Source organism: Martinezella sp. CNPSo 3957 (genome assembly GCF_057784395.1).
This window is the reverse complement of record NZ_JBXSOU010000001.1, coordinates 228,489-285,668: the sequence shown is the minus strand read 5'-3', so window position 1 is coordinate 285,668 and position 57,180 is coordinate 228,489. Positions and strand designations below refer to the sequence as shown.

The following is a 57,180-nucleotide window of genomic DNA, read 5'->3' as shown; positions in this document are numbered from 1 at the left end:
CGGCAACGGCGGCAAAGGCCCATTTCAGCGAGCCGACCTGGGTGACGATGATATTGCCCAGCAGATTGACCTTGCGGCCGGACAGGGCGGCGGAGGTCGCGAATTCACCCAGAACCATGACGGAGACGAAGATCGCACCGACCACCACGCCGGGCATCGAAAGCGGCAGGATGATCGTGCGGAAGATGCGCCAGAAGCCGGCACCAAGATCCTGGGCAGCCTCGATGACCGAGGCGTCGATACGACCCATCATAAAGGCGATCGGCCCGACCATGAAGACGCAGTAGATCTGGGTCATGCCGATAATGACGGACAGTTCCGAAAACAACAGTACCTCGATCGGCTGCCGAATAACGCCCAGATTCATCAGGATCATGTTGATGGCGCCCTCGGTGCCGAGCATCGGCCGCCAGGCAAGCACGCGGATCAGGAAGGAGGTCCAGAACGGGATGACGCAGAGCACGAGCAACACGGTCTGCAGCGTCTTGTTCTTGACGAGAAGCCCGACGAAGAGCGCCGCCGGATAGCCGACGACAAGCGTCGATACCAGCACCAGCAACCAGATGCGGATCGTCGTCCAGAGCGCGCCGAGATAGGTGGCGCTCGTCAGGAAGGTGATCCAGCTCTGCAAGGTCAGCGTCGGTTCGATCTTGAAAGTCGTCTGCGTCCAGAAGGAAACATAGACCATCATCAGCATCGGCAGGACTAGGAAGGCGACCATCCAGATCATGCCCGGCGCAAGAAGCCAGAATGTCTTGCTCGATCTCCGGCGCACGGCTGCGCCTTCCTGCACGGCTTCCTCGCTTGTCGCGACCATGGTCATCTCTCGCTCTCCTTGGAGGAACCGGTGGAAAGTTTCGAAGGGCTCACATCAACCGAAAACAAGGGCGTCCTCCTTCTTCCAAACGAGCGCATAGCGGTCCTTTTCGACAAAGGCCGGCGGACGGGCGTGGCTCAAATGGGATTCGACCTCGAAGACGTGGCCGCCATCGAGCGCAAAGAAGGAATTGACCGCTGCGCCGGAATATTCGCTGGCGATGAAATCCGCCTCGATGCGCACTTCGTCATCCGATAGCACTGCATCGCGGGAGCGGATCGAAACGCGGTCGTAGCGGATCGCATAGGCTGGCTGCGGCGCCTTTCGGCGCGAACCATTCAAAGGGAAGCGACCGGCCGGTCCGACGAAAGCATCCGCGACGACATCGCCTGCAAAGAGGTTATAGCAATTGAGAAAGCGAGCGACCGAGGCCGTTGCCGGGCTATTGTAAACGACGTCCGAGGCGGCGGCCTGCGCGATGCGGCCGCGATCGAGCACAAGCACCAGGTCCCCCATCGCCAGGGCTTCGCTCTCGCTGCCCGTGACATGCAGGAAGGTTACGCCGCAGCGTTCGCGGATGATCTTGAGCTCATTGCGCATGCGGCCCCGCAGATTGGCATCGAGCGCACCGAGCGGCTCGTCCAGCAGCACCATCTTCGGCTCCGTCACCAGTGTACGTGCCAAGGCGACGCGTTGGCGCTGGCCGCCGGAGATCTGCGTGACAGCGCGGTCGTCAAATCCGCTGAGGCCAACCAGCGACAGCATGTCCTGAACCCTTTTCGCCAGGACGCGCGCATCCGTCACCGGATCGACCTTGCGATTGCGCAGGCCGAAGGCAACATTCTCGGCAACGGAAAGATGCGGAAACAGAGCGAAGTTCTGAAAGACGAAGCCGATGCCGCGATCATGCGGCTCCACGCCATCGAGCCGTTTGCCGTGGAAAAGGATCGAACCGGCATCCGGTTCCTCGAAGCCGGCGATGACACGCAAAAGTGTCGTCTTACCGGAGCCGCTGGGGCCGAGCAGCGAGATATAGGCATTGTCAGGCAAAGAGAAATCTATCCCGTCCAGCGCGGCTGACGCGCCATAGGACTTGGTGACTTGGCTAAGCTGAAGAACGGTCGACACCGAATTCCCACCAGTTTCAAGGCAAGGACCATCCTTCGGGCAAAGCTCCGCTTTCGTCTGGATCGCATTGATCCGGACGGTCAGACGTAAGCCTGCATTCGCGCATGATCACATGCGCGTCAAAGAGATGTTCCTTGGCGTTTCAAAGAGTTCCACCTGCGACGCTTCTGACGAGCGCCTTGATGTTAGGAGCATTACATAAATGATTTTTGTATTCAATAGACTTTTTCCGAAAATGTCGAGCCTCGAAGTAACAATCGATTGAGGGACAGCTGAGGAAAGGCGGCGATATCGACGACCACCCCCGCTCTGCGCATAGAATTGGCGACAAAATGGTTATTGCAGCCGCCACAACGTGACACGCCGCACCCGGTATCATTCAGCAAATGGCGCCAATCGCTGCGCTACGCGTCAACAATCAGCGAAAATAGATTCACTGCATTCGCGAGCAGAAAACATATTTTGTATTCAATAGTCATTTATTTTTGCGCTATGTTAGAATTACAAAACGCGTAAGAGTGAGGCATCAGAACGACGTGAGTCCATTGCATCAGATGACCGAAAACCATGCGCGCCCGAATGCGCAAAAGCGTTACGAGATCGCCGAGGATGTTCTGCGTGGCAATATCGAGGACAACACGCTGCCGCGCGGCGTGGTCCTGCTCGAAGGGCCGATCGCCGATATCCTGCAGATTTCGCGCGCGCCCGTGCAGAGGGCGCTGCAGACGCTGGAGAGCGAAGGACTGGTGCATCGCTTCAACGGACGCGGCTATCTCGTCGGTCCCGCCGGCCAGGGCATCGAGCCGAAGCGCACCGATATCAAGACCCTCGGCCTGACCATCCCGCGCCACGCGGACGAAGCCTTGCAGAGCCGCGCCTCCTGGGAGCGGATCTACAATACCGTCGAGGCCGATGTCGCAGGCTGTGTCGTCTTCGGCCAGTACCGTATCATCGAGATCGAGCTTGCCGACCATTTCAACGTCAGCCGCACCGTCGTGCGCGACGTGCTGACCCGGCTTCGCGAACGCGGTCTCGTGCGCAAGAACCAATCCTCCCACTGGATCGCCGGCCCGCTGACGGCGCAGATGATCAAGGATCACTACGGCCTGCGCGGCATGCTGGAGCCGCAGGCGCTGGTCGCTGGGGCCAGCCGCGTCAACCGGGAACGGTTGAACGATCTGTTCCAGCGCCTCTCCGATCTCGAGCAGCACGAACCGGCCGACCACCTTGCGGCGCTGGAAGCCATCCATGCCGACTTCATCGAGATTTGCATTCTCGCGACGCCGAACGAGCGGCTGAAGGAATCCATCCGCAACAATCTGCTGCCTGTCACGGCGACGGAAAGATTGCTGCGGCGGCTCGGGCTGCCCGGCGATCCCGCCATCATCACGGAACTGCGCCTGATCGCGGAACTGCTGCTGCGAGGTGCCGTCAAGGCGGCGGCGGCGATGATGGAGAACCATCTCGAAGCCTCGGTCGACCGCACGATCGCGCAAATGAAGATCGTCGCCATCATTCCCGGCCCTGGCGTGACGGCCGCTTATCTGACCCGCGTTCTCGAATGAGACGCTGGCGATCCCTGATCCATTCCATGCGCGCCGGAAACGGTGGATCGAAGAGGCAGCCATCCGCTTGATCCCCTACGCCAGAGCAGCGCGAAGGCGCGCAAGCAATGCCTGCCGGTCTGCCCGCGCCGCCAGTGCCTGATCCATGGTGACCTCCACGAATTGCGTCGGCGTATGCGGCTGCAGTTGGGCGATCAGATCCATGTCGGCCGAGATCACCGTTCCCAACATGAAATAGCCGCCGCCCGAGACGGCATCGCGATGCAGGATGATCGGCTCCGTTCCGCCGGGCACCTGGATGGAGCCATAGGGATAGCAGCTGTCTACAATATTCGACGGATCCGAGCCTGCGCCGAAGGGCTGCTTGCGCTCGACGAATTCAAGCTTGCGGCCGCCGCGGAAGCGATACCCCATGCGATCGGCTTCCGGCGCCACCTTCCACTGATCGGCAAAGAAGTTGCTCTTTGTCTGTTCGGTCAACCGATCCCAATAGAGCCCAGGCAAAACCCGGAGCTCGGCCGGCGTGCCGGGCTTGCGTCGTAGTTCCTCGGCAACGGATCTACCCGCTCTATCCAAGGAGCCCGAGCCGACGGGAAGCTCGTCTCCGGTGGCGATGGCCTTACCGTTAAGACCACCGAGGGCACCGATCACATAGGTCGATCGGCTGCCGAGCGCTTCAGGAACATCGATGCCGCCGGACACCGCGATGCAGACCCGCGCCCCGGCCTTCAGAAAGTCGAAGCTTACGGTCTGCCCTGCCCTGACCTTGAGCGCCGTCCATCCCGGCTGCAGCTCGCCATCGATCCTGACGGGCATGTCCGCACCGGTAACGGCAATCAGGGCATCGTCGAGAAATTCGAGCTTGGGGCCCATGAAGACTGCTTCGAGCCCGGCCGCACCCTCATCATTGCCGACGAGGAGATTTGCCGCCCGCATCGCATAACGATCCATGGCGCCGCCGATGGGGATGCCGAGATGGAAATAACCGGGCCGTCCGAGATCCTGAATGGTGGTGGAAAGGCCGTGATGAAGAACCTTAATGGCCATGCAGCGCGCCCTCCAGCCTGGTGTTGTAACCGTCGATATCGGCCTGGTATTGCCTAAGATCGAAACTGACCTCGCGGATCGGTGGAGTGAAGCGACCCTTGTCGACGTCCTCGACTGCCTGGTCGTAGCCATCGCGATCGATTGGCCGGAACTTCACAATGTCGCCGGGACGGAAGAACACCATGAAATCGCGGAGATAACTCGTCGTTTGCGTGGGATCGAAGATCGGCATCGGCGTGATGCCAAACATCTGATAGCCGCCAGCCCCGCGCACCGAATAGATACAGCCGAAGCAGCCGCCATGTCCCACAGTCAGCCGCGGCGTATCGGTTCGCGGGCGCAGATATTTCGGCACCTCGATCTGCCGCTGCCGCTCCACCATCTGATACATGAACGGCAGTCCGGCGACGAAGCCGACCATAGAAACGAACCAAGGCGAGCCGGCATGGGCCGAAATGAATTCCTTCGCCGCGTCGTAACCATTGATCCTGGCAGCGTAGTCGAGATCGGTCCCCGTCGGCTCCTGATGCCGCTCGCGGAAACGCATCAGCGTCTCATGCGTCCAGGGATCATTGTAGAAAACCGGGATTTCGACGATGCGGGTGGTAATGACCGGCTCCGCCTTTTCGGCGGCACCCTCGATCGCCCTGACCTCGCGCAAGAGATCGTCCGGCTTGATTATGTCGGGATCGAACTTGATCTGGAAGGAGGCGTTGGCAGGGCAGATTTCGGTGACGCCTTTGATGGCGCTCTCGCGCACCCCTCTCGCCATCGACAGGCTCTTGAAGAAGGCTTCGAGCGACATCTCGTCGCTGCATTCGACGAAGAGATGCTCATCACCTCCGAACGTAAAGCGAGCAGGCATCAGGCAACCTCCGCCGATATGCCGTCAACCGCGGCAAAATCGGTCTCCAGCCAGGACTCGAGAAAACGCGTATGGAATGCTCCCTTGCGCACCGACGGGTCGCGAGCGAGCGCGAGGTGCAGAGGGATCGTCGTTGGCAAGCCCTCGATCGTCAGATTGGAAAGGGCGGCGGCCAACCTGTCGAGGCAGGCATTGCGATCCTCGGCCCAGACGATCAGCTTGCCGAGCAGGGAATCGTAGAAGGGCGGCACGGTATAGCCTGCATAAAGCATCGTATCGAAACGGATGCCTTCTCCCTCCGGAATCGAGAGCCGCGTCACGGTGCCCGGCGCCGGCAGAAAGCCTTTGGCCGGGTCTTCGGCATTGATCCGGCACTCGATAGCATGACCGCGTGCCCGAATATCGGACTGCGACAGCGACAAGGGAGCGCCACTCGCCACCTTGAACATTTCCTGCACCAAATCGATGCCGGTAATCATTTCGGTTACCGGATGCTCGACCTGGATGCGGGTATTCACTTCGATGAAATAGAACTGCCTGCTATCCTCGTCGTAGAGATATTCGACGGTGCCCGCGCCGCGATAGCCGACTTCCGCGGCAAGCGCGACGGCGCTGGCGCAGAGGCGCTGCCTGATGTCATCAGGAAGAAGAAAAGCCTGCGCTTCCTCCCACACCTTCTGGCGGCGCCGCTGCAGCGAGCATTCGCGCTCGAAGCAATGGACGAAATTCCGCCCGTCGCCGAAAATCTGCACCTCGATATGCCGGGCGCGGGTGATGACCTTCTCCATGTAGAGGCCGCCATCGCCGAAAGCGGCCGCCGCCTCCGCCGAGGCAAGTGGAAACTGCTCTCGAAGTTCGGCGAGCGACTGAACGATGCGGATACCGCGCCCGCCGCCACCGGCGGCCGCCTTGATCATCACGGGAAAACCGGTGCGCTCGGCAATCGCCTCGGCGGCAGCAATATCCGCCACACGGCCGTCACTTCCGGGAACTGTCGGAACACCCGCTCGTTTCGCAATTTCGCGAGCTGCCACCTTGTCGCCAAGCAGCCGGATCGCCTCGCCGCTCGGTCCGATGAAGATCATGCCCGCCGCCGCCACGGCATCGGCGAAATCTCCGTTCTCCGACAGAAACCCGTATCCCGGATGGACGGCATCGACACCAGCAGCCCGCGCAGCAGCGATGATGGCTTCGATGTTCAGGTAGGATTTCTTAGGAGCCGGCGAGCCGATATTGATCGCCTCATCCGCGAGCTTGACCGCAAGCATGTCAGCATCCGCAGCGCTATAGACCTGCACGCTACGAATGCCGAGCGCCTTGGCAGCCCTGATGATCCTGACGGCGATTTCGCCGCGGTTGGCAATGAGGACCGAGCGGATCGTCATGGATCCACCTCCGCGATGATTTGCCCGGCCATCACAGGCTCTTCATTGTCGACGAGGAAGGTGATGTTCTTGCCGTCGAGCCCGGCCGGAATCTGCTGGAAGGTTTTCATGACCTCGATAAGGCCGATCGTATCACTGGCGGCAACGGCATCGCCATCAGCCTTGAAGGGCGGCGTATCCGGAGAGGAAGCCCGGTAGAAGGTTCCCGGAAGGGGTGATCTGATCTCAAGCTTGCTCATGGGACCTCCGCGCTGCGTCGCTGTTCAAAATCTGTGAAACGGGTGCAATTTTTATGCCTTCGGCAATGAGGGCCTCGCGCATGTGGCGCACGATATCGAGCGCACCCAAAGTGTCGGAGTGAAAACAGATGGAATCGAAGGCGATCGGAATATCTGCACCGTTGACGGTACGCACGACGCCTTCGGTGCAAGCTCTCACGACCTTGCGCGCAATTGCCTTTGGATTAGGGCGGCCGGCGTCCCTGGTGAAGACGATCCAGCCCGTATCACCGTAGTCGCGATCGGCATAGAACTCGCGCACGATAGGTTGACCCGCCTCCTGCGCAGCAAGGCAGGTTGCCGAACCATCCATGCAGAACACGAACATGTTCGGTGCGACGGTGCGCATATATTGGATGAAGATCTGGGAGAGATCGGCGTTCGCCGCCAATTCCATATAGAGAGCGCCATGCGGCTTTACATGCTGGACGGGCACGCCATGGCGTCTGGCAAATTCGCGTAGCGCACCGACCTGATAGATCAGATCGTTGACGATCTCGCGGCTGGTGCCGTTGATCTTGCGCCGTCCGAAGCCCTGGAGATCGTTATAGCCGGGATGAGCTCCGACGCCGACGCCGTGGGCGGCGGCCATCCGCACGGTCTCATCCATCAGATTGGGATCGCCGGCGTGAAACCCGGTGGCAATATTGGTCGAACTGATGAGCGAGATAAGCTCCTCGTCATGCGCATCGCCGATCCGCCACCGGCCGAAGGCCTCCCCCATGTCGCAATTGATATCGACAGCTTCCTTCAAATGCCTTCCCTCGCACCTGCATCCCATCGGGACCGATATGTGAACGCTAGAGGCAAAGGCTGCCGTTGAAAAATACAATTTTTAAAGCCATGATATCTGATAAACTGATATCTATGCTTAAAATAGCATCAGAAAATATCCAGCAATATCAACTGTATATTAAAGTTGCGTACGGTTTATCGAAAATCAGCTCGTTTTAGATCCATGAAATCTGAATCGCAGCAGATGTTTTCAGATAAATAGATGGGAGGAACTTCATGAGCTTGAGCCTGCGGCAGCTTCGCTACTTCGTCGCAACGGCGGAATATGGACAAATCTCGCATGCGGCCGTCAGCCTGTCGATCTCCCAATCTGCCGTCACTGCGGCGATCAAGGATCTCGAACTCACGGTCGGCGTCTCTCTGTTCAACCGCACGCCACAGGGCATGGACCTGACGACAGCAGGCCGGCAATTCCTGTCCCATGCCTATGAGATCCTGGCGAAGGTTGACGAGGCGACCCATCTCAACCTCGTCAGCAGCGACATCGAAGGCGAGCTCGTCGTCGCAGCGACCTACACCGTCATCGGCTATTTCCTGCCGATGCACATCGAGCGTATCCGCCGCCTCTATCCGAAGCTGAAAATCCAGCTCTACGAAGTCAATCGCGAGTCGATCGAAGAAGGCTTGCTGACCAATCGCTACGACATTTCGGTCTTGCTGACTTCCAACATCCTCAATCCGATGTTGACGACCGAGACGCTTCTAAGTTCGGTCAGGCGCCTCTGGCTGCCAGCCGGCCACGACCTGCAACGCCGCGACGGGATAGGTCTGCGTGAAATCGCCGAAGAGCCCTACATCATGCTGACGGTCGATGAGGCGGCACATTCTTCGTTGCGCTACTGGAGCCAGAGTTCCTATCAGCCCAAGGTGCTCCTGAGGACCAGTTCGATCGAGGCTGTCAGGTCGATGGTGGCAAACGGCCTCGGCGTCGCCATTTTGTCGGACATGGTGCACCGACCCTGGTCGCTGGAAGGAAGGCGCATCGAGACCGTCAACATACAGGACCCGGTTCCGCCCATGGATGTGGGACTCGCCTGGCGAGCCAATGTCGAGTTCAGCCCGCCCATGCTTGCCTTCCGCCGTTATTTCCAACAGGCCTATAGCCTGCCGGGTACGAACGCATAAATGCCTGGCGAGCAAAACCAATTCAACGCATCGAGTACCGCGACCTTTGAAGAAGCGAAACAAATTGGCTGTTATCAGGACAGAGAACATCTGTACTTTTGAAGGGAGTCGAACCAACGACCCTTTCTGAAATTTATCTAACCTACTGAACCATATGCGTTTCGTGGGATAAGGTTCTACTACGGAACATCCTTTGGTAAGCGAGAGGCAGCAATTCATCTGGCCTGCGTCGAGGACCCCGTCGTTCCGGGTTTAGGATTCCGCCGACGATCTGTAACCAACGCCACGAACACCGGACATCATTCCATGCGCGCCCGCCTGCTCAGACTTCTTGCGGAGATTGCTGGCGTGACTGTCTACGGTGCGATCGAGCGCGTCGCTGCCCGGAAGGCAGGCATCCACGAGCTCACCGCGTGTGAAAACCCTTGTGGGCGCCCTGGCCATATGGGCGAGTAGCCGGAGCTCGGTAAGAGTGAGCGAGGCCGCAGTCAACCGCGGGCACCAAACGTTGGCATCAATCCACTAGCGGCGGGCTGCGATATGGAAGGTTGCCGATCTGATGGCTTCAACCTTGTTGCAAGTTTCATCATATTGTGACAATGTATATTTTGCCAAGATGCGAGCATAAAATATGCATCTCTGAGTTAACATTTATACTCTCTCATGAATAGTACTTGCAATAATCACACTAGGAGGGGAGTCTTTCATGGACAGGCATGATAAATCAGAAAATATCGGTCCGAGCCGGCGAGAATTTGTCGAAGGGTGTGGAAAATATGCGGTCGTGGCACCACCTGTTCTGACCTTCTTACTTTCAACCACACTGAGTTCGGGCGCGATCGCCAAATCCGGCCAAGGCAACAATGGCTACGGCAATGGCGGCGATGATGGCGTGCCGGGTAATTCCGGCAAGGAAGACATCGATCGCTGATCGATTTGCCCGGAACATGATACTGCTGCCGGGTAGGGACATTCTCATTGCGCAGTTGGGCGATGCTTTTGCCTTGTTCAACTGCCAAGAGCAGCGTTTATATGAAGTCGACAGTCTTGCGGCTTGGACCTGGCAGCAGGTTTCAAATTGTGCCGCGGGTATAGGCTGGAGCCAATTGTCGGCGCAATTTTCATCCGAATGCAAGCTGGCAAGGCCGGACGCCGAAGCCTTGCTCGATCGCTATGTCGGGCTCGGTATCCTTCATGTATGCCAGGGCTCGGCATCCATTTTCGCGGTTGCTCTGAATGACTCCAGATGGATGATCGAGTGTCCCGATGTCTTATCCGCAGAATTGAAGCAGCTCTTTCGCGGCATCGCCATTCCAATGGAGCCCGGATGCAGGCATGAACATCTCGTCATCAGGCTCAATGCGGATCGATATGAGCTGACTGCGGCCGGCAAAAGCATAGGCGTGGTCGGGCGGGCGGAAATTATCCCGGCAATAAAAGCCTTTCTGACCGAGGCATTGCTGCAGACCGATTTCACGCTCGCGTTGCATGCGGCTCTTCTGCGGCTTGGAGACAGGCAATTGTTAATTGCCGGCGCCCCCGGAGCAGGTAAGACGACGCTCGCACTTGCCCTCTCGGCCGAGAATGGGTGCTCGCTGCTCGGCGATGATATCGTCATCGTTGACGAAAAGGGCGCGCTTCGAGGTATTCCGTTTCCGGCTGCCGTAAAAAGGGGAAGCTGGACCCTTTTGCAGACTTTCCAACCTGAAGTTGCGTCAAGCCCCACTTACGTTCGTTCCGACGGAAAAGAAGTCAGATTCATTCCCGGCGATATCGATAGCGACCATATTGCGCCGGCTCGCTCGACGACAATGATCTTTCTGCGTCAGAATGTTGCGCGGCGACAATCATTGTCGAGGATGTCGCCTCTTCTGGCCTTTCAAAGATTGCTCACTGAAGCGGCTGCGCCCACTCGCAGGCTGACGGATCAGGCGTTCGCCGCGCTGAGCAAGGCCGTCAACATCTCCCGCGTATATGAAATGGAGGTCGGCCCGCTCGGGCAAGCCGTCGAGATCATACGAGATCTTTGACGCTCTTCGAGGCGCGGGTTCTGAGAGCTTTCTGTCCCTTGCGCATAATGCGCCCGGGCAGTTCGCTCCACGGCCCTCGAAATCGCCAGCGGATCTGCAAAATGCGGATGCCCCAAGCGGTGCGGCCGACGGCCTGAACGGCACCTCCCAGCAAGGGGTGATATTCCCGGGATCGCAGACCGTGATGCCACTTTATCCATGCTGGAATTGGCCTGTCTCGCACGATATCGGTTCCGAAAATCGAACGCAGCGCCAATAATTGTGTATCCAGCATTGCTCGGCCCAAGGAGTCCGAGAGCAGGGCATCCAATTCATGCCAATCGATCCCTTCAGGCGCTTTTGCGAGCCGGTAAAGCTCGAAAAGATTTCGCAGGTCGATATGAAGAGCCCAAAGATGCCCATCCTTCAGCATGTCGTGCACAATCCAGTGCTGGGCTTGAAGTGTCGGCGAAAGGATGCGTGCCTTTCCCGACCCGACACGGATTTCCTCGGAATGTTTCGAAAGACGCGTGTCTGAAGGCCAATATTGCGGATATCTGCCGGGCGGATAATGCAGATCGACAGCCCCGACATCCTTGGATCTGCCCCAACCAAGGGCCTCGATCGGAAGATATCCAAGCTGAAGGAGGCACTTTTGCGCCAATTCCTTTTCATTGTCGGCAACGGTGACATCGATGTCGCGCGTGATGCGATCCACGCACGCAAGTGCGAGGAGCGCTGTGCCTTTGTTGAGCGTCGGTACGATCCCTGCAACGTTCAACGCGACAACCAGCTCCTCCAGTTGCGCCAGCAGCCGTGCATTTCTCACCTTATTGCAGCGGTGGATGAAACCCAGGAACGAAAGCACGTCTTCCGGCAGGAGGTCTTGACGGTCGTTCGCCGATATGGCCGACCAAATTGCCGGCGTCAGCAAAGTATTGTTCGCGAGCGCCAATACAGCGTCCCAATCGGTCACACCCGATGGATCTCCTCGTAAGCAAGATGCGAGCTGCATGAAGCTTAATGTGGTCGATTTCATTTCTATTGTTCTGACATTCAGCCATATAGCCAGTAATGGATCGGAATTTTTCTATAAAGCTCCCGATTTCGTTGTATCATGCTCATATAAATTAAGGAACAATCCATTCGCGTGGAATATAGGCGAAGTTATTTCCATCAAAGAGCGCAGGTGCACGGATCAAATTTCAACAGTTTCCACCTATGCAGCTGCGATTGAAAACAGCTTGATTGATCATCGATGCCACACAAACATAACGCCACTCGCCGTCATCACATCGGCAAGATGAGTTCAAGGTGACGAACTGGGCGGAGTATGATGCGGGTCTGCGTCAACGTGGCAGTCTGACCCTTTGAATAACGTCGGAGGCTGTTGAGGGTTGAGAGCGCGACGACGCAAGACAAGAGGAGGGTAGTCGCTTCCAGTAGTCACAGTTTGCTCTTGAAGGGAATCGAACCGCCGACCCCGTCTTTCATTGGCGATATTTGCCGCAAATTCTTCTTCGCGAGTAGCTGCTTGCTCTCCGGAAAAGCCGGCATGTGCTTCGGAAGCGAACCGCCAGCTGCCTGCAGACCCGGCCCGACCGATAACGATACGGAAGAACGGCACAGGTACGCGTGTGACAACCCGTTCGGTGGAGACGAGCCAGTGAACGAAGTGCATCACGATTGTGATGCTCCTCCCCCGTTGGAGGCTTCCTGAGCTCGCTCTCGACTGGCGCAGGAAGCCCGTGCTTTTTCATTTCGCGATATTGCGATCGAGGAAACTCCGGATCAACGGTGCCATCTCGTCCAGCTTGTCTTCAAGCGCAAAGTGGCCCGTATCAAGGAGATGGAACTCTGCTTCGGGAAGATCGCGAAGATAGGGATGCGCGCCCTCTTCCGGGAAGATCTTGTCGTTCTTGCCCCAGACGATCAGCGTCGGCGGCTTGCGGTCGCGGAAGAACGCCTGGAACTGCGGATAGAGCGGCAGGTTGGTGCGGTAGTCGTAGAACAGGTCGAGCTGGATATCCTTGTTCCCCGGCCGGTCGAGCAGCGCCTGGTCGTGCACCCAGTTGTCGGGGCTGATGCGGGTCAGGTCCTTGACGCCATCGGTATATTGGAACTTGGTCGTCTCCAGCGCGACGAGCCCCGAGAGCGCTGCCCGATCCTTCTTCGCCCCCGACTTCCAGTAGGCGCGGATCGGGTTCCAGAAATCGCGAATGCCTTCGTCATAGGCATTGCCGTTCTGGACAATCAGTCCCGTGACGCGATCCGGATGCTTGAGCGCCAGCCGGTAGCCGACAGGTGCGCCATAATCCATGACATACATCGAATACTTGGCGGCACCGAGCTTGGTCAGCAACGTATCGACGATATCGGCATAGTGGCCGAAGGAATATTCGAACCTGGTGTGATCGGGTGCGTCGCTCTGACCGAAACCCGGATAGTCAGGGGCAATGACCCGGTAGCGGTCAGCGAGCAGCGGGATCAGGTTGCGGAACATGTGAGACGACGTCGGAAAGCCGTGAAGCAGGACGACGACCGGGCCGTCGGCTGGGCCGGCTTCGCGATAGAACACGTTCACGCCGTCGATCTTTACGGAGCGATAATGGACCGCCGCAGGTACTTGCTGAGCGATCGCAGGTGTTTCGGCGAAGACTACGCTTGCGGGGACGGTAACAAAGATGCTGGCGGATGCGAGAAGCAGGGCGGCAAGAGTGCGGGACATTGTGGTTCTCCTCAATGGCGGGTGACAAGCTTATTGCCTGGAATCAACATCGCTCTTTCGGCGTAGAAGAAGAATGTTCGTATTGGACAAGGGATTATTACGTCTGGTGATATGAGTGGCCGGATTGAGCGGTTATTTGGATGAACCGTGACAGTTGCGCCGGCGTTGGTGAACGTCCCTTTCGGCCAGATCGCAGCCAATGCGATCAGCTTGCCCATGCAACAATTGCGCTTAGTAACAACCGGGCTCTTATGTCTGCTTCAACGTTGATCCAGCACAAATTGGCGGCGAGACCGAGCATTCAGCTCAGTTGGATTTGGGTCTATTCCGGTGACTTAAAGGGCTAATTGAGAAGCCTGTTCTCACGGAGGCTGGCCGAAGCCATATCAACAAACGTTCGAACCTTCGCAGGAGCATGCCGGCCCTCGGGATGCAGTATGTGAATGGGCAGAGGTGGTTCCTCGTACTCGCTGAGCACGATCTGTAACTCTCCCGCCATCAATGCGGGCCCAATTTGGTAATGAAGTATTCTTGTGAGGCCCCATCCCTCGCGTGCTGAATGTATGACAGCTTCGTTGGTATTGCATTGCAGAACCGGCTCAACCGTCACACGCTGATCATCGGCAAACCGCCACTCAGGCGATGCCCAAGCTGCAGTCGATGCAGCAATGCGGTGGTCTTTGAGATCGGCCGGCGATTTCGGGACACCGTAGCGTTCGAAGTACTTGGGCGAGCCACACATCACGCGACGAACAGTTCCCACCTTGATAGCGGTAAGGCCTGAATCCGGGAGATGACCAATGCGAATGGCCACATCAATGCCTTCTTCCACGATATTAACTGGCCGATCGACGAAAAGCGTCTTCGCCTTCACCGTGGAGTATGTGTCGAGATAGCGCGTCACGATCGGAAGCACATACATCTGACCAAATAAAACTGATGCTGTGATGTAGAGAGTCCCCGTCGGGGTGGCGTACGAACCACCGGCCGCCGCTTCCGCCTCTGCTATATCTGCCAGGATCCGACGGCAATCGTCAAAATAACGCGCTCCGGCCTCGGTCATCTTCACCGAGCGGGTTGTTCGGACGAAGAGACGAGCTCCGATCAGGTCTTCCAGAGATGCGACGGCACGAGTGACAGCCGGGGCGCTCATGAACATCTGGCGAGCGGTATCTGCGAAACTTTCGGTTTCAGCAACCTTCACGAAAATCCGCATTGCTTGCCAACGGTCCATCCACTCCCCCCCAAAGCACTCGGTTTTCCAATACCTTAAGTGCTCGAAACCGAAGCCTCAAGGGGCATCATGCCGAATATCAAGGTTGATTGGGTTAGCGCGGATGGCTTGCGCAATGCGTTCTATTTCCGCACAGGCTTCTACGGAAAGGCCAGCGTATAATGCGCGCTGGCGGCTTTCCTGGCAGGCATCCAGCGCAAGCGAGATCGCCACCGAGATCTTGAAATCGAAGCTGGAACCGCGCCTTGCGACGTCCATCTCAGCGCCGGTCATGCCGAGGGCACGACCGGCTTCCTCCTGCTTCCCGAGTAAGGGCTGGCCCGCACTGGTTCCGGCAAGAGCAAGCTCTATTGAAAGCCTCACCCGTGGATCAATTGACGAGCCGACCATTTTCAATCTCCCCGATGTGCGGGCTAAAATCCAAAATCGCTCAACCCCGGATGGCCGTCCGGCCGGCGGCCAAGCGGCCAACGAAACTTGCGATCCGCTTCAGCGATCGGTCATTGGCCGCCAGCTTGTGGCAATCTCTGTGGCGAGAAGACGGTCCGCCGCTTGCTGCCAGCTCCCCGTCATCAGGGAACTCGGCGACCAGCCGTCCTTCTGAAAAGCCCATCTCGAAGCCAGTGCATTGCGGCGACGAACGAGACGTGTCGGCTTGAATGTCCAAAAGCGCTCAGCGCCCTGGAAGGCGGCGATCTCGGGCGAGTCGAAAATGACTTCGGCTTTCCCCGTCATCTGCAGCATATCGCCCGTTTTGAAATCCACGAACAGAAGTCCCGCCTTTCCGTTCAGCAGGATGTTGCCGAGCGTCGCGAAGAAGAGATTTCCATCGAAGTCGGGGATTGTCAGGATGCCGTCGTCACCGACGCGAACAAATCCGGCGTTTCCACCGCGATGTGAGACGTCCACTTGGCGCCGGTCTTCGCGATCGACGTAGGAGGCAACGAAAAACGCGTCAGCTTCTCGAATAATCGTGCGTGCCTGATCATCAAGTGCAGGCAGCTCCTCAACTTCACCTTGAAACAAGGTTCCCGGCTGGCGTTCGAACGCGAAGTCGCGCAGCTGAATGTAGCGCGGGCAATTTCCGAAGCTCTGGTCAACATCGACGCGGAAACCGCCATCGATCGTCGAGACAAAACCATTCATGCGGTTGCGGCGACGCGTGTGCATCTCGATACCGAGAAGACCAATCGGCAAGCCGTCGGCCAGTCCTTCGCTTGCTGGGTCGCTCGGATCTCGGGTCGCGGCAATGTCCAAAACGACGGGAGAGGGTGACGACATGAAACCCGGCTGGCCTTCGACAAAAGTCGCCCAGGCGTCACCGGCTTGATCGACACTACCAAGAACGATGAAAGGCAGTTGGGCGTAGAAGTCTCGATGCTGGTCGGGCATGAAATCGCGAACGACACGCTCGCCCACAGCGGCCATGCGTTCCTTTACGCCGAGCTTTTCCTGGATAAAGGTCTCGCCTTCATGCCACGCCGGCAGTTTTTTAAGCTTCATGGACATCTGCATTCTCCAGAAAAAGAGGCCGAGAGCGTGCGAGGTGCCGCACGCCCTATCGAGGTTCAGGCGGCAAGACCGACGGGCGTTTTGACGAAGTCGACGAAACCCGGAAGCTGCTCGACGCGAGCCAGCAAAGCATTGATGGAGGGATAGGCGCTAAGGTCGACATTGCCTTCCGGAGCGCGCGCGACATAGCTGTAGATCGCGACATCGGCGATCGTCGGGCCGTTGCCCACCAGCCATTCCCGCCCTTGCAGCTGGCTCTCGATCCGGCCAAGGATGGTGTGTGCACGGCCAATGACCTCTTCCGGATTGAACTTGGCACCGAAGACCGTCACCAGACGAGCGGCTGCCGGACCGTAGGCGATCTCACCGGCTGCAACCGAAAGCCACCGCTGAACGTCGGCCGCTCCTTTTGCATCTTCAGGAAGCCATGCCGCCTGAACTGCCTTCTTGGCGACGTAGACTAGGATCGCGTTGGAATCCGAAATGAAGACATCGCCATCCGCCAGAACCGGGACCTGCCCGAAGGGATTCATTTTCAGGAAGTCGGGCTGCTTGTGAGCGCCAGCCTTCAGATCGACCTCGACCAGCTCGTGCGGAAGTCCGATCAGTGAAAGGAAGAGCCTGGCGCGGTGCGAGTGGCCCGACAACGGATGGTGATAAAGTTTCATATGGTCGCTCCTGATTTAAAACTGGGTCCATTCCCGATCCGTGAGCACAGGATGCAACGAGCGATCGGCCAGCTGAATATTCATGTTTGACATTGGACCGTTACGCTGCATGAAACAGTGCCGAAACCGCCGAGATGACAGGTGGGTTTCGCACCAACCCTGAAGAGCGATCCCCTAAATTGAAGGAGGTCTCTCAACGTCCATTTTTTCCCGCAGCGCCTTGATCAAGTCGACGAAGTGGCGGAGTTTCGCCGGGATGTTCCGTCTTCCCGGATAGTAGAGACACAGCCCCGGGTATGGCGGGGTCCAATCGGCGAGGACTTGCTCCAGCCTTCCAGCGGCCACATCGTCGGCGATCTGCCATTCGTTCAAATAGGCAAGTCCGGCTCCATTTCGGGCCGCCCGCAGCATCAAATCGCTGTCATCAAGCGTGAGCTTGCCCGGAACATCGAGCGAGAAAGTCTCTCCCCTTCGCTCGAACTCCCAGCGGTAGATCGCGCCACTCGCCATTCGGGCGCGGATACAATGGTGATCGTGAAGGTCAACCGGAACCTGTGGCTTTCCATAGCGTCGGAAGTATTCGATCGATCCGACGATGGCAGGGCGGATGCTGTCGCCGATCGGAACGACCACCATGTCATGGGGAACGGCCTCCCGGATCCTTATTCCGGCATCGAAGCCCTTTGCGTTGACGTCGACCAGCGCGCCCTCGGTGACGATCTCCACCGACATCAGCGGGTTCCGGCGCATGTATTCCAGGATCAGCGGCGTCAGGATCATCCGGATCGCACCGACCGAGGCGTTGATGCGCAAGGTGCCCGTCGCTTCCGCTCGGTGCTCGTCGACGTGCTCGACGGCGCTACGGATCGCCTCCAGCGCCGGACCGACGCTTGCCACGAACTGTTCACCTGCTGCTGAAAGGACCACGCTCCGCGTCGAACGGTTGAACAGTCTGACACCCATGCGCGTCTCCAGCGCGGCGATCTGCTGGCTGAGGGATGATGAGGAAATTCCCAGTTCGCGAGCCGCAGCTCGAAAACCACCTTGGGAAGAAACGGCGAGGACCGCCTCGAGTTCGGCAAGAGAGCCACGCATCATTGTCCGTAATTTCCTATCAGCCTGAGCACTTTTGGCCAGCTTATCAGGACAATCCCAAAATGCCAGATATGCCTCAACAGTCAAAAGGAGTTAGAAATGCGCGACATCGACAAAATCTATATCGACGGCCAGTTCGTCACGCCGCAGGGGAACGAGACGGCCGATCTCCACAATCCGTCCACGGAAGAGAAGATCGGCAGGGTCCGCCTCGGCGGTCTCCAAGACGCGCAGGAGGCCGTTGCGGCGGCGAAACGTGCTTTCCCCGCGTTTTCACGTACGACGAAGGGCGAGCGCATCGACATGCTGAAGCGGTTGAATGCCGCTGTTGCCGCCCGCGTCTCCGATCTCACCGAAGCGATGGCGCTCGAATACGGCGCTCCGCAGACTTTCACGCGTTTCGCTATTCCCCATGCTGCTTCGAGCTTTCTCACCATGGCGAACGTTCTGGAGGGCTACGAGTTCGAGCGCCATATGGGTCGAGCGCGCGTGGTCATGCAGCCGGTCGGTGTCGCCGCCGCCATCACGCCATGGAACAGCAACATCGGCTTCATCACGTCGAAGCTCGCAACCGCCATCGCCGCCGGCTCGACCATCGTCATCAAACCAAGCGAGATGAGCGCGATACAGACAGAGGTCCTGGCCGAGTGCCTGCATGGAGCGGGGTTGCCGAAAGGCGTGTTCAACATCGTCAACGGGCTCGGCAATGTCGTCGGCGCGGAACTCAGCCGGCATCCGGATATCGCGAAAGTGACCTTCACCGGATCCACCGCGGTCGGCAGGGAAATCCTGCGTAGCGCGGCCGACACCTTCAAGCGCGTCACGCTGGAGCTTGGCGGCAAGGGTCCGAACATCATTCTCGACGACGCCGATCTGGATGTGGCCATCCCCGCCGTACTGCGGATGGGCTTCATCAACAGCGGCCAGTCCTGCATCGCCGGCACCCGCGTTCTGGTTCCGAACCGTCGGCTAGATGAAGTGCTGGCCAGGCTGAAGCAGGAGACTGAGAGGTTCAAGGTCGGCGCTCCCGATGATCCGGACGCGATGATCGGGCCGATGGTCAGTCAGAAGCAGTACGACCGCGTCCAGTCCTATATCGGGCTGGGGACACGAGAAGGCGCCAGCCTCCTGACGGGCGGTCTCGGACGGCCTACCGGACTGGATCGTGGCTGGTTCGCGAAGCCGACCATATTCACGAATGTCGACGCCCGGATGCGCATCGCGCGCGAAGAAATATTCGGTCCGGTCCTTTCGGTTATCGCCTATAGCGACGAGGGCGAGGCAGTGTCCATCGCGAACGACACCCAGTACGGGCTTCAGGCCTATCTTCACGGCACCGACGCCGCACGCATGCAGACGCTCGCGGATCGACTGGAGTGCGGCCGCGTGGTCGTCAATGGCGCGCCGCACGAACCGCTCGCTCCCTTCGGCGGCTTCAAGCAGTCGGGTATCGGTCGCGAGTATGGCGTGTTCGGCCTCGAGGCGTTCCTGGAACCGAAAGCCGTTATCGCCTGATAAGAACGGGATCGTCAGCCTGGCCTGCGGAGATTCCGTCGAGTAGGCCGAGACGACTCCGTCGCGGGCCAGACAAATAATCGCGACGTCGATGTTGGCGGAGATGTCGACGTCTACGATGTGGTCGACGCCGTGGCCGCCGGTCGCCGATCGTACGCCTTGAGCGACATCCTCTTCGTGCCGGTTGAGCATAAGATCAGCCCCGGCCGCTCGCGCGACCTCAGCCTGCTCCTCGCGGCTCACCGTCGCCACCCACGCCCCTGCCCATTTCGCAAGAAGGATCGCCGCATTGCCGACAGCACCTGCTCCTCCCTGTACAAGGACCCGCTTGCCCCGCAAGTCTCCGTCGGCGAACAGGCAGCGATGCGCGGTCATTGTTGGCACACCGAGCGACGCTCCGATCTCGGAGGACACGTTGTCGGCCAACGGCCTTCACGGAGGGCACGACGACGAATTCCGCCGCGGCCCCGAACGCGCGGCCCCATTGCGCCATGTAGATCCAGACCCTTTCGCCGAGCAGTGTCTGGGGCACGCCCTGACATCACCTAACAGGCTCCTTCAGCAAGATCCGCTCACCGGACGCTCACGGGCATCGCGCGAAATCTACGTTAGGACTATCGCGTCAGAGAGACACGAAATCGCTTTATCCAACGTCGGTCGGTCCTGGGCGAACTGGTTCAGGGTTGGGAGGAAGATCGATGACGTATTCTTCGGCAACAGATATTTGACAGCCGTCGACAATGTACCGCTGGGGCCGACATCGACGAACATGCAATCCTGCCGGGACACAAGTTGTGCGATGGTCGATTGGAAATCCACCGGCTTCCGGATAACCTCCCACAGATGCATTTCATCGACATCGGCGATCCCCTGACCTTTCTGTGCGGAAATTATGGGTATCCTTGGCCGCGCATAATCGAACGATCCCGACATCTGCAGGAAGAACGGCCTCAACGGCTCGATCACGGGCGAATGAAACGCGAAATTGACCGCCAGTCGCTGCGTAACGATGCCGAAGCTGCCGAGATGGGCCTGCAGTTTCGCGATCTCTCCCTCCAGTCCGCTGACAACAAAATTGGTGTCGAAGTTCCTGCCGGATATGCTGCAACGGGCAAAAGCGTCGGGGTGATCGTCAATCATCCCTTCATTGCCAAGGATGGCCAACATTCCCCCTGCCGGGCTTTTCTTCTTCAGCAATTGTGCGAATTCCGTCGCGAGCCGTATCCCCTGCTCCAATGACAGGACTTCGGCAACGACGCAGGCTGCCAGTTCGCCTAGACTGTAGCCCAAGAGATAATCGGGACATATGCCGGCCTCCTGCAAAAGCTTGGCCAGACAGAATTCGATGGAAAGCAGCGCTGGATTGGTCAGGAGAATATCGTCGAACCTGTCCATCCGGTCGTGCCCACCGTAAAGCGTTGCCGTCAGCGACTGACCTGTCGCATCCTTGACCAGGACATCGCAATAATCCATCCACAGCCTGAACCGGGGTCCAAAACTCCGATACCGGCTGTGTTGCCGGGATCTGGGATAGTTCCAGAATGCAGACATAGCTGCGCTTGCTATTATTGGCGCCACTGTAAACGATTGAGGAAGAAGCTCTCGTTCGGCGTCGGTTGAAAGTCCAAATTTTTGGCCGCCCCGTAGATCGACACCATCTGGTAAAGCGGCACGGTCGGTATTTCACTTGCAATGAAGCTGCCGATCTTTTCGTAGTCGGCAAGGCGCTTCTTCTCATCCAGCGATGACGCTGCTTCATCCAGCAGGGCATCGATCTCGGGCTTGGCAGTGATGGTCCAGCTGCTGCCGGAATGAAAGAGTGAATAGAGAGCCCCGTCTGCATCCTGACAGGCACAGGACGAGGTGCTGATGGCAAGTGTGGGACCGTCCGCTGGCCCCTTCTGGATCAATTGCAGGAAGGTCGGCGTATCGACATTGACGATCTCGACGTCGAAGCCGACATCCTGCAGCTCCTGCTGAATGGCTTGCGCAACCCTCTGGTCGAAGAAGGCGCCGATCGTCAGCTGAAATTTGGCCGGTCTACCGACAGCCGCGATCAGCGATTTTGCCTTGTCCGGATCGAAGGGCAGTCCCTTGATCGTATCGCTCCAGCCAAAATGCGCCGGCGTCACCATCTCGGCGATCGGCTTGTCGAGTCCGCCGAGGATGCCCTGCGTAATGCCCTCCTTGTCGATCGCTGAGGCCAATGCCTGACGAAGCTCAAGCTTGTCGAACGGCGGCTTGTTCGGATTGATGCGAATATAGGCAAGCCGTTCGGTGAGGACAGGCAACGCCTTGGCATTCGGGGACGTCTGCAATTGCCCGGCCTGGTCGGAGGTCAACGCCCTTGCCAGATCCACGGTACCGGACTGGATGTCGGCCAGCCGCGTCGACGCATCGGGCACGGCACGGAAGACAGCCGTCGCGAATGGCCCTTTCGCTCCCCAGTAGCTGTCATTGCGCGCAAGCGTCACCGAAACGCCCTTGTCCCACTTTACGAAACGGTATGGGCCACTCCCCACTGGCTGAAGGTTGAAGGCTGCATTCCCAACCTTTTCGACGACGTGTTCAGGGACGATGGATAGGTTCGTCAGTGCGGCTAGAAGAGCGGGAGAGCTCGTCTTCAAGGTCAACGTCACCTCGTGATCGCCTGTTACGGCAGCCTTGAGGATCTTGCCGAATTGCGCGCGTTGTGGACTTGCAAATTTCGGATCGATGATGCGGTTGACACTGAATGCAACATCGCCGGCTGTCAGAACGCTTCCGTCGTGGAAGTGAACGTCGTCGCGAAGCGTAAACATGATCTCGGTATCCGAGACGTTTTTCCACGCGGTGGCGATCTGCGGGACGATCTTGCCTGCATTATCGCGGGTCACGAGGTTGTCGAAGATGTTGCGATAGACGAAGTAGCTATCGGGATTCCATTGCAGTTGAGGATCGAGGGTTGACGGCTCATTGACGAGGTCCACCACGATCTGCTGCCTTTCGGCCGCCTGGACCGCGGTCACGGCGGACAGCATCGATAGACCGATGCCCGCCACCAATACAAGACGCTTATGCCACTTCATTTTCCGGTTCCTCAAATGATCGATCATTGTTGATGATAGTCAGCTCCTCGCGGCAGGACCGGCGGCAATCATGTCGTGCCCTTGATCTCGACCGCAGGAGCCCGCAGGTGACAGGCGGCTTGATGGTCTCGCTCCACGAGGTTCAATGCCGGCGACAGTTCCCGGCAAATGGTCGCCGCAATCGGACATCGTGTCGAAAAACGGCAACCGACCGGCGGATCGGCGGGGCTCGGCAAGTCGCCTTCGAGAAGGATACGCTGCCGCCGTCGCTGGGCGACGGGATCGGGCAACGGCACCGCGCTGAGCAAGGCCTCGGTATAGGGATGCGTTGGTCGCGCAAAGACGTCGGCCGTCGCCCCGACCTCGGCGATGCGGCCGAGATACATGACCGCTATCCGATCGGCGAAATGGCGCACGACCGACAGGTCGTGAGAGATGAACAGGTAGGAAAGACCGAACTGACGCTGCAGCTCGAAGAGCAGATTGAGGATTTGCGAACGGATCGACACATCAAGCGCAGAGACCGGTTCATCCAGAATCAGCAGTTTCGGTTGAAGTGCGATCGCCCTTGCGATGACGATGCGCTGGCGCTGGCCGCCGGAAAAAGCGTTCGGCTTGCGGTCAGCATGTGCCGGATTGAGCCCGACCAGTTCCAGAAGCTCTGCGACGCGTCGACGCCGCTCCTGCGCGGTTCCGACACCATGAATGGCCAGCGGCTCGGCAATGCTGTCACCAATGTCCATTCGCGGGTTGAGTGCGGAGAGCGGGTCCTGAAACACGATCTGAATATCCCGCAGCCGTGCAGCGGATCGATCCACGCCTTTGGCGGCAAGATCGCTATTCTCAAAGAAAATTTTCCCCGAGCTTACCTTCTGCATCCCGACGACGGCCGCGCCGAGCGTCGACTTGCCAGACCCGGATTCACCGACAAGCGCCAGGCTCTGTCCAGCTTCGATATCCAGATCGACACCATCGACGGCCTTCAGCAATCCTGTCGAATGCCCGAAGAAGCCGCGACGGATGGGAAAATGCACATGCAGATCGCGAATCGAGAGCAGCGGCGTGGTCATACCAAGCTCCCGACACGATCCTGGTGCCAGCAGGCGGCGCTACGGCTCGACGCCATCGGCTCAAGCCGCGGCACCTGGCGACAGTCTTCATCCGCAAGCGGACAACGCGTCGAGAACCGGCATCCAGCCGGCCACGCGCCTGCATCGGGCACCGTCCCCCTGATCGTCGGCAAAAGCTCCCCGGCATCGCTCCCATCCAAACGCGGGATGGTTGACAGCAGCAATCTCGTATAGGGATGCCTCTGTTCACTGAAGATCGCATCGACATCGCCAACTTCGGCAATTCGGCCGCCATACATCACCGCAACCTGGTCGGCGATATCGGCAACAACACCCATGTCATGGGTAATCATCAGGATCGCGGTTCCAGTTTCATCGCGCAGTCGTTTCATCAAATCGAGGATCTGCGCCTGAATGGTGACGTCGAGTGCCGTCGTCGGCTCGTCGGCGATCAACAGTCGCGGCCTTGTGATCAAGGCCATGGCAATCATGACGCGCTGGCACATGCCGCCCGACAGCTCGAACGGATATTGCCGCGCGCGCATTGCCGCCTCCGGGATTCCGACGTCTGCAAGCATGTCGATCGCCTGATGCCATGCCTGCCGGCGGCCCAGCTTGCGATGAACGATGAGACTTTCGGCGATCTGGCGGCCGACCGGCATCAGCGGGTTGAGGGATGCGACGGGCTCTTGAAAGATCATCGCAAGCTCGCTGCCGCGCAGCCGCATCAGCTCCTTCCTATCGAGGCTGGAAAGATTGCGTCCGTTCAGTTGTACCGAGCCGCCGACCATGGTTGCCGCGGCTGGAAGAAGGCCCATGACGGCGAAAGCCGTCATGGATTTGCCGCACCCCGACTCGCCGACGATGCTGACGATCTCGCCGGCATTGACCGACAGGCTGACGCCATCGACCACAGCCTTGCGGTCAATGGAGACCTGCAGCATCTCTACGCTCAAGACCGGTGCCGTCATCAGATAGTCGCCTCGCCGACGGCCGCCCAGGGATTGCGCGGATGGACCATGCCGGTATTGATGCCATCGCGTCGCATCACCACGGACGGCACGGCAAAATTGACCGGATAGAGCGTGTCATCGATCACCTGAACGTCGAAGTCGGCGGCAATCGACGCGGCCACCTCTGCCCCGGCCGTTCGGTTCACCCTGATCGTCGTGCCGCTGGCATCGATACGCGGACTGAAGAGCGCCTTCTCCAACGACATGCCGAAAGCCAGGACGTAGGAGAGGATTTGCGCGACCGCCGGTACGATCTGCCTTCCTCCCGCTGCGCCAAGAGCCAGCTCCGGCAGACCGTCACGCGTCGCAATGATCGGACACATATTGGCAAGCGGCTGCTTGGCCGGAGCGATCGAATTCGGATGCCCCGGCCTTGGATCGAACCACATCAGGCCATTATTGAGAGCAAATCCCAATTCCGGCACCACGACCTTGGAGCCGAAGCGGGACAGAAGCGTATTGGTGAGCGAAACCATGGTCCCATGTGCATCGACCACGCTGACATGGCTGGTACAGCTTTCGCCAGCGGCGTGCCCCATATGCTTGAGACGATATTCGCTGGCGCGGCGCAACGCTCGCGCAAAAGCAAGAGCGGTCGTTCCAGAATGCGGATCGGCATCGCACGGAAGCTCTTCAAGCTCATCGAGCGTGGCAAGCAAGGTCGGGCCGCCGGAAAGACCAGGCACCACGTGGACGCGCCGTCCCATGTAGGAGCCGATGGCGGGCTGCAGCCACTTCGGTGCGTAGGCGCGCATATCTGCTTGCGAAAGAGCGGAGCCGCCTTTCGAAAGGTCTGCGACCAGCAAATCCGCAATCTGGCCCTCGTAGAAATCGCGCGCTCCCTCGCGCGCCAGCCTTTCCAGCGATGCGGCCTTGGCCTTCAACGGCAAAAACAGCGACCGGCCGCCTTCCGGTACGCGCGGCGCGCGGCCATCGCGAAGAAAGAGATCGGCGGCACCCTTGAACTGCGCGAGGTTATGGCCGTCGATGGCGAGCGCAAGGGCTGCATACCAATCGACCTGCAAACCGCGATGGGCGTGTTCGATCGCCGGCGCCAGGGCATCGGCCCAGGAAATGGTGCCGAAGCGATCAAGCGCCTCGGCAAATCCGGCAACGGCTCCGGGTACGCAGATCGATCCGTAACCGAGCAGGTTGCGATCGCCCTGGACGGAAGGCCATTCGAACCAGTCCCCATCCTGACCGGCGACCAGGGGGTAATCATCAGGCCGGAGGGCCGCTGGCGAAATAACATTGAAATCGAGCACGTCGACCGCCTCGGAACCGCCGTCGGCCCGTAGCATGAAGCCGCCCCCGCCAATGCCGGAAAGCCATGGTTCCACGACGCTGAGAACGAGAGCCGTCACAATGGCTGCATCGACGGCATTACCACCTGCCGAAAGGACGCGAGCGCCGGCCTCGGCCGCCAGCCAGTTCTGGCAGGCGACCAGACCGTATTCGCTGCGTGTCTCCTGCTTGCCGATCGACCAGGTCTCGTTCATGGCCTTGCCCCGAAACGCCGCGCGCCTATGGCGGAGGGAATGGCCGAGGCAACAGAAAACCGACCGGAATTTACTGACGACGCGTGATGGGCCGCAATTTCGGCCGCGGTGGCAATCCAAGTGCCTGGCTCGGCGGTCATGGCCTCCATCAGCTTTTCGAGTGTGGCAATGCGCTGCGCCCTGCCGGAAATCCAGTCATGAACCGTCAGGGTGAAGAGGCCTCCGAAGCGGTGCAGCGCCCGCCATTCGGCAAGCCAGTCCTCTAGCACGGCACTGCCTGAGACTGGCGCCCAGCGTTCGTTACCGCTGCCTTCGAACTTGTAAAAGATCGCGTCGTCCAAGGCCCATTGGACCGGGATCTCAACAACGCCATCGATATCATATGGATGGTCAAAGCCCATCAGCGAGGAGTCGTAGGCGAGGCCCCGCGCCTTGATCTCAGCCAGCATATGCGGGGTCATCTCCCAGGCGGGCGAGCGAAAGCCGACCGGCAATCTTCCTGTCTGCCGTTCGAACAGTTCGAGGCTGCTGTCGAGAGCCGCACTGAACTCATCCTCACGGATTTCACGAACCAGTTCGTGGAAATAGCCATGCAGCCCTATCTCATGACCGGCAGCAAGAAGGGCCGGAAGCAGATCGGGATCGGATTCGGCGACAATGGCCGGCACATAGAAGCTTGCCTTCACACGATAGCGGTCGAACAGATCGAGAAGACGACCAAGCCCCGAACGCAACCCGAAACGGCGGATCTCGAGCCGTGCGAGACGATCCGGAATACCGTCCCGATGCTCCCAGAGATAAGGAGCGATTGCATCGACATCGACACTCAAAAGGACGGCACTCTGCTTTCCCTCCGGCCACTCGTAAGCCGGAAAGGGAGAGAAGCCCTTTGAGGCCCTGGCTCGATCCTCGACCATGTTCCTATCCTCCTGCCTTGCCTCAGAGCGGCTTCTTTTTTGCCTGGAAGACGGCAAGCGAGCCAATCGAATTGCCGCCGTCGACGGTCAGCGTCGCCCCCGTGACATAGGCAGCTGCATCCGACGCCAGATAGAGGACGGCGGTCGCGGCATCATCCGGCGACGAAATCCGGCCAAGGGGAATATTGCCGACGACCGTGTCGATATGCTCCTGCGTGAGATGGCTAACGTCGCTGCCCGGCGCAAAGCCCGGCTCGACGATGTTGACCCGGATGCCGAATTCGGCGAGCTCCAGGGCGAGCCCCTTGTTCAGACGGTCGAGTGCGGTCTTCGAGGTGCAGTAGGGAACGACCGTGCTGCGCATCTTGCGCGATGCGCCGGAAGAAATATTGACGATCGAGCCCTTCACGCCTTTGTCGATCATCTGAAGGGCAACGCCTTGCGACAATAGGAACGGCGCACGAAGATTGATGTCGAAGATCCGGTCCCAATCCTCGGCAGTCAGGTCGAGCAGGAAGCCGGACGGATAGATGCCGGCATTGTTGACGAGAACGTCGGCCGAGCCCCAGTGGCCGGCGATGGCGGAAAGGAGCGACTTGATATCCGCATCGGAGGTCAGATCCGCCACATGCTGCAGATGGCCCTCGCCAATCTCTTGCGCCGCTGCAGCAAGGCGGTGGCCGTCGGCATCGGTCAGGAGAAGCTCGGCGCCAGCCTTGGCGAAAGCGTTAGCGATCCAGCCACCGAAAATGCCGGCAGCCCCTGTCACGACCACACGCTTGCCTTTGAAATCTTCAGAGAAATCGACCATTTTACGCACTCCTTGGGTCAAGGCGATCCCTTAGGAAATCGCCCAGGACATTGACGGACAAAACAAGAAGAAAAAGCGCCAGCCCCGGCATGACGGAGAGCCACCAGGCATTGGCGACATAGTTGCGGCCAACCGAAAGCATTGCTCCCCAGCTTGCGGTCGGCGGCTGCACGCCAAGGCCGAGGAAGGACAACCCTGCTTCGAACAGCACCATCAGACCGAATTCAAGGGTGGCGACGACGACGAGTGCGCCTGCGATATTCGGCAAGACATGGTAGCGCAGCACCCGCAGCCATCCTGCGCCCATCGCTCGCGAAAGGCGGAGATAGGACATATTGGTGATAACAAGGGTCTGGGCATAGGCAACGCGCGCGTAACGCGGCCATCGTGTGAGAGCCAGAACAAGGACGACATTCTGCAGGCCCGGCCCAAGCGTTGCCACGGTGATGATGGCAAGCAGAATGGCGGGCACAGAAAGCACGATGTCGACGAGGCGCATGACCACGGTTTCGACCCAACCGCGATAAAAGGCCGCGAGCATTCCGAAAATGCAGCCGGCAATGCCTGAGAGCAATACCGACGCGAATGCGACGAGCAGCGAGACGCGCGCTCCGTAGAGCAGACGGCTCAGCGTATCGCGTCCCAGCTCATCGGAGCCGAACAGGAAATGCGTCATGCGGATAACGGTGCCTGGCGGCTTCAGGCGTCCGAGAAGGTTCTGTGCATTTGGGTCATAGGGAGCGATCAAAGGAGCGAATATGGCCGTAAGGACAATGATCGTCAGGATCAGGACCGAAAGGACGACCGTCAACGGCGGCTTTCCGGCCAGCCTGCTTGCTTTGGCAAGGGCCGCAATCATGCCGGTCTCCCGCCAAGACGAATGCGCGGGTCGATGAGGCTGTAGAGCAGGTCAGCGGCCAGATTGAGCAGGATCGCCACCGCCGCACCGATCAGTACGATGCCCTGGACCACGGCGAAATCGCGTGCGCTGATGGCCTGTATGGTCAACTGGCCGAGGCCTGGCCAGGCAAAGACCGTTTCGATAATGATCGCACCCGTCAGCAGATTGGCGATTTCAAGCGCGGAGATCGTCACGATCGGAACCGCGGCATTGCGCATGAGATGGTGAAAGACGAGGCGAAACGTCGACAGGCCCTTGGCGTGGGCGGTGCGAACATAATCCTTGCTCAGCTCATCGAGGACCGAGGTGCGCGTGACGCGGGCGAAGGTCGCCATCGACAGAAGACCGAGAGCAAAGGACGGCATCAGCAGGCTTTCGAGCCCGTTGGCCCCGGACGGCGGCAACCAGCGCAGAAAGACCCCGAAGAACATGATAAGCAGGACCGAAGTCCAGAAGGTCGGCATGGATTGGCCGACCAGCACGAGACCGATCAGCCAGCGGGCTTCCCAGCGCTTGCGCCGCACGGCCAGCACGACGCCGATCGGCACACCAAACCCGATGGCGACCAACAAGGCGCCGGCTGCAAGCTGCAACGTGTAGGGAATACGGCTGGCGATGATCTCGACCACTGGCAGGTTCTGCACATAGGAGCGACCGAGGTCGAATTGCGCCAGACTGGACAGGAAGTGGAAATACTGGATGTAAAGCGGCCTATCGAAGCCAAGAGCGGTCCGCATGACATCGATATCCGCCTGAGTGGCACCCTGCGGCACCAGCAGCAGCACCGGATCACCGGTCAGGCGTTGCAGAAAGAATACCAGCGTTATGACGCCGAACAAGGCGATGAAGGCCTGGATCAAGCGTCTGGCGATGAAGGCAGCCATCCCCTTTTCCTTTCCGCGACAATCCGGGCCTCGACAAACAGCCAGGCTGAACGCAGTTCGAACTTCGCCACGTCAGCTCTAGTCGTGCCAGCTTACCCTGTTGAGGAAGAAGCTCTCATTGGCCGTCGGCTTCCATTCGAGCTTGTCGGACGCACCGTAGATAACGGCTGCCTGATAGAGCGGCAGGATCGGAACATCCTTTGCAACGACCGTGGCGACATCCTTGTAGGCCTCGAGCCGCTTCTTCTCGTCGAGTGTATTGCGGGCGCTGTTGAGCAGCGCGTCGATGCTCGGGTCGGAAACGGCGGAAAATGAACTGCTGCTATGCAGCAGGGGGAAGGATATGCCATCCGCATCCTGACACGCGCAGGACCAACGGCCGAAGGAAATGGCCGGCTGCTTGACTTTCTCGCTCTGAACGCGCTGCAGATAGGTGGCAAAATCCACCGTCTCGACATTCACCTTGAAGCCGACATCATTGAGCTGCTGGACGATTGCCTGGACGATCCGTTGATCGAAGGTCGGAGAGGTCAGGAAAGCGATCGGCTGGGTCGCGACGCCGCCGGCCTTTTCCACGAGCTCATGTGCCTGTTTCGGGTCGAAGGGAAGGCCCTCGATGCCGGGAACATATCCCGTATAGACCGGCGAGGCCAATTGCGGGACGGGCTTGTCGTAGCCGCCAAGCAGGCCATCGACGATCGACTGCTTGTCGATGGCATAAGCAACAGCTCGCCGTAAATTGACATCGTTGAACGGAGGAATAGATGGGTTGAGCTTCAGATAGGCAATGCGCTCCGTCACCGCCGTCAACACTTTGATCCCACTTGCCCCTTGAAGCTGGGCTGCAAGATCCGGATCGAGCGTCACGGCAAGATCCGCGCTCCCTGCCTTCAAGTCCGCGACTCGGGTGGCGGCGTCCGGCACGGCACGAAATTCGGCACTATGAAAATAGCCCTTGCTGCCCCAATAACCATCGTTGCGCACCAGGGAAACGGCAACGCCGCGCTGCCACTTTTCGAATTTGTACGGACCGGAACCGACAGGCGAAAGATTAAAAGCATCGTCGCCTACGGTCTCAACAACATGCTTCGGTATGATCGAAAGCTTGACGAGCTGTGCCAGGAGCACCGGATAAGGCCCATTGGTGCGAATGGTCACTTCATGCGGGCCAGTGACCGCAGCCGACAGGATTTTGTTGAACTGGCTTAGCTGCGGGCTTGCGAACTTCTTGTCGATGATGCGGTTGACGCTGAAGGCGACATCGTCCGGGGTCAGTTTCTGTCCGTCGTGGAAAGTCGCGTCGTCGCGCAATGTGAAGGCAATTTCCGTGCCCGATTTATACGTCCAGGATGTCGCGATCGCCGGCACGATCTTGCCACTGTCATCGCGCGTGACCAGCTGGTCAAAGATGTTGCGATAGACGAAATAGCTATCCGGATTCCATTGCTTCTGCGGGTCGAGCGACGACGGCTCGCTCACAAGGTCGATCACGACCTTGTCCTTTGCTGCGGCATGGCCCGCAGCGGACATCATCGTCGCAACCGAAACGGCAATCGCAAGAGTTCTTATCGCGCGCATCTAAAAATCCTTTTTCAAAAACGATTGCTCCCGGACGGGACGAGAAATGTGGGCTTCATCACTTGATACCGAAGGACGCCTCGCCTTGCGCCCTAAGGGCGCAGCAAGCTCCGACTTCAGCAGACTTGCCTGGGTAAATTCGGCAAAGGCATCACAAGCGAGCCTGAGCAGCTCTGCCGCGTCGCCATTGCGATGCCCCTTCTTGGCCGCAACGAAATCGGTCCAGTCGACAGCCTCGAGACGCCGGACGGAGGATGCCTCGAAAAAATTGAGGTAATAATCGGCCCTATGCCACAGGATATCCAGCCAATCGGCAATCAGCGGCGCTCTAAGACGCGCGGCGAGCAGACCCCTGACCTGCCACTCATATTCCCGAATTAGGGATAGCTGCGATCCATGAGCCGAGCCACCCAATCGCAACGCCGCTTGCATGTCACACAAGCTCTCCAGCCGGGCAATATCGTCACCGGAAAGATCGACGTCCGCCAGAAGCGGCTCCAACCGAGCTCGACCTAGCGTAATTTCTCGCAGACCCAGCGCCGTAATCGAGCAAACCCGCCACCCACTTCTTGGCTGGGCTGAAACGAAACCCTTGTGCGCCAGGCGGCTGAGCGCGGATCGAACGACCCCGCGCCCGAACCGATAGGTATCGCAAAGAACCTGTTCGGAGAGGCGCTCACCCGGAGAAAACTCACCGAGCTTGATTGCGTTGCGAATCCTATCCTCGGCGATGGCAACGAGATCGCTGGGGCCTTGAACAAGAAAAGGGCTTTGATGGTCGAGCATATTGTAAAACTAACATCTCAGTTTTCAAAACTGAAGTCTCAAATGTCCTATTCCTCATCTTTTTTGTAGAGAATTTTTACACATTATGGATCGTTCGGGGTTTGGAGTTGCGAGCGCGTTCAGACACGGACGAATGCTCGCCGAAGCTAGCGAGCGCGGGAATAATTGGCTCACTGGCGCGAATGCGCATATCCATCGCGCCGGCTATGGCCGGCCCTATCCGTTCACCGTAGCGGCATAACGGCCGGCGCAGCTATTGCTGCCGAATTGCCGAGCAGGCTATGCGACCGGCAATGGACTTCACGCTTACGCCTGGGTGATGCTGTGACGGACGGAAGCCATGCCAGTCATGTCGGCTTGAGGCCGAGCACATTTCGTCATCCGATCCGCCAGCCGCCGTTCACCGAAATCACGGTTCCGGTCACGAATGATCCCGCCTCCGAGACGAGCCAGAGAACGGCGCCGGCTATATCGTCAGGCGTTCCCGCCCGGCCCACCGGCGTTGCGGCAACGATCTCCGACACGCGATCATCCGACCAACTCTCGGTGAAGCCGGTGCCTGCGATGAAACCGGGTGCTATCGCATTTGCCGTGATGGCGCGCGGCGCCAGTTCGCGAGCCAGAGCATAGATCAGGCCGTGCAAACCAGCCTTCGACGCTGCATAGGCCAAGCCGCCGGCCCGACTTCCTCCCGTTTGGGCACCGATCGAGCTGATATTGATGACACGACCGCCGGGACCGACAAGTTTTGGCGCAGCAATCAGTGTGGAGAGGAAACTCCCCTTCAGATTCGCGTCGATAACGGCATCCCAGCCCTGCTCCGCCTCGTCGGCCTGGGTCGTAAGGCTGACCGAGCGAACGAAGCCCGCGGCATTCACAAGAACGTCTATACGGGCGAAATCCGCAAACGCGCTTTCCACTTCGCTTCGCTTGCCAACGTCGGCACGACGCCATTGCGCGGACGGGCCGAGACGCTCCACGGCCTGGACCAGCCGGTCCTTGTTGCGTCCAATGATCACGACTCTGTAACCGGCCTTCACTAACGATGCGGCTACGCCGAATCCTATGCCACTTGCACCCCCGGTTACGATTGCGGTCCGAGTTTCACTCATTTCGATACCTCACGTGGAAAAAGATCTTTCCAAGCATGAGACAGGATTTTTGATATGTCGAATATGCTTTGCCAAGCCGTTTGATATGCTAGATATATTGCATGCTCAGTCTCCGCCAATTCCAGCAGTTTCTCGCTGTCGCAGAAACCATGAACTTTCGCCGGGCGGCGGAGCGCCTCAACATGGCGCAGCCGCCACTGACGACCGCCATCCGCCTGATGGAAGAGGAAATCGGCGTGCGGCTATTCGAACGCACCAACAGAATTACCCGTTTGACACCCGCGGGCGAGGTTTTGCGCGAGGAAGCACGGCGGGCAATCGCTCAAGCCGAGCGTGCGGTGACGTTGACAAAGCGTGCCGGCGAAGGTGCCATCGGAACGTTGCGGATCGGTTTCGTCGCCAGCTCCATCCATCATCTGATACCGCGGATCGTCGCCGGCTTTCGACGCGACAATCCCTCGGTCGTGTTGGAACTGGAAGAGGCGACATCCGCACGACAGATCAGCGCGGTCCTGGCCGACAGGATGGATGTTGGCCTTGTGGCGCTGCCGATCCCCTCGAGTGCGGAAACGCTGATAGCCACGAGCGTTCTGACGGAGAGCCGGCTTATCGCCGCGATACCAGCCGATCACCCTTTGGCATCTGAGCCGTCGCTTAGGCTTGCAGCCTTGGCGGGGGAATCGTGGATCCTCTTTCCGGAAAGTGAAGGACCGGGACTGTATTCGACGATCATGCAGGCATGCTCGGAAGCAGGATTTTCACCGCGTGTCGGGCAGCGTGCCGTACAGATGGAAACGATAATAGGCCTCGTGGCCGCGGGTCTCGGCGTGGCATTGGTGTCGGAAGCATTCCTGTCATCCGGCCGTGAGGGAGTAGCTTTTCGGCATCTCGATGGCATCGGAACGCCCATACCCTACAAGGTAGGCTTGGCGTGGCGAAATGACCAATCTTTGCCCGTCCTCTCTTCCTTCTTGCGTTTCGTGGAGCAACTTCTGCAAAGCGACTAGCTTTGACAACGGCTCAGTCGGGGCTTGTATTCTCAACCTAGGAGCCAGGCAGGGCGGCTCTCTCTGCACAAGCAAAGACCCAGCGCAAACCGCGGTAGTCTTTTTGTCCATTGCTCTATTTTAGCTAATTTCGCGGCAAGAACGGATCCCTCAGCACGTCGTTCGCCCCAACCGACAGCACTCGCAGATCATCTTTTTCTCAAAATCAGAAAACTTTGGGATAGGTTTGTTCGATAATCCATAAAATCTATAGACTATTATCAATATAATTTGAGGGATTTTTGCATGAGTGTGCTCGGTATTTCTGGCGCCATTCGGCGTGCGTCGCGGACAATTGGCCTTGTTAACGCGATCACAGGTGAGGTCCGAACCCATCTTGGCGCTAACGTCGGTGGGCTGGGACACGGAGGCGCGTCACCGCGCATCGGTTGGACTGTCGAAAAAATCCCTACTGTCTTGCCGTCTGCACGGCAGAGCGGCGATCACAAGTCATATCTCGCGCAAGCGATTGTCCGAACTTGGCGCAAGCGCGACCATTCTATAGAGAGGGAAGAGCATAATGTCGCATAGAAATAACGAAGCCGTAAAATTCGCTTACTGGGTACCGAACGTCTCGGGTGGCCTTGTCATCTCGAATATCGAGCAGCGTACGAGCTGGACGATCGAATACAACAGAAAGCTCGCGCAGATCGCCGAGGCGAGCGGTTTCGACTATGCGCTCAGCCAGATCCGTTTCACGGCGGGCTACGGCGCGGAATTCCAGCATGAATCCGTCTCCTTCAGCCATGCCCTGCTGGAATCGACAACCAGCTTGAAGGTCATTGCGGCGATCTTGCCGGGGCCGTGGAACCCGGCGCTTGCGGCAAAGCAGATCGCCACCATCAACCACCTGACCAACGGCCGCGTCGCCGTCAACATCGTCAGCGGCTGGTTCCGCGGCGAGTTTGCCGCCATCGGCGAACACTGGCTCGATCACGACGAGCGCTATCGCCGCTCCGAAGAATTCATCCGCGCGCTGCGCGGCATCTGGACCGAAGACAATTTCACATTCCGCGGCGATTTCTATCGCTTCAACAATTACTCGCTAAAGCCGAAACCGATTGATCCTCAGCCGGAAATCTTCCAAGGCGGCTCATCGCGGGCAGCCCGCGATATGGCGGCGCGCGTGTCCGACTGGTACTTCACCAACGGCAACACGCCGGCCGAAATCCGCAAGCAGGTCGACGATATTCAGTCGAAAGCCAGGGAAAACGGCCATTCCGTACGGATCGGCGTCAACGCTTTCGCGATCGTGCGCGAGACGGAAGAGGAAGCCAAGGCCGTTCTCGCCGAGATCATCGAGAAGGCCAATCCCGAGGCAGTCAATGCCTTCGGGCATGAGGTGAAGAATGCCGGCAAAGCCTCGCCGGAAGGCGAAGGCAACTGGGCGAAATCCTCCTTCGAGGACCTCGTCCAGTACAATGACGGCTTCCGCTCCAACCTGATCGGAACGCCACGACAGGTCGCCGAGCGCGTCGTCGCGCTGAAGCAGGCCGGTGCCGACCTGATCCTCCTCGGCTTCCTGCATTTCCAGGAAGAGGTGGAGTATTTCGGCAAGCGCGTCATTCCACTGGTGCGAGAACTGGAAGCGTCGCAGGCCGCGCAACAAGTCGCAGCGGAATAAACATTCGGAAAGAAGCGGGCCGCATTCGTGGTCCGCAATTGGCGAACTAGAACGGAGCCTTCACAGCTCCGACGGGAGCCTGTGCCTACGTCAGCCAACGAATGCTGTGAGGCAGAGTGAGAGGGAAGGACATACAGGCAATGACCTATGCGCTCGAGGGGTACGAAACATCCCCTCCTCTGCCGGGACTTCAAGGCGGTCGGATCGAAATTGCAGCTCAAGCGGATTCAGTTGCCAATGCGGCGATTGCCTCTGCAGAGGTTCTGCTTGCGCTCGATGATGTCAGCCTTTCCTTTGGCGGCGTCTCGGCTCTCGCCGATGTCGACCTCAGTGTTGAGCGCGGTGAGATCCGCGCCATTATCGGACCGAATGGCGCTGGAAAGAGCTCACTCGTCAATGTGATCAGCGGCGTCTATCGGCCGAATCGCGGCCATATCCGAATCGGTGAAAAGCGCTATGGCAATGTTCCCACAGAACAGCTCGCACACCTCGGCATTGCCCGAACCTTTCAGAACCTTGCGCTTTTCAAGGGCCTGAGCGTCTTGGATAATGTCATCTCCGGTCGGGCCCATAGCGTCCGCTCGAGCTTCATCGGCCAGATCGCACGCATCGGCACTGCGCGCCGGGAGGAAGCGGATGCCCGCGAGCGCGCACGGCAGATCCTTTCCTTCCTTTATCTTGACGATGTCGCCGACCGGCTTGCCGGCACCCTGCCCTATGGCCTGCAGAAACGAGTGGAACTCGCGCGAGCCCTGGTCGCGGAACCGGATATTCTGCTTCTGGACGAGCCGATGGCCGGCATGACCGCGACTGAAAAGCAGGAAATGGGCGGCTTCGTGCAGGCAACCCGAAAAACCCATGGCACCACGATCATTCTGATCGAACACGATATCGGCCTCGTAATGGAACTGTCGGATCGGGTCGCCGTGCTCGACTACGGCCGCAAGATCGCCGACGGCACGCCGGAAGAGGTGCGGGCCGATCAGCGCGTCATCGATGCCTACCTGGGCGTCGCCACGGAAAATGAAGACGGGGCGGGAATCTGATGGCGGACTTCGATTGGCTTTTCTTCATAGAGGTGCTTGTCGGCGGACTGCTGTCGGGCGTCATGTATTCGCTCGTCGCGATCGGCTTCGTACTGATCTACAAGACCTCCGGCGTGCTCAATTTCTCTCAAGGAGCACTCCTGCTTTTTGCGGCCCTTACCTTCGTCAGCCTGGTCGAGAAAGGCGTGCCCTTTGCGCTGGCGTTCGTGCTCACCTTCGCACTGATGATCATCATCGGCATCGCCATCGAACGTGTCGTGTTGAGGCCGCTCACCAACAAGCCGCCTATTACGCTGTTTATGGCGACGCTAGGCCTCTCCTATGTTATCGAGGGTGCCGCCCAGCTGATCTGGGGAACGCAGGTGCATGGACTGGATCTCGGCATCGAGGACGTTCCCTTCGACGTCGGCGGCGTTCTCATCAGCCAGTTCGACATCTTTGCCGCTGCGGTGGCGGCCATCATGGTGGCGCTGCTGTCTATCTTCTTCCGCTATACCCGCGTCGGTCTCGCCTTCCGCGCCGTCGCCGACGATCAGTTCGCGGCACTCGCCGTCGGCCTGCGCCTGCCCTGGATCTGGGCCACGGTGTGGGCAACCGCCGGTCTGGTAGCGCTGGTGGCGGGGCTCCTCTGGGGCGCTCGCCTTGGCGTCCAGTTCTCGCTGTCGCTCGTCGTCCTGAAAGCGCTGCCGGTCCTCGTGCTGGGCGGGTTCGACTCGGTTGCCGGCGCTATCGTCGGCGGATTGCTCATCGGAGCGACCGAGAAGCTCGCCGAGGTCTATCTCGGCGATTATTTCGGCGGCGGGATCGAAAGCTGGTTTGCCTATGTCGTGGCGCTCGCCTTCCTGCTCATCCGCCCCTCCGGCCTGTTCGGCCAGAAACTTGTCGAAAGGGTCTGAACCATGGCGTCCATCACACAGGATCTTGATCGCACCCCGACACTTCCGCCCTGGCTTGCACCGGCAGCCCTCCTTGCCGTGGCCTATCTCGTCGTCCCCTTTATCGGCACCAGCTATCTCTTCGAAGCGATCTTGCTGCCGTTCCTGGCACTCAGCCTTGCCGGCGTCGGCTTGAATATCCTGACCGGCTATGCCGGCCAGGTTTCGCTCGGGAGTGCCGCCTTCATGGCGGTCGGCGCCTTCGGTGCCTATAATTTCAATCTGCGCGTCGAGGGCCTGCCGCTGATCGCAAGCATCGTGCTCGCGGGTCTGTCGGCAGCGGCGATCGGCATCATCTTCGGTCTGCCGAGCCTGAGGCTCAAGGGTTTTTATCTTGCAGTGTCGACGCTCGCAGCACAGTTTTTCGTGCAATGGGTATTGACCAAGTTCAGCTGGTTTTCCAACGACTCCGCCTCGGGCGTGATCGACGCGCCGCCGCTTCGCATCGGCGGCATCGCTTTCGATGGCCCGATCGGGCGCTATCTTTTCGCGCTGACGGTCGTCACCGTCCTGACCTTTCTGGCGCTGCGGCTTGTGTCGTCCCAGACAGGACGAAATTTCATCGCGGTGCGCGACAACGAGACGGCCGCCCGCATCATCGGTGTACCGGTCTTGAAGACCAAGCTGCTCGCCTTTGCGATTTCCTCCTTCATCATCGGCGTTGCCGGCGTGCTTTGGGCCTTTACCTATCTGCGCACCGTGGAGCCGGCGGGGTTCAACCTCGATCGCTCCTTCCAGGTGCTGTTCATCATCATCATCGGCGGGCTCGCTTCCATTCGCGGCGCCTTTCTGGGGGCAGCACTGATCGTGGTGTTTCCGCTCGTCCTGTCGCGATTGGGAGCCTTCTTTCTCGGCGAGATCTTTGATTCCGGCGTGCTCGACATGAGCCAGCGCATCGTGCTCGGCAGCCTGATCATCCTGTTTCTCATTCTCGAACCGGACGGCCTCGTCGCCCTCTGGGACAGAAACGTAAGACGAATCGGTAGCGTTCTGACACGGCGCTGAACTGAACCCGGAGCGTGCGCTCCCAAAAGCAAGAAATCCATTTTCGATCAATGCAGGTCCGGTCATCTCGCCGGCCATCACCCGGAGTGTATCCAGAAATGACAATCTTCAGCAAACTCAAGATCGCGGCGCTCGCTGCCGGGATCGCCTTCTCGGTGGCGCTTCCCGCCGCACATGCCGACGAGCAATATTTTCCGTTGCAAAGCTATCGTGTCGGCCCCTACGCGGCCGGCGGCACCGGCTTCTTCGGCGGCTTCATCGATTACCTGAACCTGATCAACACCCGTGACGGCGGTGTGAACGGCGTCAAGCTGACCTGGAACGAGTGCGAAACCCAATACGAGGTCGAACGTGGCGTCGAATGCTATGAACGACAGAAAAGCCACCCCAACGCGGCGGCCTGGAACCCGCTTTCCGTCGGCATCGCCTACGCAATGATCGATCGCATCAGCCAGGATAAGGTGCCGCTGATCACGATCAATCACGGCCGCACCGATTCCACCGATGGCCGCGTCTTCCCTTACGTGTTCCCGCTGCTCCTCAATCCCTACAGCGAAACCTCCGGCATCGTGAACTACATTGCCTCCAAGCTCGGTGGTCTCGACAATCTCAAGGGCAAGAAGATCGTGGTCCTCTACCACGGCTCGCCCTACGGCAAGGAAACCATCCCGATCTACGAACTCCTGTCGAAGAAATACGGCTTCGACCTGCAGCAGATCGAAGTTCCCCATCCCGGCAACGAGCAGCAGTCGCAATGGCTGACGATCCGTCGTGCTAAGCCGGACTATGTCGTCCTGCGCGGCTGGGGCGTGATGAATCCCGTTGCCCTGAAGACCGCCGTCAAGGTCGGCTATCCTGTCGATCACATCATCGGCAATGTCTGGTCGAATTCCGAGGAAGATGTCATTCCCGCCGGCGAGGCGGCAAAGGGCTACACCGCGATTACTACGCAGGCCTCCGGCGCCGAGTATCCGGTCGTCAAGGAGATCGTGAAGACGCTCTATGACCAAGGCAAAGGCAATCTCGAGGACAAGAGCCGCATCGGCTCCGTCTATCACAACCTCGGCATCGTCAACGGCATCCTGAACGTCGAGGCGATCCGCATCGCACAGGAGAAGTTCGGTAAGCGAACGCTGACCGGCGATGAAGTCCGCTGGGGCTTCGAACATCTACGGCTTGACCCGGCCCGCGTCGAGGCGCTGGGCGCCAAGGACCTGTTCCACTCCATCAACGTCACCTGGGACAACCACGAAGGCAACGGTTACGTGACCTTCCAGCAATGGGACGGCAAGAAGTGGAAGGTGGTTTCCGACTGGATCGCACCGGATTGGGCTCTGCTGCGTCCCATCATCGAAAAATCCTCAGAGGCCTATGCCAAGGAAAAGGGCATCAAGCTGCGCACCTCCCAGGACGCAGAGGCCGCCATCAACTGATTGGCGGCAGACCCGGTGGCGGCACGCTTGCCGTCATCGGGTTTGGCCTGGTCTGCGACGAGTTCGAGGAAAATCATATGGTCGATACGGATATCGTGCTCAGCGTCGAAGGCGTGAAGGCAACCTACAACCACACGATTCGGGCACTGAACGAGGTGAGCCTGAGCGTAAAGCGCGGCGAGATCGTCGCCCTGCTCGGCGCCAATGGTGCGGGCAAGACGACGACGCTCAAAGCGGTCTCCAACCTCTTGCCGGCCGAATGCGGCCAGATCATTGCGGGGCGCATCCACTTCGGCGCAATCGACGTGACGACGGCAAGCCCTGCGGCACTTGTTCGCGCCGGGCTCGTACAGGTGCTCGAGGGCCGCCACTGCTTCCGGACCTTGACCGTGGAAGAGAACCTAATCTCCGGCGGCCTTGGCCGTAGCGCGACGCGCTCTGAAATCACGGCCGATCTCGAAAAGATCTACGCTTTGTTCCCACGCCTCAAAGAAAAGCGCCGCGTGACATCAGGGCTTACCTCCGGCGGCGAACAGCAGATGACGGCCATCGGCCGTGCGCTGATGTCACGGCCACGACTGCTTATCCTCGATGAGCCTTCCATGGGTCTGGCACCGCTTGTCGTTCAGGACATTTTTCGGACCTTGCGGCGCCTGAATGAAGAGGAAGGGCTTTCCATTCTCGTGGCGGAGCAGAACTCCGCCATCGCACTCAAATATGCAGACCGCGCCACGATCCTCGAAAACGGCGTAACGGCCATCAACGGGACAGCCGCTGATCTGCGCCAGCGCAAAGAGGTGCAAGACCTCTATCTTGGGCGCAAAACGGCGGCCAGCGGCCACCTCGCACCCCTAGTCCCCGCAACCAATCCATAAACCCATCACAGCTGAAGAGGAGAGTTTGACATGACGATTTCGCAAGTGAAGACCGACAATGCCGCAAAGGCGGTTCCACCGGTTGCAAGGCCAACCGAGCCAGCTCACATCATCAAGAGCGCTGCCGAGGCGATCGCTGTCGCCAAGAAACTGGCGGCGGAATTCATCAAGGATTCCGCCAAGCGCGATCGTGAGCGGATTTGGCCGGCGGCCGAACTCGATGCCTTTTCCCAAAGCGGGTTGTGGTCGATCAACGTGCCGAAAAAATTCGGTGGACCTGAAGTTTCCTACGCCACGCTCGCAAAGGTGATCGAGATCATCTCGGCCGCCGACTCGTCGATCGGCCAGGTCGCCCAAAACCATCTGGGCGTCGTCGCCGCCATCCGCACGGTCTCCGACGAGGCACAGCAGAAGCTGCTGTTCGACGAGGTGTTGAAGGGAACGCGTTTCGGCAATGCGTTTTCGGAGTTCGGTTCCAAGCGGGCGGTCGACTTCGAGACTAAGTTTACCGACGCCGGCGACCACGTGATCGTAAAGGGGCAGAAATTCTATTCTTCAGGCGCACTCCTTGCCCATCTGGTGCCGATCGTCGCGCTCGATGACGAAGGTCGTGCCTGGTACGCGATTGCTGATCGCGGCGCACCGGGGCTCACAGTCATCGACGACTGGTCGAGCTTCGGCCAACGCACGACGCTTTCCGGTACGGTGATCATCGACGACGTGAAGGTGCCCAAGACGCATCTGGTGCCAGGCTACAAGGGCTATGACAAACCAACCGCGGACGGCGCCATTTTCCAGATTATCCAGGTGGCCGTCGACACCGGCATTGCGCAAGCCGCGATCGACGAAACGATCGACTTCGTGCGCACTAAGAGCCGCGCCTGGGTAGATAGCGGGCTCGAGCGCGCCTCCGACGACCCCTATACGATCCAGGCCGTCGGCGATCTGACCCTGCGCTTGCATGCAGCACAGGCACTGCTTGAAAAGGCAGGCTATGCGATAGACCGAGCGGTGGCGGATCCGACTGCCGAAACCGTGGCCGAAGCGCAGATCGTAACGGCCGAAGCGAAGATCCTTTCCACGGAAATCGCCATTGCCGCCACCAACAAGCTGTTCGAGCTGGCCGGCACCCGCTCGACGCTCGCCGAACACAATCTCGACCGGCACTGGCGCAACGCACGCACCCATACACTGCACGATCCGGTCCGGTGGAAATACGCAATTCTTGGCAAGTATTTCCTGAACGGAGAAAAGCCGCCGCTCCACGCCTGGAGTTAGTTGCCATGATAAACTGGGCGCGAACAATCTCTCGCGCCCTTTTCCAATTAATTGAATATGCTCGAAGGCGATGTCACGGTAAGTGGCTGTCACGCACAGCTCGTGAGCAATATCGCGGAGTAGCTGAACTATCGCCTGAAACATCATTGCTCCCATACGCGCTTATGCGCAGATACATTCCAATACTCCTTCAACACATGGAATGGCCTTTCTCGCAGGGGCAACGAGGCTCAAATACGTTGCGGCGCACACAAGGAGCCATCAGATGTTCGCAACGTCGTCTCTCAAAACCCTCTTCGGACTTGCCTTTGCGATCGCAACGCTTGCTGCGACGCAGGCTTCCGCGGATGCCACGCTCGATCGCATCAAAGGCCGCGACAAGTTGACCGTAGGGATCATCCTGTCTGGCGCGCCATTTGGCTACATCGATCCAAAGAGTCAGGAGCAGAGGGGCTACAATCTCGACATAGCGAAAGCGCTTGCCGATGATCTCGGCGTGAAGCTCGAAACAGTAACGGTGACGCCACCGAACCGTGTCCAGTTCCTGCAGCAGGGTAAGGTCGACATTCTGATCGCCAATATGCAGTATACAGAAGAACGCGCCAAAGTGCTCGACTATGTGCCCACACCCTATGACCGGGCAGGCGGCGCCGCAGTAGTCCGAAAGGACAGCGGACTGAAGGACTGGACCGACCTCAAGGGGAAGACGGTTTGCGTTTCGCAAGGCTCCAACTACACGCAGCCGCTGATCGAGACCTATGGCGCCGTGGTCAAGGCGTTGCCGAGCCAGCCGGAATCGCTGCTCGCCCTTCAGGGCGGCAACTGTGTTGCCGCCGTTCATGTTGGCGCAACGGTTGGTCTCCTGCTTGAAGATCGCCCGGAAGAGTGGAAGGATTACGCAATCCCCTTCCCGAGCGAGCTTGTTCCTTCGGATTCGGTGATCTGGTTGCGCAAGGGTGAGAAAGACACCCAGACGGCGCTCGACAACGCGGTCAAGAAGTTGCATGCGTCCGGCAAGCTCCTGGAATTCGCAAAGGCCAACCGGCTGCTGAACACCAAGTATCTTGAAGAACAGCAGAAGACTGTATCCGCCGCCAAGTAGGGCTGTCGCACTGGAAAAGATATGCAGGATATGAGCCTGACCGACCTGTTCATCAGCCTGACGAACAGGATGGGCTTGAACTACGAGTTCTTGGCCTCCGGCTACGAGGCGCAGATATGGCGCGACGGTTTCGTCACCACGCTATATCTGATCGCCGTCCTTCTACCCGTCAGTCTCATTGCCGGCGTGGCATTCGCCGCCTGCCTCACATCCGGGCGGTTGTGGCTGTCAGCACCAGTGCGCGGCTTTGTGGAGCTGACCCGCAACACACCGACGCTGGTGCAGTTGATGTTTGGTTTCCTTGTCCTGAACACCCTCATTTCCAACATGGTTGGCGGCACGCAAAACAATCCGCTCTCGCCCTTCTTCTGGGTCATCGCGGTGGTCGGCCTACATATCGCAGCTCTACATGCGGAAGCGATCCGCGCCGGCATCGAGGCGGTACCGGCATCGACGATTGAAGCCGCGCGAGCCATCGGCTTCAGCCAGTTCGAGATCCTGCGCTATGTGGAAATTCCGCTGGCTTTCCGTGCGTCGCTGCCGGCAATTATCAACAACCTCATCAACCTGGTGAAGCTGACCACAGTAGGAAACGCAATTGCGGTCAGCGAAATCACATATGCCTCCATCATGGTCTGGACGCAGCGCGACAACGTCGTCTCGCTGATGATCGTCATTCTCCTGTTCTTCAGCCTGATCAACTTCACTATCGCCCGCATCGGCTCATGGGTGGAGCGACGACTGGCAGTTCCGGGATATGGCCTATGACGGTAGCGCTCCAGCAACCAGTCAGTCATCGGGTGCTGCGCAATCTCGGCTTCCTCACGCTGCCACTGATCGTCCTTGCCTGGTCGCTGGCAGACCCGACGCTCGGACGGGAGGTGGTAGAATGGATCCCCTATCTCGCCTCGGGCTTCGCGATGAATGTCGTGATCGCCGTGCTCGCGATGGCGCTCGGTACCCTGGTTGGGGTGTTGTTCGGTATCCTGGAACTGGCGCCCTATCGTATTGTCCGCTATCCCGTCGTCGCTTATGTCCAGGTCTTCCGAAATGCGCCGCATCTCGTGCTGATCTTCGCGACCACCTACATCTTTCCCTTCGAAATTGTCGTATTCGGCAATTATCTGCCCTTTCCGGATTGGGTGAAGGCTGTGATCGGGCTTGCCATTCCTGCCAGCGCCTATGTCGCAGAGATCACCCGCGGCGCGATCCTCTCCATACCCACGGCTCAATGGGAAGCGGCCAAGGGACTCGGCTTTGCGCGCAGCGGGGCTCTGCGGTGGATCATTCTGCCGCAATGCCTGCGTCGCTCGTTGCCGCCCTGGATGAATGTCGCGGCCTCGATCACCATGGGAACGGCGCTGGCCTCTCTAGTCGGCGTCCACGAACTTCTGCATGCAGCGACCGATGCAAGCACGGCGGTGCGGCGGCTCGATTTCACGATCATCGCCTATCTCGTGGTCATGGCCGCCTTCTTCCTGCTCTGCTATCCGATTTCCCGCCTGACCAGACGCCTGGAAGCGCGGCGCTTCAAGGCGGCCTGAGGACCAAGAGATGACAAGCCCATCCACCGATAACGCGATCGTCAAACTGGAAGACGTGCATCTGTCCTTCGGACAGACGCAGGTGTTGAAGGGAATCGACCTCACCGTCAACAAGGGCGATGCCGTCTCTATCATCGGTCCGTCCGGTTCCGGCAAGTCCACCATCCTGCGCTGCATCAATGCGCTGGTCCAGCCGCAGAGCGGCAGGATCACGGTGGGCGGAACCCGGGTCGATCAGTTGACCCGGGAAAGCGAACGCATCACCCTGCGCAAGCGCGTCGGTATCGTCTTCCAACAATACAACCTCTTCCCGCACCTGACGGTGCTGGACAACATCGTTCTGGCACCCGTCCGCATTCTCGGCATCGAACCGCACGCAGCGGAAAAGTTGGCTCGCGACTTGCTGGAAAAGGTGCGGCTTGCGGATAAAGCCAATGCCTATCCCGGCCAGCTCTCCGGCGGCCAGCAGCAACGTGTCGCCATCGCCCGCGCACTTGCCATGAAACCGGAACTCGTCCTGTTCGATGAGGTGACCTCGGCGCTGGATCCTGAAACCGTCGGCGAGGTCCTGTGGGTGATACGCGACCTGATACGCGATGGCATGACCAGCATTCTCGTCACGCATGAGATGCGCTTTGCCGAGGAGATCAGCGACACGGTCGTCTTCACCGAGAACGGCCGCATTATCGATCGTGGTTCGCCGGAACAGATCTTCCATAAAGCCGAAAATCCCCGCATCCGCCAGTTCGTCCAGGGCCTATCGGTGGGACGCGGCTCGTTGCGCGACGGCGAAGGAATCTGACATGACTGGCACGTCCGCACCGCTGACTACAGCCTTCGCCGAGGCGATCGTCCACTCAGATCCGGATCGCGATCCCGCTGCGATCGAAGCGGCCCGCACAGCGATCATCGATTTTCTTGCATGCGCCATTGCCGGCGCCGGCGACCGCACCACCAGCCTTCTGGCCCAGGCGGTGGGCGCAGAGTTGGCGGGTAATGCAATCCTCGTCGGGACGAGCCGCCGCACCGACCCCCTCGTCGCAAGCGTGGTCAACGGTTATGCGGGCCATGTGCTCGACTATGACGATGTCCATGCCAGCGTGCGCGGGCACCCGACGACCGTTATCATCCCGGCGCTCCTCGCCCTTGCTGCTGAGCGTAAGTTCCCTGCCGGCGACCTGATCGCCTCCTATGTTGTCGGGCTGGAGACGATAGCACGGCTCGGCCTCTCGATGGGCTCAAAACACTACGAGAATGGCTTTCACGCCACCGCAACGTTCGGACCTGTCGGCGTTGCCGCGGCAATCGCACATCTGACCAAAGCCTCGGTGAAAGAAACTGCTGTTTCGCTAGGGCTGGCGGCAACCCAGTCTGCCGGCCTGCGGCTGCAATTCGGTTATGATGCGAAGCCCTATCATGCCGGCATGGCCGCGCGCTCCGGCCTTTTGGCAGCGCGCTTGGCTGCAGCAGGTTTCGGTGGTGCGCCTGATTTTCTCGACAATCCTGTCGGCTTCCATTCCGCCTATGCGTTCGGGGCAGAGCGTCCGGCCGCGCTGACGGAAAACTGGGGAAAGCCTTGGCAGATCATCACGCCCGGCCTGACGCTGAAGGCTTATCCCTGCTGTACGGCAAGCCATCCCGTCGCCTCCCTCGGCATCGAGCTTCACCGCGAAGAGCTCGCCGCCGACAGGATCGAGGCCATCACCTTCACCTATCCGCCCGGCGCCGATGCAGCGCTCGTGGTCACGAAACCGACCAACGGCATCGAAGCTCGTTTCAGTCCGGAATACGTCTTCTCCGCCGCGCTCATCGACGGTGCGCTGCGATTACACCATTTCGACGAGCGACCGGTGGAACCGCGCCTGATGGGCCTGGCGGGCCTCGCGCGACGGCGCTATGACGAAAGCGCGCCGCGCATGTCGAGCGATCCAACGACACGTTTCGTCATCCTCGACCTCAAGCTTCGCGACGGCAGTACGATCACACGCCGCTTCGACGGCCTTCCGGGCGTGACGGATCCGACTGAAAAGTTCCAGGACGCGACGGCGGGCAATCCCGCCTTCGCCGAAATCCCGTCCCTCGTTCGCGCAATGCACAGCGCCGCCGATCTCGACCGGCTACTGGCGCTGCTCAATCAGGACGCCGCCTCAATCTGAACTGACGAAAGACTTCCCATGAGTGCCAAGCGACAAATCCACCTCGGCCTGTTCCTCCAAGGCGCCGGCCACCACGTATCGGGCTGGCGGCATCCGCATGCCGAAGCCGGCAGCGAGAATTTCGACCTGCTGCGGCGTGTCTCGCAGATTGCCGAAGCAGCGAAATTCGACATGGTGTTTCTTGCCGATGGCCTCACCAGCGGCGTCGATGCGCATCCTTCAACGATCGCCCGTTTCGAGCCGCTGACGCTTCTTGCGGCGCTGGCGATGGTCACCGATAAGATCGGGCTGGCCGCCACTTCGTCGACAACCTATGGCGAGCCCTATCACACCGCTCGCGCCTTCGCCTCAATCGACCACTTGAGCCACGGCCGCGCCGCCTGGAACATCGTTACAACGTCTTATGCCCGCACCGCGAACAATTTTTCGAAGTCGCATCCGGAGCATGACGAACGTTACGCCGTGGCTGAAGAATTCGTCGACGTGGTGCGCGGTCTCTGGGATAGCTGGGAAGACGACGCTTTCGTCAAGAACAAGCAGACAGGCGTCTACGCCGATCCCACCAAGGTGCATGTGCTCGATCACAAGGGCAAGTATTTTTCCGTTAAGGGTCCGCTCAACATTCCGCGCCCGCCGCAGGGGCATCCGATCCTAATCCAGGCCGGTTCGTCCGGCCCCGGCCAGGATCTCGCGGCGCGCACCGCGGACGTGGTTTTCACCGCGCAGCAGAGCCTGGAAGAGGCGCAGGCCTTCTACACGAGCCTGAAGGAGCGCGTCGTCAAGTTCGGCCGGCGGGCCGACGACGTCGCAGTTATGCCTGGTTTTCTGCCGGTGATCGGCCGCACGGCCAAGGAGGCCGCCGACAAGCTTGCAGAACTCGACCAGTGGACTGACCTGAAGAGTGCTATGCCGTTGCTTGAAGAGCGCATTGGCCACAGCCTCGTCGACTACGATCCGGATGGCCCGCTGCCGGACTTGCCGATCTCCGACCAGCTGCGCAGCCGCGCCGAACTCCTAACGGCGCTGGCACGCCGCGAAAACCTGACGATCCGCCAGCTGGCGCTGCGAGTCGCCGCCGGCCGCGGTCATCACATTGTTCTCGGCACGCCGGTCGAAATCGCCGATCGGATGCAGCAATGGTTCGACGGCCGCGCTGCAGACGGCTTCAACGTCATGCCGCCCTTCTTCCCCGAGGGTCTGGAGGATTTCACGCAGTTGGTGGTGCCGATTCTGCAGGAGCGCGGGCTATTCCGCACGGAGTACAGCGGCACAACCTTGCGGAACCATCTCGGGCTTGCGAGACCATAACAAGCCTTCGACCGTTATTCGAGATAAGTAGAAGCTCCGTTGCAAGCTACGCCATTTCGGCAGTATCGCTCCCCAAATCCCCACTAATGTCTGTGACCTGGAACTACGGCTGTGCGCAATGATTTTCAGCGTATCAGCCGCCGGCCGCTTCGAATCGAATTTTTTGCGCTCCTTCCCAGAGAGTGAGCCGACCGAGCTCGGCAAGCTTCTCAAGATTGGATGTGACAGTGATGAAATGATTTCCGGCGAGCTGCCCCATCTTTGACGAGAAATCAACGCCGCCATAGGCAAGCAGGATTTCCGTTTCGCTGATGCCGCCCGGATAAAGGATGATGTGGCCGGGAGCGGGATGGCTGGTATGATTCTCGTAAGAGACACCAAAATCCCGCTCTCCGAGCGGAATCCACACTCCCTCCCCCGACCAGCGTACGTGTACGATTTTTCCTTCGAAAGGCATCTCCTTCAGAAATGCCTCGCAGGTCTTAGGCGCCTTTGCCGTCTCCAGCATGGCATCGAATTCAAACGGGCCGGCGGTGATCTTCAGTTTCATTCCACTCTCTCTTGCTTTGGTTGTCTCTGTTGTGGTCGGTTCCGGCCGAGGCCATGCGGTTTCCGCGGCACGCGAGTATCCATCAATGCCGGAGGATCTTGCCGAGAAAGGCTTCCGTTCTCGGATTGTGACTGGCGGTGAAGAATTCTTCACTCGGCCTATCTTCGACAATCTCGCCTTGGTCGATGAAGATGACACGGGTGGCCACGCGGCGGGCAAAGCCCATCTCATGGGTCACCACCATCATCGTCATTCCGTCTCTTGCCAGGCCTGTCATGACGTCAAGCACTTCAGACACCATTTCCGGGTCAAGCGCGGACGTCGGCTCGTCGAAAAGCATCGCCAAAGGGTCCATCGCGAGCGCGCGGGCTATGGCCACGCGCTGTTGCTGGCCGCCTGAAAGCTGGCTCGGAAATTTCTTCGCATGATCGATCAGGCCGACACGATCGAGCAGCTGCATGGCCTTGGCTTCGGCCATCGTCGGACTGCGCCCAAGCACGATCTTCTGAGCCAGCATGATGTTGTCGAGGATGCTGAGATGCGCGAAGAGTTCGAAATTCTGGAAGACCATGCCGACGCGCGTCCGCAGGTTCGGCAAATCCGTTTTCGGATCGCCCACCTCGATCCCATGAACCTGGATGGACCCTTCGTGGAAGGGCTCCAAGCCATTGACGCATTTGATCAAGGTCGACTTGCCCGAACCGGATGGGCCGCACACGACGACGATCTCGCCGCGCTCGGCCTTGACGCTGCAGTTCTTCAGGACCTGAGAGGTGCCGTAGAATTTGGAGACGCCGTTGATCTCGATCATGAGCGGCCTTTCGTAAAACGAGTAATGGAGAAGGGTTGTAGCGCCCTGCCGGTCTCGCGGCCAAGGACGATCTGTGCGGTAAGCTGGCCGACCAGGGGGCCGAGCGTATAGCCGTTGGAGGTCACGGCGTTGAAGAAGCCGGGCTGCAGCGGATGTTCGCCAAGGATGGGCGCGCCGTCGATATTGATATTCATCGCCGCCCAGCTACGGATCACATGCAGTTTACGCAGCGCCGGCACAACATGTTGGGCCACCCAGAGATTGCCTTCAAGGCTCGATAGCAGCGGGCGAGGATGCTGATGCACCGGATCAAGGCCCGCCGTCCAGCCGCCGCCGATGATGAAGTTGCCGTTGCTCGCCTGCTTCAGGGTCAGATGCCGGTCCGCATGGGCGACGAGGCAGGATATCAGGGGCGCGGCAGCTTCGGTGACCACCATCTGCAACGGAGCTCCAAATACAGGAATATCGAGCCCGAGCATGGCGCCGATACGCGACGAAAAGGCGCCGGCCGCGTTGACGACGCGCTTTGCCCTGATCGTCCCACGCGACGTCGTCACCTCGAAACCGGAGGCATGCACGGCAATGGCGACGACCTCGCATTTTTCGATGAGGCGTGCTCCCCTTGCGCGAGCGGCTTCGAGGATATGCTGCGTCGCGACGAGCGGGTTGATCTTGCCTTCCTGCGGGCAATAGGCAGCCCCGACGAATGCGGGTGACAGTGCCGGCTCCAAAGACCGCAACTCGCCTCGATCGATCAGGCGGCACTCGATACCGGCGCGTTGCTCGACTGCGACCTTATCGGCAAGGAAACGCATATGCGCTTCGCTCTCGGCAACCATCAGGCCGCCGGTCACCTTCATCTCAAAATCGCAGCCGAGCTCCCGCTGCAAGGCGGCCCAAAGGGCGATGGAATCGCGCTGCAAGGGCAGCGTCTGCGCCGCCGGCCCGCCACCACCTTCGGCGCGCACGCCGTGATCGAAGGACAAAAGCTGCGCATGCAAGCTGCCGGCATTGCCTCCGGAGGCAAGCGAATTAGCAAAGGCGCGTTCGACAATTGCAACGTCCTCACCTTCGCGTGCAAGAAAAAGCGCGGTCGATAGACCGGCGACCCCTGCCCCGATCACCAAGGTCGATGTTTCCGAGAACGGCAGAGGCTCAGCCGATTGCAGCGGCGGCTTCTCGGGCAGCATTGCCCGCTTGTGTCCTCCCCATTCGGGCTTTTCGACTGCAAGGGCGGCCAGGGGAATGGGCCGCAACGGCATTTGCGGCGCAAGAAATCCATGGATCTCTCCAGCGCTGCGTCTCTCATCCGCAGCCTTGGCCAGCGTGTGACCACAGTAGCGGCTTTGGCAGCGTCCCATGCCGGCGCGCGAAAGTCGCTTCAATGTGGCGATATCCGCAGCACCGTTTGCCGTGATCGCCTTTAAGGTACCGGCTGTTACGCCTTCACAACGACAGATGATCGTCTCATCGGCAGGTGCCTGGCTTCCATCGGCGGTTGCCGGCTTGAACGCCTTCCAGAGAGCGACCTGGAAGGCGCGATGGCGGGCAAGCCTGCGTTCGGCTTCACGATCAGGTGCCCCGCCAAGACCCAGTTTGCGCGCAACTGCAAGCCCGGCCAGCCGACCTTGCGCCCTGGCGATATGAGCGCCGCCGAAACGTGCGGCCTCGCCGACGACGTGAATGTGGGAAAGCGTGGTTTCGCCATCATCGGCGCTCGTAACCGTAAGCTCGCCATCGGCGATTGCATGGCCGCAGCCGAGCAGCCGCGCGAGCTCGTTCGAGGAAGCAAAGCCGCCACCGATCAGGACCGTATCGGCATCCAGTTTCCTGTCACCTCTCGGGCCGGATATGATGACGGAGTGGACGCCGGCGGCTCCATCGATGGAGGCAATCCTGCTTTCCCAGTGGAGCGGGATACCGGCTGCCTGCAAGGTCGCAAGCTGCCGGGCGCCGTGGATGGCGAGGCCGCCACCAAGCTTCAATAAATTCAAAGCTTCGAAAGGCTTCGACCATGGCGACGCTGCGGCTTCAACCAGCGCGACCACAGTACCGCCCGCCCTGCGGATCTCATTGGCGACTTGGATATTAAGAGGCCCGTTCCCGGCGATGAGGATCCTGCCGCGTGGTACTATGCCGTAGCTTCTAAGCATAGTTTGTGCGGCACCGGTCGTCATGACGCCTGCGCGCGTCCAGCCGGGCAAAGGGTATGGCCGCTCGTAGGCACCGGTTGCAATCACGATCATTCGAGGCTTGCAATAGAATGCGCCCGACGAGTTGTAGCATGCTATAACGATGCCGCCTTCGCCGTCCTCAGCACCCCAGACGACCGTTTCGCCGATCAAGGTCGCTCTGGCCTCACCGGCACTTCGGATCAAGTCCAATCCTTCAAGGGCCTGCGTGTCGTGCTCCAACTGTGCCATGGCCGGCGACGTTGCGGGCTGCTTATAGTATTGGCCGCCTGCAATTTTGCGTTCATCAACGATCGTGACCTTCGCACCGGCGCTTGCAGCCGCTTCCGCAGCGGCAAGACCAGCCGGTCCCGCGCCGATGACAAGCAGGTCCATCTCGATGGTTGCGATAGATGCCGGGACATCACACAGATCTGCGATTTGCTCTGACGCGATAGCCGGCCGTGAAGATGGCCTGTGCACATGCATGCCAGCCTCGACTGTGGTCATGCAGGCGCGCTGGCTGATTTTGCCGTCGACGGTCACGAGACAATCATGGCAAGCACCCATGCCGCAAAAGAGCCCACGCGCCTCGCCCTTCAATCCGCGCGAGAAACCGTGCTGCCCACTGGCCTCGATCGCCGCGGCAATCGTCATGCCGCGGTCGGCATGAAGAGAACGGCCATCGACGAAGAATTCGATGGTCGATTCAGCCGCGGATCGAGGAGCAATTGACACGGACAATATCCTCAGGCGTCGAATTTCAGGTCGAAATCCTGAACCAGTTTTTTCATGGCCGCATCCTGTTCAGCGGGTAGTGGCAGACGCGGCGGGCGCGGCGCACCGGCGCCAAAACCCATATGCCGCAACAGCGACTTCGAACCGGCGACATAGGCCTGCCCGCCGACCGCCTGAATGATCGGCAGCCAGTGCAGATAAAGGGCGCGGGCCTCGTCGAACTTCTTTTCGTCGGCCACAAGCTCGAAAATGCGCGCCATCGGCCCTGGAGCGATGTTGGAAGCGACCGCCACCCAGCCTTGCGCGCCCATGACGAAGGATTCGAAGCCGAGAATGCCGCCGAAGACCGTCATATTGTCACCTGCGAGCCGGATGATATCACGCACCCGCGTCACCTCCAGCGTCGACTCCTTGATGTAGTCGCAGCCATCGATTTCGGCGATGCGCTCGACGAGCTGCGGCCTCAAGTCGACATTAGCCGTTGCGGGATTGTTGTAGACCATGATCGGAATGGAGATCGCTGATGCGATGGCGCGATAGTGATGCACCAGTTCGTCGTCGGTCGGGGTCGAATAGAAAGGCGGAATAATCATGACGCCGTCGGCGCCCATCGCTTCTGCCTTGCGGCTCAGACGAACACATTCCCGTGTGTCTTCCGCACCGGCGCCGATCAGGACCGGTACACGGCCGGCCACGGTTTCGATAACCGTCCTTGCGACGCCGTCGCGCTCTTCCTCACTGAGCGAGAGAAACTCTCCCGTCGATCCCAATGGTATCAGCCCGTGAATGCCCTGACGAACCTGCCAGTCGGTGAAGGCGGCGAGCGCCTTCAGATCCACCGCGCCATGTTCGTCCAGCGGCGTGATCATCACGGTATAGACGCCGCGAAATTTCTTGGTCATGTCGATTATCCTGGTTCTAGCGCTTTTCGGTCATGGACAGTCGGGCGTCTGCCTGACCGAAGCGTTTCTCGATGTGGCGCTGGAAAAAATCCCAGAGCGTGGTCAAAAGGAGGTAGTAGATGGCCGCGACCGAAAAGAGCTCCAGCACCATGAAGCGTTCCTGGATGAGGACCTGAGTGCGTCGCAGAAGTTCTTCCATCGAAATGACCGAGGTCACCGACGTCGTTTTGAGAAGGCCATTGACTGAATTTCCGAGCGGCGGAATGATCACCTTGAATGCCTGCGGCATAACGATATGACGCATGATCTGCCGCTCGGTCATGCCGAGCGCCCTGGCGGCTCTCGCCTGTCCTTCAGGTACGGCTTCGATGCCCGCACGAATAATCTCCGCGAGGTAGGCCGCCTCGTTGAGCGCAAGCCCGATCAGCGCTGCCTCGACGACCGAAAAGCGGATGCCGAACTGCGGCAATGCCGTATAGATGGCGATCAGCTGGACCAGCAGCGGCGTACCGCGAAACAACCAGATATAGGCCTTGGCAACCAGCTGAACCAAACGCGCCCGCGAGCGCCGCATCAATGCCAGGGCAAATCCTAGGATCAAGCCGGCACTCAGCGAGACGACCGTCAGCCATATGGTGGTGAAGACACCCCCGAGAATGAAGGGGTTGAAGAGGTATCCGAAGAAACCCGACCAGCTCCAGAGCTGCATGAGCGTAACCTTCCGTTCGAAGCGCGCGGCCAAGCCGCGCGCAACCGTTCCAATGGACCGATCAATCCGATCAGCGACCAGGACCCTTTACGGAATAGTCTCCCGCCACCATGGGCAAGCCATATTTGTCGAACAATGTCTTCAGCGAACCATCGGCCTTCATCTCCTTCAGCGTCGCGGAAACGGCATCGGCAAGCTTGGAGCTCTTGAAAGCAAGAGCGACAGGGGCAGGATAGAGACCGCTCAGGGCGCGCTTGAAGTCACCACGCGCATCGTAGTCCTTTGCGACGGCATCGATCGATACGACCCCTTGAACCTGACCGGCGCGGAGTGCCTGATAAGCGAGGGCGAAATTGTCGAAGGTCTGGATCGTCAGGCCCTGTTTGCCCGCATCGCGCAATTCCTTGTCGAGCAGCCGCGTCTTGGTTTCCTCGAAGCCGCCGATTTCGACGCCGATCGTCATGCCGGCCAGATCGTCCTTGCCAGTGATCTTCTTGTCGTAACCCGGCGCGACGGACACGCTGATCGCCTGATCCTCGTAGGGGATCATCTGCATGATCTTTGCGCGTTCCTCGGTGAAGAAGATGCCGGTGTCGATCATGTCCCAGCGCCCGGATTGCAGGCCCGGTACCATGGCCGAGAACTCGATGCGAATATATTCCGGCTCAAGGCAGAGGCGTTTGGCAACCTCGGTGCCAAGTTCGATGCGCATGCCCTTCAAGTCGCCGCTGGAATCGACAAATTGCAGGGGCGGCAGCGTCGGGTTCGTCGACATGACGAGCTCGCCGGGAGTAATCAGATCACCTGCCGCGACCTTCGGCGTGCAGGACTGCGCAAGAGCGGCTGATGCCGTCAGGGATAGAAGCGAAGCGGCGAGCAGGCCGCGTGACATTGAAAATCGAAACATGCTGACCTCTGGAGCTATTTTTGTTATGCCCAGACACTTGCATTCATCTGGGATCCCAGTTTTATACAACACTTTCCCGTCGATGCAAGAGACGACTCAATTGCCGTCAGAAATTTGTGAGAACGCCTTGACGTACCGCCTCGAGATGACGGGTCATCGCCTGACGCGCCGCCTCAGGATCGCTGCCCGCCAATGCAGCAAGAATGCCGCGATGTTCGGCAACACCGGGTTTTGCCCGGACGACGGCCATCTGCCGTTCGAAGATCGTGGTATAGCGGCGCATTTCCCCGATCGTGGCGGCCATGAAACCATTGCCGCCCGCATTGGCGATCGACATGTGCAAGGCATCGTCGAATTGCCAGACAAGTTCCGGATCCGGCTCGGCATCCGCTTCGATCGCATCGAGCATCGCCTTCAGCGAATGCAGTGTCGCCGCCGGCATGCGCCCCGCTGCTGCTGCCGCCGCGCTCGGTTCCAGCAGCATCCGCATCGCAAGACTGTCGAGATAATCCTTCAAGGTAATGACACGCACGCACAGTACGCCCTTGTCGTTGCGGACAAGCAGCCCCTCGCCTTCGAGGCGTCCGAGCGCATGGCGCATCGGCGAGCGGGATACCGCATATCGACCTGCCAGCCGCCTTTGCTGCACCACCGATCCGCCCGCAAGCCGAGCCGAGAGAATTTCTGCCAGAAGCAGCCGATAGGTTTCCTCAGCCAGGCTTTCCTCAGCCGCGTCGTCCATCCGGTCGTCCATGTATCCCCTTTTTGCTTCTTTATGAGTTCGGCTATCATATGTAACACCAAACGCGCCAAGGAAAGCCGTTCGCTGCCAGCGGTGTCGGTTATGCGCAGAGCGAGGAAAAGGTGAGCGACATTTCAGTCTTACAGGATGCCACTTCGGCCAGCGGACAGCACAATCTCGCCTCGCTCGCATACAAGGCGGTGTCGGACATGATACGCCATCGTCGGCTCAAAGGTGGCCAGATCATCGTCGAGGCGAGGCTTGCCGAGGCCTTGGGCATTTCCCGAACCCCTTTGCGCGAAGCCCTGCAGCGACTGGAGGGCGAAGGCTTGGTCCGCAAGGGAGATGGCCGCAACTATATTGTTCGCCATGTCGATATCGGCGAATATCTGCAAAGCCTGCGCCTGAGACTTTTGATCGAACCTGAAGCAGCCGTTTTGGCGATCCCCAACATCCCGCGCCGGCAACTGATCGTCGTCAGGCGTGAAATCAACGACCTACTCGACGCCACGGCCTACCACACTGATGCTCACTGGGTATCGGATGATAATCTGCACAATCTCATTATCGACCATTGCGCCAACGCGGTGATGGCGAAAGTCTTGCGGGAACTACGCGCGACCACGCGGCTGTTTGAGATCGATCGGCTGAAGGACCGACTGAAGCCCGACTCGACGGAACATCTGCTCATAATCGAAGCGTTGGAGCGAGGCGATGTTGAGCAAACGCGCCTTGCCGTGGCCGGCCATGTCGAAAGCTTGATCAATTTCGCTCGAGAGCAATTGGAATGATTAATATGCTCTTGATGGGATATGAACGCGCAGTTCCTATACAAGAAACTCGATAGATCGGATAGTTACGCTTCTAAAGCAGCTTCGCAATAGCAGGGTCGT

The 57,180-nt window shown here is 59.3% G+C and carries 53 protein-coding genes and 5 pseudogenes (1 of these 58 cut by a window edge); 22 read left to right on the top strand and 36 right to left on the bottom strand.

All coding sequences use genetic code 11. The annotated features are described in order from the left end of the window. Positions 1-823 carry the 5' portion of an ABC transporter permease gene (locus tag AC13QE_RS01360; RefSeq protein WP_488482247.1) on the bottom strand. 77 nt of this gene lie to the left of the window's left edge, so 823 of the gene's 900 nt are visible here — the first part of the coding sequence; the start codon lies at positions 821-823; the stop codon falls past the left edge of the window. 48 nt (positions 824-871) lie between these two features. Beyond that, positions 872-1,945, bottom strand: coding sequence for an ABC transporter ATP-binding protein (locus AC13QE_RS01355; RefSeq protein ID WP_488482246.1), 1,074 nt, complete (start codon positions 1,943-1,945; stop codon positions 872-874). A gap of 554 nt (positions 1,946-2,499) precedes the next feature. Here AC13QE_RS01355 and AC13QE_RS01350 point away from each other — a divergent pair. Continuing rightward, positions 2,500-3,510, top strand: a complete 1,011-nt coding sequence (locus AC13QE_RS01350; RefSeq protein ID WP_488482245.1) for a GntR family transcriptional regulator — start codon at positions 2,500-2,502, stop codon at positions 3,508-3,510. A 75-nt stretch (positions 3,511-3,585) separates the two neighbouring features. Here AC13QE_RS01350 and AC13QE_RS01345 read toward each other — a convergent pair whose 3' ends face one another. The 5 genes from AC13QE_RS01345 to AC13QE_RS01325 are packed head-to-tail and all read right to left on the bottom strand — an operon-like array spanning position 3,586 to position 7,839. Beyond that, positions 3,586-4,557 carry a 5-oxoprolinase subunit C family protein gene (locus AC13QE_RS01345; RefSeq protein ID WP_488482244.1) on the bottom strand — a complete coding sequence of 324 codons (972 nt, stop codon included), beginning with the start codon at positions 4,555-4,557 and terminating at the stop codon, positions 3,586-3,588. Beyond that, positions 4,547-5,422 carry a 5-oxoprolinase subunit B family protein gene (locus AC13QE_RS01340; protein WP_488482243.1) on the bottom strand — a complete coding sequence of 292 codons (876 nt, stop codon included), beginning with the start codon at positions 5,420-5,422 and terminating at the stop codon, positions 4,547-4,549. Before AC13QE_RS01340 ends, AC13QE_RS01345 begins: the two co-directional genes overlap by 11 nt. Beyond that, on the bottom strand, positions 5,422-6,807 hold the full coding sequence (locus AC13QE_RS01335) for an acetyl-CoA carboxylase biotin carboxylase subunit (RefSeq protein WP_488482242.1): 1,386 nt from the start codon (positions 6,805-6,807) through the stop codon (positions 5,422-5,424). The genes AC13QE_RS01340 and AC13QE_RS01335 overlap by 1 nt, the downstream gene beginning before the upstream one ends. Then, positions 6,804-7,046 (bottom strand): acetyl-CoA carboxylase, encoded by a 243-nt coding sequence (locus AC13QE_RS01330; protein WP_113409448.1) that lies wholly within the window; start codon positions 7,044-7,046, stop codon positions 6,804-6,806. Before AC13QE_RS01330 ends, AC13QE_RS01335 begins: the two co-directional genes overlap by 4 nt. Next, entirely contained in the window at positions 7,033-7,839 is an 807-nt protein-coding gene (locus tag AC13QE_RS01325; RefSeq protein WP_488482241.1) for a 5-oxoprolinase subunit PxpA, read from the bottom strand. Before AC13QE_RS01325 ends, AC13QE_RS01330 begins: the two co-directional genes overlap by 14 nt. 257 nt (positions 7,840-8,096) lie before the next feature. Between AC13QE_RS01325 and AC13QE_RS01320 the strand changes: the two genes are divergently transcribed. Further along, on the top strand, positions 8,097-9,005 hold the full coding sequence (locus AC13QE_RS01320) for a LysR family transcriptional regulator (RefSeq protein ID WP_132721576.1): 909 nt from the start codon (positions 8,097-8,099) through the stop codon (positions 9,003-9,005). A gap of 252 nt (positions 9,006-9,257) precedes the next feature. Here the strand turns inward: AC13QE_RS01320 and AC13QE_RS01315 are convergent. Further along, positions 9,258-9,482, bottom strand: a pseudogene (locus AC13QE_RS01315) (winged helix-turn-helix domain-containing protein); the annotation flags it as partial. A 229-nt stretch (positions 9,483-9,711) separates the two neighbouring features. Between AC13QE_RS01315 and AC13QE_RS01310 the strand changes: the two are divergent. Together AC13QE_RS01310 and AC13QE_RS01305 are read left to right on the top strand one after the other, a co-directional pair. Further along, complete coding sequence (locus tag AC13QE_RS01310) at positions 9,712-9,936, top strand: hypothetical protein (RefSeq protein ID WP_132721204.1); 225 nt, start codon at positions 9,712-9,714, stop codon at positions 9,934-9,936. A 175-nt stretch (positions 9,937-10,111) separates the two neighbouring features. Continuing rightward, positions 10,112-11,035 (top strand): transporter, encoded by a 924-nt coding sequence (locus AC13QE_RS01305; RefSeq protein WP_488482240.1) that lies wholly within the window; start codon positions 10,112-10,114, stop codon positions 11,033-11,035. Here AC13QE_RS01305 and AC13QE_RS01300 read toward each other — a convergent pair. Further along, entirely contained in the window at positions 11,019-11,990 is a 972-nt protein-coding gene (locus tag AC13QE_RS01300) for a nucleotidyltransferase family protein (protein ID WP_488482239.1), read from the bottom strand. The two genes, AC13QE_RS01305 and AC13QE_RS01300, sit on opposite strands and share 17 nt — an antisense overlap. A gap of 282 nt (positions 11,991-12,272) precedes the next feature. Between AC13QE_RS01300 and AC13QE_RS01295 the strand changes: the two are divergent. Then, positions 12,273-12,385 (top strand): annotated as a pseudogene (locus AC13QE_RS01295) (IS5/IS1182 family transposase); the annotation flags it as partial. A gap of 385 nt (positions 12,386-12,770) precedes the next feature. On the opposite strand, the gene AC13QE_RS01290 reads toward AC13QE_RS01295, so the two are convergent. From AC13QE_RS01290 to AC13QE_RS01260, 7 genes and pseudogenes are all read right to left on the bottom strand, one after another. Continuing rightward, entirely contained in the window at positions 12,771-13,742 is a 972-nt protein-coding gene (locus tag AC13QE_RS01290; protein WP_488482238.1) for an alpha/beta fold hydrolase, read from the bottom strand. A 343-nt stretch (positions 13,743-14,085) separates the two neighbouring features. After that, positions 14,086-14,976: a LysR family transcriptional regulator gene (locus AC13QE_RS01285; protein WP_488482237.1), complete on the bottom strand. Its 891-nt coding sequence runs from the start codon at positions 14,974-14,976 to the stop codon at positions 14,086-14,088. 57 nt (positions 14,977-15,033) lie between these two features. After that, positions 15,034-15,366 (bottom strand): hypothetical protein, encoded by a 333-nt coding sequence (locus AC13QE_RS01280; RefSeq protein ID WP_488482860.1) that lies wholly within the window; start codon positions 15,364-15,366, stop codon positions 15,034-15,036. 23 nt (positions 15,367-15,389) lie between these two features. After that, positions 15,390-15,476: pseudogene (locus tag AC13QE_RS01275) on the bottom strand (DUF1348 domain-containing protein); the annotation flags it as partial. Then, positions 15,475-16,485: pseudogene (locus AC13QE_RS01270) on the bottom strand (FAD-binding oxidoreductase); the annotation flags it as partial. The pseudogenes AC13QE_RS01275 and AC13QE_RS01270, both read right to left, overlap by 2 nt. A gap of 59 nt (positions 16,486-16,544) precedes the next feature. After that, entirely contained in the window at positions 16,545-17,156 is a 612-nt protein-coding gene (locus tag AC13QE_RS01265) for a glutathione S-transferase family protein (protein WP_488482236.1), read from the bottom strand. A gap of 174 nt (positions 17,157-17,330) precedes the next feature. Then, a complete protein-coding gene (locus tag AC13QE_RS01260) occupies positions 17,331-18,251 on the bottom strand; it encodes a LysR family transcriptional regulator (protein ID WP_488482859.1) in 921 nt (306 codons plus the stop codon). 99 nt (positions 18,252-18,350) lie between these two features. Here AC13QE_RS01260 and AC13QE_RS01255 point away from each other — a divergent pair, with 99 nt between their 5' ends. Continuing rightward, complete coding sequence (locus AC13QE_RS01255; RefSeq protein ID WP_488482235.1) at positions 18,351-19,766, top strand: aldehyde dehydrogenase family protein; 1,416 nt, start codon at positions 18,351-18,353, stop codon at positions 19,764-19,766. An 87-nt stretch (positions 19,767-19,853) separates the two neighbouring features. Here the strand turns inward: AC13QE_RS01255 and AC13QE_RS01250 are convergent. From AC13QE_RS01250 to AC13QE_RS01195, 12 genes and pseudogenes are all read right to left on the bottom strand, one after another. Continuing rightward, positions 19,854-20,141 (bottom strand): annotated as a pseudogene (locus tag AC13QE_RS01250) (zinc-binding dehydrogenase); the annotation flags it as partial. A 228-nt stretch (positions 20,142-20,369) separates the two neighbouring features. Further along, complete coding sequence (locus AC13QE_RS01245) at positions 20,370-21,317, bottom strand: acyltransferase domain-containing protein (RefSeq protein ID WP_488482234.1); 948 nt, start codon at positions 21,315-21,317, stop codon at positions 20,370-20,372. 14 nt (positions 21,318-21,331) lie between these two features. Further along, positions 21,332-22,834, bottom strand: coding sequence for an ABC transporter substrate-binding protein (locus tag AC13QE_RS01240; protein ID WP_488482233.1), 1,503 nt, complete (start codon positions 22,832-22,834; stop codon positions 21,332-21,334). 68 nt (positions 22,835-22,902) lie between these two features. After that, positions 22,903-23,904, bottom strand: a complete 1,002-nt coding sequence (locus tag AC13QE_RS01235; RefSeq protein ID WP_488482232.1) for an ABC transporter ATP-binding protein — start codon at positions 23,902-23,904, stop codon at positions 22,903-22,905. Further along, entirely contained in the window at positions 23,901-24,875 is a 975-nt protein-coding gene (locus tag AC13QE_RS01230) for an ABC transporter ATP-binding protein (protein WP_488482231.1), read from the bottom strand. Before AC13QE_RS01230 ends, AC13QE_RS01235 begins: the two co-directional genes overlap by 4 nt. Then, complete coding sequence (locus tag AC13QE_RS01225; protein ID WP_488482230.1) at positions 24,875-26,416, bottom strand: gamma-glutamyltransferase family protein; 1,542 nt, start codon at positions 26,414-26,416, stop codon at positions 24,875-24,877. Before AC13QE_RS01225 ends, AC13QE_RS01230 begins: the two co-directional genes overlap by 1 nt. After that, positions 26,413-27,333, bottom strand: a complete 921-nt coding sequence (locus tag AC13QE_RS01220) for a polysaccharide deacetylase family protein (protein ID WP_488482229.1) — start codon at positions 27,331-27,333, stop codon at positions 26,413-26,415. The genes AC13QE_RS01225 and AC13QE_RS01220 overlap by 4 nt, the downstream gene beginning before the upstream one ends. 22 nt (positions 27,334-27,355) lie before the next feature. Continuing rightward, a complete protein-coding gene (locus tag AC13QE_RS01215) occupies positions 27,356-28,144 on the bottom strand; it encodes an SDR family NAD(P)-dependent oxidoreductase (RefSeq protein ID WP_488482228.1) in 789 nt (262 codons plus the stop codon). Between the two features lies 1 nt (position 28,145). Continuing rightward, entirely contained in the window at positions 28,146-29,003 is an 858-nt protein-coding gene (locus AC13QE_RS01210; protein WP_488482227.1) for an ABC transporter permease, read from the bottom strand. Beyond that, positions 29,000-29,929, bottom strand: coding sequence for an ABC transporter permease (locus AC13QE_RS01205; RefSeq protein ID WP_488482226.1), 930 nt, complete (start codon positions 29,927-29,929; stop codon positions 29,000-29,002). Before AC13QE_RS01205 ends, AC13QE_RS01210 begins: the two co-directional genes overlap by 4 nt. Positions 29,930-30,007: 78 nt before the next feature. Then, positions 30,008-31,507 (bottom strand): ABC transporter substrate-binding protein, encoded by a 1,500-nt coding sequence (locus AC13QE_RS01200; protein WP_488482225.1) that lies wholly within the window; start codon positions 31,505-31,507, stop codon positions 30,008-30,010. After that, a complete protein-coding gene (locus AC13QE_RS01195) occupies positions 31,508-32,212 on the bottom strand; it encodes a GntR family transcriptional regulator (protein WP_488482858.1) in 705 nt (234 codons plus the stop codon). Here AC13QE_RS01195 and AC13QE_RS01190 point away from each other — a divergent pair. Continuing rightward, complete coding sequence (locus tag AC13QE_RS01190) at positions 32,102-32,362, top strand: hypothetical protein (protein WP_488482877.1); 261 nt, start codon at positions 32,102-32,104, stop codon at positions 32,360-32,362. The two genes, AC13QE_RS01195 and AC13QE_RS01190, sit on opposite strands and share 111 nt — an antisense overlap. Positions 32,363-32,670: 308 nt before the next feature. On the opposite strand, the gene AC13QE_RS01185 is transcribed toward AC13QE_RS01190, so the two are convergent. After that, positions 32,671-33,405 (bottom strand): SDR family NAD(P)-dependent oxidoreductase, encoded by a 735-nt coding sequence (locus tag AC13QE_RS01185; protein ID WP_488482224.1) that lies wholly within the window; start codon positions 33,403-33,405, stop codon positions 32,671-32,673. 101 nt (positions 33,406-33,506) lie between these two features. Between AC13QE_RS01185 and AC13QE_RS01180 the strand changes: the two genes are divergently transcribed. The 14 genes from AC13QE_RS01180 to AC13QE_RS01115 all read left to right on the top strand — a co-directional run bounded on the left by AC13QE_RS01180 (position 33,507) and on the right by AC13QE_RS01115 (position 48,757). Next, entirely contained in the window at positions 33,507-34,412 is a 906-nt protein-coding gene (locus AC13QE_RS01180; RefSeq protein WP_488482223.1) for a LysR family transcriptional regulator, read from the top strand. Between the two features lie 559 nt (positions 34,413-34,971). Then, on the top strand, positions 34,972-36,075 hold the full coding sequence (gene sfnG / locus AC13QE_RS01175; protein WP_132720989.1) for a dimethylsulfone monooxygenase SfnG: 1,104 nt from the start codon (positions 34,972-34,974) through the stop codon (positions 36,073-36,075). Positions 36,076-36,215: 140 nt separating this feature from the next. Next, the gene (locus tag AC13QE_RS01170) at positions 36,216-37,121 is read left to right on the top strand and encodes an ABC transporter ATP-binding protein (protein WP_488482222.1); all 906 of its coding nucleotides are present in this window, start codon (positions 36,216-36,218) and stop codon (positions 37,119-37,121) included. Then, positions 37,121-38,017: a branched-chain amino acid ABC transporter permease gene (locus AC13QE_RS01165; RefSeq protein WP_132720988.1), complete on the top strand. Its 897-nt coding sequence runs from the start codon at positions 37,121-37,123 to the stop codon at positions 38,015-38,017. Before AC13QE_RS01170 ends, AC13QE_RS01165 begins: the two co-directional genes overlap by 1 nt. A 3-nt stretch (positions 38,018-38,020) precedes the next feature. Then, positions 38,021-39,061 (top strand): branched-chain amino acid ABC transporter permease, encoded by a 1,041-nt coding sequence (locus AC13QE_RS01160; protein WP_488482221.1) that lies wholly within the window; start codon positions 38,021-38,023, stop codon positions 39,059-39,061. 98 nt (positions 39,062-39,159) lie between these two features. Then, positions 39,160-40,494, top strand: a complete 1,335-nt coding sequence (locus AC13QE_RS01155; protein WP_488482220.1) for an ABC transporter substrate-binding protein — start codon at positions 39,160-39,162, stop codon at positions 40,492-40,494. A 77-nt stretch (positions 40,495-40,571) separates the two neighbouring features. Then, positions 40,572-41,369, top strand: coding sequence for an ABC transporter ATP-binding protein (locus tag AC13QE_RS01150; protein ID WP_488482219.1), 798 nt, complete (start codon positions 40,572-40,574; stop codon positions 41,367-41,369). A gap of 30 nt (positions 41,370-41,399) precedes the next feature. Next, positions 41,400-42,647, top strand: coding sequence for an SfnB family sulfur acquisition oxidoreductase (locus AC13QE_RS01145; protein ID WP_488482218.1), 1,248 nt, complete (start codon positions 41,400-41,402; stop codon positions 42,645-42,647). 265 nt (positions 42,648-42,912) lie between these two features. Then, positions 42,913-43,749 (top strand): transporter substrate-binding domain-containing protein, encoded by an 837-nt coding sequence (locus tag AC13QE_RS01140; RefSeq protein ID WP_488482217.1) that lies wholly within the window; start codon positions 42,913-42,915, stop codon positions 43,747-43,749. Positions 43,750-43,770: 21 nt separating this feature from the next. Beyond that, positions 43,771-44,517: an amino acid ABC transporter permease gene (locus AC13QE_RS01135; protein WP_488482216.1), complete on the top strand. Its 747-nt coding sequence runs from the start codon at positions 43,771-43,773 to the stop codon at positions 44,515-44,517. After that, positions 44,514-45,293 carry an amino acid ABC transporter permease gene (locus AC13QE_RS01130; protein WP_488482215.1) on the top strand — a complete coding sequence of 260 codons (780 nt, stop codon included), beginning with the start codon at positions 44,514-44,516 and terminating at the stop codon, positions 45,291-45,293. The genes AC13QE_RS01135 and AC13QE_RS01130 overlap by 4 nt, the downstream gene beginning before the upstream one ends. Before the next feature lie 10 nt (positions 45,294-45,303). Then, positions 45,304-46,095 (top strand): amino acid ABC transporter ATP-binding protein, encoded by a 792-nt coding sequence (locus tag AC13QE_RS01125; RefSeq protein ID WP_488482214.1) that lies wholly within the window; start codon positions 45,304-45,306, stop codon positions 46,093-46,095. A gap of 1 nt (position 46,096) precedes the next feature. Continuing rightward, complete coding sequence (locus AC13QE_RS01120; RefSeq protein WP_488482213.1) at positions 46,097-47,449, top strand: MmgE/PrpD family protein; 1,353 nt, start codon at positions 46,097-46,099, stop codon at positions 47,447-47,449. Positions 47,450-47,467: 18 nt separating this feature from the next. After that, positions 47,468-48,757: an LLM class flavin-dependent oxidoreductase gene (locus tag AC13QE_RS01115; protein ID WP_488482212.1), complete on the top strand. Its 1,290-nt coding sequence runs from the start codon at positions 47,468-47,470 to the stop codon at positions 48,755-48,757. Between the two features lie 133 nt (positions 48,758-48,890). On the opposite strand, the gene AC13QE_RS01110 is transcribed toward AC13QE_RS01115, so the two are convergent. The 7 genes from AC13QE_RS01110 to AC13QE_RS01080 all read right to left on the bottom strand — a co-directional run bounded on the left by AC13QE_RS01110 (position 48,891) and on the right by AC13QE_RS01080 (position 56,299). Then, complete coding sequence (locus AC13QE_RS01110) at positions 48,891-49,307, bottom strand: DUF3830 family protein (RefSeq protein ID WP_132720977.1); 417 nt, start codon at positions 49,305-49,307, stop codon at positions 48,891-48,893. A gap of 82 nt (positions 49,308-49,389) precedes the next feature. Beyond that, positions 49,390-50,118: an amino acid ABC transporter ATP-binding protein gene (locus AC13QE_RS01105; RefSeq protein ID WP_488482211.1), complete on the bottom strand. Its 729-nt coding sequence runs from the start codon at positions 50,116-50,118 to the stop codon at positions 49,390-49,392. After that, positions 50,115-53,033, bottom strand: a complete 2,919-nt coding sequence (locus AC13QE_RS01100) for an FAD-dependent oxidoreductase (protein WP_488482210.1) — start codon at positions 53,031-53,033, stop codon at positions 50,115-50,117. Before AC13QE_RS01100 ends, AC13QE_RS01105 begins: the two co-directional genes overlap by 4 nt. A gap of 5 nt (positions 53,034-53,038) precedes the next feature. Next, a complete protein-coding gene (locus AC13QE_RS01095) occupies positions 53,039-53,929 on the bottom strand; it encodes a dihydrodipicolinate synthase family protein (protein WP_488482209.1) in 891 nt (296 codons plus the stop codon). A 16-nt stretch (positions 53,930-53,945) separates the two neighbouring features. Further along, positions 53,946-54,638, bottom strand: a complete 693-nt coding sequence (locus AC13QE_RS01090; protein WP_488482208.1) for an amino acid ABC transporter permease — start codon at positions 54,636-54,638, stop codon at positions 53,946-53,948. Positions 54,639-54,708: 70 nt separating this feature from the next. Then, on the bottom strand, positions 54,709-55,545 hold the full coding sequence (locus AC13QE_RS01085; RefSeq protein WP_488482207.1) for an ABC transporter substrate-binding protein: 837 nt from the start codon (positions 55,543-55,545) through the stop codon (positions 54,709-54,711). Between the two features lie 106 nt (positions 55,546-55,651). Further along, positions 55,652-56,299: a GntR family transcriptional regulator gene (locus tag AC13QE_RS01080; protein WP_488482206.1), complete on the bottom strand. Its 648-nt coding sequence runs from the start codon at positions 56,297-56,299 to the stop codon at positions 55,652-55,654. 110 nt (positions 56,300-56,409) lie between these two features. Here AC13QE_RS01080 and AC13QE_RS01075 point away from each other — a divergent pair, with 110 nt between their 5' ends. Then, the gene (locus tag AC13QE_RS01075) at positions 56,410-57,078 is read left to right on the top strand and encodes a GntR family transcriptional regulator (RefSeq protein ID WP_132720970.1); all 669 of its coding nucleotides are present in this window, start codon (positions 56,410-56,412) and stop codon (positions 57,076-57,078) included. Positions 57,079-57,180: the final 102 nt, after the last annotated feature.

Coding starts and splice junctions, on each gene's coding strand:
- AC13QE_RS01350 (WP_488482245.1), top strand. CDS start 2,500: ATGACCGAAAACCATGCGCGCCCGAATGCGCAAAAGCGTTACGAGATC.
- AC13QE_RS01345 (WP_488482244.1), bottom strand. CDS start 4,557: ATGGCCATTAAGGTTCTTCATCACGGCCTTTCCACCACCATTCAGGAT.
- AC13QE_RS01340 (WP_488482243.1), bottom strand. CDS start 5,422: ATGCCTGCTCGCTTTACGTTCGGAGGTGATGAGCATCTCTTCGTCGAA.
- AC13QE_RS01335 (WP_488482242.1), bottom strand. CDS start 6,807: ATGACGATCCGCTCGGTCCTCATTGCCAACCGCGGCGAAATCGCCGTC.
- AC13QE_RS01330 (WP_113409448.1), bottom strand. CDS start 7,046: ATGAGCAAGCTTGAGATCAGATCACCCCTTCCGGGAACCTTCTACCGG.
- AC13QE_RS01320 (WP_132721576.1), top strand. CDS start 8,097: ATGAGCTTGAGCCTGCGGCAGCTTCGCTACTTCGTCGCAACGGCGGAA.
- AC13QE_RS01310 (WP_132721204.1), top strand. CDS start 9,712: ATGGACAGGCATGATAAATCAGAAAATATCGGTCCGAGCCGGCGAGAA.
- AC13QE_RS01290 (WP_488482238.1), bottom strand. CDS start 13,742: ATGTCCCGCACTCTTGCCGCCCTGCTTCTCGCATCCGCCAGCATCTTT.
- AC13QE_RS01285 (WP_488482237.1), bottom strand. CDS start 14,976: ATGGACCGTTGGCAAGCAATGCGGATTTTCGTGAAGGTTGCTGAAACC.
- AC13QE_RS01280 (WP_488482860.1), bottom strand. CDS start 15,366: ATGGTCGGCTCGTCAATTGATCCACGGGTGAGGCTTTCAATAGAGCTT.
- AC13QE_RS01265 (WP_488482236.1), bottom strand. CDS start 17,156: ATGAAACTTTATCACCATCCGTTGTCGGGCCACTCGCACCGCGCCAGG.
- AC13QE_RS01260 (WP_488482859.1), bottom strand. CDS start 18,251: ATGCGTGGCTCTCTTGCCGAACTCGAGGCGGTCCTCGCCGTTTCTTCC.
- AC13QE_RS01255 (WP_488482235.1), top strand. CDS start 18,351: ATGCGCGACATCGACAAAATCTATATCGACGGCCAGTTCGTCACGCCG.
- AC13QE_RS01245 (WP_488482234.1), bottom strand. CDS start 21,317: ATGTCTGCATTCTGGAACTATCCCAGATCCCGGCAACACAGCCGGTAT.
- AC13QE_RS01240 (WP_488482233.1), bottom strand. CDS start 22,834: ATGAAGTGGCATAAGCGTCTTGTATTGGTGGCGGGCATCGGTCTATCG.
- AC13QE_RS01235 (WP_488482232.1), bottom strand. CDS start 23,904: ATGACCACGCCGCTGCTCTCGATTCGCGATCTGCATGTGCATTTTCCC.
- AC13QE_RS01230 (WP_488482231.1), bottom strand. CDS start 24,875: ATGACGGCACCGGTCTTGAGCGTAGAGATGCTGCAGGTCTCCATTGAC.
- AC13QE_RS01225 (WP_488482230.1), bottom strand. CDS start 26,416: ATGAACGAGACCTGGTCGATCGGCAAGCAGGAGACACGCAGCGAATAC.
- AC13QE_RS01220 (WP_488482229.1), bottom strand. CDS start 27,333: ATGGTCGAGGATCGAGCCAGGGCCTCAAAGGGCTTCTCTCCCTTTCCG.
- AC13QE_RS01215 (WP_488482228.1), bottom strand. CDS start 28,144: ATGGTCGATTTCTCTGAAGATTTCAAAGGCAAGCGTGTGGTCGTGACA.
- AC13QE_RS01210 (WP_488482227.1), bottom strand. CDS start 29,003: ATGATTGCGGCCCTTGCCAAAGCAAGCAGGCTGGCCGGAAAGCCGCCG.
- AC13QE_RS01205 (WP_488482226.1), bottom strand. CDS start 29,929: ATGGCTGCCTTCATCGCCAGACGCTTGATCCAGGCCTTCATCGCCTTG.
- AC13QE_RS01200 (WP_488482225.1), bottom strand. CDS start 31,507: ATGCGCGCGATAAGAACTCTTGCGATTGCCGTTTCGGTTGCGACGATG.
- AC13QE_RS01185 (WP_488482224.1), bottom strand. CDS start 33,405: ATGAGTGAAACTCGGACCGCAATCGTAACCGGGGGTGCAAGTGGCATA.
- AC13QE_RS01180 (WP_488482223.1), top strand. CDS start 33,507: ATGCTCAGTCTCCGCCAATTCCAGCAGTTTCTCGCTGTCGCAGAAACC.
- sfnG (WP_132720989.1), top strand. CDS start 34,972: ATGTCGCATAGAAATAACGAAGCCGTAAAATTCGCTTACTGGGTACCG.
- AC13QE_RS01170 (WP_488482222.1), top strand. CDS start 36,216: ATGACCTATGCGCTCGAGGGGTACGAAACATCCCCTCCTCTGCCGGGA.
- AC13QE_RS01165 (WP_132720988.1), top strand. CDS start 37,121: ATGGCGGACTTCGATTGGCTTTTCTTCATAGAGGTGCTTGTCGGCGGA.
- AC13QE_RS01160 (WP_488482221.1), top strand. CDS start 38,021: ATGGCGTCCATCACACAGGATCTTGATCGCACCCCGACACTTCCGCCC.
- AC13QE_RS01155 (WP_488482220.1), top strand. CDS start 39,160: ATGACAATCTTCAGCAAACTCAAGATCGCGGCGCTCGCTGCCGGGATC.
- AC13QE_RS01150 (WP_488482219.1), top strand. CDS start 40,572: ATGGTCGATACGGATATCGTGCTCAGCGTCGAAGGCGTGAAGGCAACC.
- AC13QE_RS01145 (WP_488482218.1), top strand. CDS start 41,400: ATGACGATTTCGCAAGTGAAGACCGACAATGCCGCAAAGGCGGTTCCA.
- AC13QE_RS01140 (WP_488482217.1), top strand. CDS start 42,913: ATGTTCGCAACGTCGTCTCTCAAAACCCTCTTCGGACTTGCCTTTGCG.
- AC13QE_RS01135 (WP_488482216.1), top strand. CDS start 43,771: ATGCAGGATATGAGCCTGACCGACCTGTTCATCAGCCTGACGAACAGG.
- AC13QE_RS01130 (WP_488482215.1), top strand. CDS start 44,514: ATGACGGTAGCGCTCCAGCAACCAGTCAGTCATCGGGTGCTGCGCAAT.
- AC13QE_RS01125 (WP_488482214.1), top strand. CDS start 45,304: ATGACAAGCCCATCCACCGATAACGCGATCGTCAAACTGGAAGACGTG.
- AC13QE_RS01120 (WP_488482213.1), top strand. CDS start 46,097: ATGACTGGCACGTCCGCACCGCTGACTACAGCCTTCGCCGAGGCGATC.
- AC13QE_RS01115 (WP_488482212.1), top strand. CDS start 47,468: ATGAGTGCCAAGCGACAAATCCACCTCGGCCTGTTCCTCCAAGGCGCC.
- AC13QE_RS01110 (WP_132720977.1), bottom strand. CDS start 49,307: ATGAAACTGAAGATCACCGCCGGCCCGTTTGAATTCGATGCCATGCTG.
- AC13QE_RS01105 (WP_488482211.1), bottom strand. CDS start 50,118: ATGATCGAGATCAACGGCGTCTCCAAATTCTACGGCACCTCTCAGGTC.
- AC13QE_RS01095 (WP_488482209.1), bottom strand. CDS start 53,929: ATGACCAAGAAATTTCGCGGCGTCTATACCGTGATGATCACGCCGCTG.
- AC13QE_RS01090 (WP_488482208.1), bottom strand. CDS start 54,638: ATGCAGCTCTGGAGCTGGTCGGGTTTCTTCGGATACCTCTTCAACCCC.
- AC13QE_RS01085 (WP_488482207.1), bottom strand. CDS start 55,545: ATGTTTCGATTTTCAATGTCACGCGGCCTGCTCGCCGCTTCGCTTCTA.
- AC13QE_RS01080 (WP_488482206.1), bottom strand. CDS start 56,299: ATGGACGACCGGATGGACGACGCGGCTGAGGAAAGCCTGGCTGAGGAA.